Here is a 56,238-nt window from a genome sequence, read left to right on the forward strand (position 1 = left end):
CCATGCAGAAACGGCGCTGGATCTTGAAGATGCGCTACGTGTGCGCTCGGGTATCCTCGCAACCGTGTTTCATGAAGGCATGAGCATTCTTGAACGTGACCGCGCGGCAGCTTACTTCGCCGATGAAGAATTCGGCGCGCAGGTGTTGATCTGTTCCGAGATCGGCAGTGAAGGCCGCAACTTCCAGTTCGCCCACCACCTCGTGTTGTTCGACCTGCCAGCCCACCCGGACTTACTTGAGCAGCGTATTGGCCGTCTTGACCGTATCGGTCAAAAGCACCAAATCCAGGTGCATGTACCGTACCTTGAGAACAGCCCGCAAGAGCGGCTCTTCCAGTGGTATCACAATGCACTCAACGCATTTTTGGCCACCTGCCCGACGGGTAACGCATTGCAGCACCAGTTTGGTAGCCGCATGTTGCCGTTGCTTGAAAGCGGTGATGACAACGAATGGCAAGCACTGGCTGAAGAAGCTAAAACCGAGCGAGTGCGCCTTGAAGGCGAATTGCATGCAGGTCGCGACCGTCTGCTGGAACTCAACTCGGGTGGGGCCGGTGAAGGTCAAACCTTGGCGGCTGATATCGAAGAGCAAGATGATCAGTTCGCGTTGCCGATCTACATGGAGCAGCTGTTCAATGCCTTTGGTATTGACAGTGAAGACCACTCCGAAAACGCACTGATCCTGCGGCCAAGCGAGAAGATGCTCGACGCCAGCTTTCCACTCGGTGACGACGAAGGTGTGACCATCACCTACGACCGCAACCTGGCGCTAAGCCGCGAAGACATGCAGTTCCTGACCTGGGAACACCCAATGGTGCAAGGTGCCATGGACTTGGTGCGCTCCGGCTCAATGGGTAACACCGGCGTTGCCTTGATCAAAAACAAAGCGCTAAAACCAGGCACCGTGCTGCTTGAATTGCTCTATGTCAGCGATGTTGTCGCACCACGAGCCTTGCAACTTGGCCGTTACTTACCACCGGCGGCGCTGCGTTGCTTGCTCGACGCCAACGGTAATGACCTCGCCCACAAAGTTGCCTTCGAAACCCTCAACGACCAGTTGGAAAGCGTGCCGCGTGCAAGCGCCAACAAATTCGTTCAGGCGCAGCGTGACTCACTGAACCCGCAGATCGGTGTCGGTGAAGAGAAAGTCATGCCGCGTCACCTCGAGCGTGTAGCCGAAGCTAAACGACGCCTCGCCAACGATATGGATGAAGAGCTTGCGCGCCTCACCGCACTGCAAGCTGTAAATCCAAGCGTTCGCGACAGCGAGATTGAAACCCTGCGCAGTCAGCGCGAGCAAGGCTTGGCCTCGCTCGATAAAGCCGCGTTACGCCTCGAAGCTATCCGCGTATTGGTCGCCGGTTAACCCGTCGACTCGAACAAAAAGAAGCCCGCAAATGCGGGCTTCTTTTTGTTTGCGCGAATGCTCAGCTTAAGGCTACGCCAGCTTCAAGCGGCACATCGACGGACATTTTGTGCTGCATGCGCTGAGCATCCGCAGCAAAGCAGCGCGAGGCCTGAATCAGCGCCAGCATGGTCAGAAACAAAGCGACTGGAATCAAATACATTGCATCATGCAGGCCAACTGCTTTGAACGCCTCAGTCATCTCGCTGGCGCCAGCCGCAAGCATCGCAGTCTGGGCAAAATGATCAGACAACAAGCCCACCGCCAATGGCCCGAGACCACCGCCCAGCAAATACAGGCCGGCAAAAAACAACGCAATTGCCGTGGCTCGCAAGCGAGGTTCGACAACGTCCTGAATCGCCGTGTACACGCAGGTGTAGAAGTTGTAGGAAAACAACCAACCGAGGCTGAATACGCCGACAAATACCGCGATATCAATACGTCCTGAAAACAGCGCGTAACCGGTTGCCAGTGTTGCAATCAACATGCTCAGCGCCGCGAATAACAGACGTCCAGTCTCTGAGCGCTGGTGAATCTTGTCAGCAATCCAGCCGCCTAGTGTCAAACCGACCAGACCGGTCAAGCCAACAATCACGCCCGTCGCCACGGCAGCTTGCTCCAATGGCAATAGAAAGTAGCGCTGCAGCATCGGCACCATAAATGAGTTGCAAGCATAGGTTGCAAAGTTGAACGCCAAACCTGCTAGCACCAGCCACCAAAACGTGCGGATGGCCAGGACTTTGCGCAACGGCTTTTCAACTTTAGCGGTCGCGACCACAACACGCTCTGCTGCACCACGCTGCGGTTCCTTGATAAAGAACATCATCACCGCCAACAGCAAACCTGGCACCGCAGCGATAAAAAATGGCGCGCGCCAGCTGTCGAATATGCGCACCATGCTGCCGATAGTGAAAAAAGCCAACATCAAGCCAATCGGCAAACCGAGCATGAAAATGCCCATCGCTCTGGCCCGTTTGTGCGCGGGAAATAAGTCGCCAATCAACGAGTTCGCCGCCGGTGCATAACTCGCCTCGCCAATGCCGATGCCCATGCGAATCAGCAAGAAACTCCAGAAATTCCAGGCCAGCCCATTGACTGCCGTTAAGCCGCTCCACGCAGCCAGCCCCCACCCCATGATTTTGCGCCGCGCACCGGTATCTGCCATACGTCCAAGCGGCACACCAGCTATCGCGTAAACAATGGTGAATGCAGTGCCAACCAAGCCGAGCTGGAGATCGCTCAGGCTCCACTCTTTACGCAGCGGCTCGATAATGATCGCTGGAATGGTTCGGTCGAAAAAATTGAACATATTGGCCAGAAACAGCAAAAACAAAATGCGCCATGCATTGGCCGCCTGTTGAGTAGGTTGCATGCGAAACTTCCTATTATTTTTGTTGTTTTGCTGAGGCCCAACAGCGCTCCAGCTTTCAAGTCAGGCGTCAAGCTAGAGCGTCTGGCGGCAGATGTCTGTGACTATTCGCGCGCTGAATCCATAGCTGTAAGCCAACGCATAGCTGGCTGCTGCGCGCAATATTAACCAGTGACTACAATTGCTTGAGCCAAAGTTATTTCGTCAGCACTGAAGTTAACGACGCGCAGTTGTTACTGGAGAAGCAATCATGGATTGGATTGACTTGCGCTTTACTCGATTTATTCCAGCAGATGGCCGCCTGCTAGAAAATGGCCACCAAAGCCTGGGCATGATGTTGCTGGCTTTTTTACTGGTCAGCATTGCTTGCTACACCGTACTCGAAGTGATTGAGCGCATCCGCCAAGCGCAGCAGCCACTTAGTCGCTGGCTATGGCGTATTGTTGGCGCGCTGTGCTTAGGCAGCGGTTCTTGGGTACTGCACTTTATCAATCAGTTACCTGAAGCAGAGCATGCACACATTGTTTCGGGTGCAAGCGCAAACTTCAGTTCGTTATGCGTCGCCACTGTCTCAGCTTTTTTAGCGATGTTGAGCATCTCTGAAACCCACGCAAAACCTGCACGATTATTGACGACAGCACTGTTGATAAGCCTCAGCAGCGGCGTTCTGCACGTATTTGCAATAGCCCAAAATGATCAAGTAATCGCCCTGTTCTATTCGCCACTGCTGGTAATGGCCGCGTTAACACTCTCCTGCGCATTCAGTTGCGCTGCCCTATTCAGCTATGAACGCCAGTATGCGCACACACCATCGATATCGCTGTTAAGCCGGATCACCGCGAGCGTTTCGCTCGCACTGGCGATTGAGTTCGCTCACAGCTCAGGTATTGAAGCAATAGCCACGGACGTAGCGACAGTGGCTCCACCATCCGCGCTCATTGGCGAGTCGCACATGGCGCTGATTGTCTCGTGCCTCGCACTGCTTGGGTTTGCTGCCAGTTTGATTGCAGCGGCTCGAGACAAGCAACTGCTGGTCAATCAACGTGATTTTAGCCGGATGAACAGCCTGCTCAACCAACTGGATCACGCCCGCACATCCTTACAGCAAGCAGCCAACTATGACGGTTTAACTCAGCACCTGAACCGTCGCGGTTTAAATCTCGCATTCACCGAGAAGCTGCTCAAGCACCAGCAAAACAGCACCCCACTTGGTGTGCTGGTTATCGATATCGACCACTTCAAACGAATCAACGACAGCTTGGGCCATGCCATCGGCGACAGCATGCTTAAAGTTATTGCCGGGCGCGTCAGCTCTGCCTTACGTAATGACGACGTACTCTCGCGACTCGGTGGAGATGAGTTATGCGTGCTTGCTAGCCTAAAATCCAAAGATGAGGCCCGCGTATTAGCCGGGCGCATTCTACTGGCGGTGAAAGAACCTATCGTTATCAATGGCCGCTCTATGGTGATGACAACCAGCATTGGCATCAGCATGTTTCCCGAAGATGGCGACACCCCGGATGAATTGCTCAAACATGCAGACCTCGCGCTCTATCAAGCCAAAGGCAGCGGACGCAACCAGATGCATTCGTTTAACTCTCAGCTAAAGGCCAAGGCGAGTGTAGAGCTATTGCTTGAAGAAGAATTGCACAATGCGTTGCGCAGTGACGAAGGCCTGCAACTGTTCTATCAGCCTATACTCGACCTACACAGCGGCAAGCTCAGCAAACTCGAAGCACTGGTGCGCTGGCAGCATCCGCAACGCGGCCTGCTCAGCCCTGACCGGTTTATTGGAATTGCAGAAGCCAACGGGTTTATCGCTGAACTGGATAACTGGGTCCTGCGCCGTGCGTGTTGTGACCTGTCGCTATTAGCTGACGCGGGTCACGAGCAAATCAAAATTGCAGTCAACTGCTCTGCTCTGAGCTTAGGTCGCAAAGAGCTGGTCAAGGAAGTCAGTGATGCGCTGCTGAATTTCTCGGTTGCCGCGCAACGACTTGAGCTGGAAGTCACCGAAAACGCCTTGATGGGTAACATTGAACAAGCCGTCGACTTACTGCAAGAAATCCGCGCGCAGGGCGTCAGTTTATCGGTTGATGATTTTGGTACCGGTTATTCATCGTTGGCTTACCTCAAGCGATTACCCATCGACACCTTGAAAATCGACCGCTCTTTTATTCAGGATATTCCCAGCTCGCATGAGGACATGCAGATCGTCCAGGCCATTATCGCGATGGCCCACTCGCTGCAGCTAAAGGTAGTCGCGGAAGGTGTGGAGTCACCCGAGCAATTGAGCTTCCTGCGTAACTTGGGATGCGACAGCATTCAGGGTTACCTGCTCAGCCGGCCGATCCCGATGCAGCAGTTGTTATCCTTTTTGTCAGATTACTCGACAGAAAACAGCTTTGTGTATAACCCATAGCCAAGCTCATAACGGAACTGCACCTGAAGGCGGAGATCAGGCCTGACCCAGCATGGAGCGCCACTGATTTAACCAGCTCAAACTGGCCTGCGTGCCCTCAGTTCCTGGTTTGTACTCAGCCCCGATCCAGCCGTCATAACCGCTGGATTTGAGCGTTTTCAATGCGTTGATAAAGTCCAGTCCCCCGTTACCCGGAGCACCACGGCCGGGGCAATCAGCAAACTGCACGTGACCAATACGGCCTTCCAGGCGCTGGATACCCGCGCTGATATCTTCCCCCTGCATTGCCATGTGATAGAAATCATACTGCGCACTGCAATTGGCATGATCAACCATGCCCAGCAGCTCACGCAGCTGCTCAGAACTGTTGATCAAAAAGCCGGGCATATCCGTGGTATTGACCGCCTCGCAGACCACTGCAATGCCTAATAAAGTGAAGGCATCGGCAGTCTTGCGTAGGTTAGCGACCAAGGTCTGCAACGCTTGCTCAGGTTCAACGTCATCTGCCAAGCGCCCTGGCAGCACATTAACCAAGGCTGGGCGAACCATTGCCGCATAACTGAGAGCAGCTTCCAGCGCTTGATCAAACTCTGCCTGACGCGCAGGCACCGCTGCCAACCCCCAGCCCCCGGTCATTAAATCCGCAGCGGGTAGATTGATTACACGCAACGGCATGTCCGCAGCTTCAAGTGCTTCCTTCAAGCGAATGGCTGGGAGCTCGTAAGGAAACTGGATTTCAACTCCATCAAAGCCAGCTGCACTGGCCGCAACCACGCGTTCAACCAAGGGCAACTCGGTGAAAAGCAGGGATAAATTTGCGCAGATTTTCATGTTGTTTCCTCGCGGTATTGCTGGACCAACGTAGCGGGATCTTTTTCCAGATTGCCTTGGCTGCCATGTAACCGCATCAGCTGTGCCGCCAAACCTGTTACCGGTGTTGCCGAGCCAGTCTGCTGAGCGACCCGCACCGCAGTATCCAAATCTTTAAGCAGTGTTCGTACATGCCACTTGATTGGCTCAAACTCGCTCGCGGCCATTTGCGGCGCAAGAATTTGCAAGGGTTTTGAATCAGCAAAACCGCCGGCTAGCGCTGGTGCAATCAAGCTTGCATCAACCCCGGACTTTTCAGCCAGGGCTACAACCTCAGCAATCACTAAAGCGTTGCAGGCAACAATCATTTGGTTGCACACCTTGGTCACCTGACCCGCGCCCACATCGCCCATGCGCGTAAGGCGCTGACCGAGATGAGCCAGCACAGGGCGTATTTGCTCGATGTCTGCAACCGTGCCGCCTGCCATGATTGCCAACGAGCCTGCCTCGGCGCCAGCGGTACCGCCTGAGACCGGCGCATCAACCCAACGCATACCTGTTCGACGCTCAAGCTCGGCAGCCATTTCCCGTGTTTGTGCGGGATCAAGGCTGGAAAAATCCACCAACAGCTGCCCCGGTTTTGCTGTCTCGACCACCCCGCCCGGACCAAACACAACTTCACGCACCACATCGGTATTAGCCAGGCACAACATGACGATGTCGGCCTTGGCACACAGCTGCGCCGGATGGCCCACCGCGCTTGCGCCCTGCTCAATCAGCGGCTGGCACTTATCAGGCGAACGATTCCATACCGTCAAAGGGTAATCCGCCGCCAGTAAACGACGCGTCATTGGCAGGCCCATCAGGCCTATTCCGGCAAAAGCTAAAGCGGGTAACGCAGCAGGCATAATCAACTCCAGTCTGGCCAGCGGTAAAGGTCGAGCGGCTATCTTAAACCCAAAGCAGATTCGTCAATCAGCCCTTAGCTGATTAGACTGTAGGCTCTTGGGCTCATACACCGCAGATCAGTACGCTGTGCCCACTTTATATTTAGAAAATCAAGGACTACCATGAATATCACTCGCCATGAAACCTCCGCACGCATGAGCCGCGTTGTCGTTCATAACAATACCGCTTACCTGTGCGGCCAAGTTGCAGAAGACCGCACAGCGGGTATTGAGCACCAAACCCAGACCATGCTGGCGAAGGTAGATGCGCTATTGAAATCGGTTAACAGCAGCCGTGAGCACATCCTCTCGGCAACGATCTATATCAAAGACATGAGCGACTTTGCAGCAATGAACAGCGTGTGGGATAACTGGGTGCCGAGCGGTTTTGCTCCAGCCCGTGCTTGCGTGCAAGCGAGCATGGCCAGCCCCGAGTTGCTGGTTGAAATCTCCGTCGTCGCCGCGGTCAAAGAGTAACTGTCATGACTAATTGCGTGCCCCAGTTCTGGCGAGACCCTGCGTTGCCAGCCATTGAGGCACGCTCAATTATTGATGGGCGTAAAGTGTGTTACGCGCTGCATGCCCATGCACATTTTTCCATCGGGGTGATTACTTCCGGCACCTGTACTTACATCAATGGCGAACAGCGACAAGCGATCCGCCAAGGCGCAAGCGTGTTGATGAATCCCCAAGCGGTACATGCCTGCAACCCAATTGATGAGCAGCCATGGTCGTACCGCATGCTCTATGTCGACTGCCAATGGCTAGCCGGGGTGCAAGCCTCAGTGCGGCACGATTCGCCTGGGGTATTTCAAGCCTACCAACCCGTTCTGAGCATTTCGCCAACGCTATATGACGCCTTCAACCAGTTCTATGACCAACTGCTCGACACCTCGCTAACGCCTGAGATCAAGAAGGCTGCGGCGTTGGCGTTTTTCCAGTTAATGGATCGTACCCTCGCGCCACAGGATGGCACCGTCAGCGAACCCGAGTTGCCCCATGTAAAGCTGGAACTGGCCGCTGCGTTTATCCGCGAAAACTGCGCGCAGCCATTAAGCCTGCAACAGATCAGTGATGCTGCTGGCCTATCGCGCTCTTACATGATTCGCGCGTTCCGGCGGCATTTCGGCATGACCCCTCACGCTTACCTGACCAACCAGCGGATACAACTTGCACAGCGCCTACTTAAGCGCGGCGAGTTGATTGTCGACGCGGCGTTAGCTGCAGGCTTTGCCGACCAGGCTCACCTGCAACGTACATTCAAACAGTTTCTGGCTGCCACGCCGGGCCAGTATCGAGGTTGAGTCAGGCCAGTAATAAATAGCCGCAGCTCGCGACCAGCAACGCCGCCATCAAGCGATTAAACACGCGGATGGAGCCAGGCGAATTTAGGTGATGCTGTAAATAAGTACCTGCCACCGCCCAGCAGGCAATCGACAGATAGCAGACGACAAAATAGATCGTTGAAAACTCAGCAATCTGTTGCAGATTTCCATCAGCCACAAACGCGCCCATACCAGCGACGCAGGCCATCCAGGCCTTAGGGTTAAGCCATTGCAGCGTTGCGCCATAAAGCATCGACGGCGCTCGGCCCTTTTGTGCGGTATTCAACTGACCATTATCGGTCGCCAACCTGAATGCCATAAACAGTAAAAAGGCAACGCCAGCCAACTTGATCAGCTCAGTCAGAAACGGCCACAACTGCAAGACCTTGTGCAAGCCCAACCCGGTCAAAACCAACAGCAGGGTGAAGCCAATTGTTGCTCCGGTGACATGCCGTAAGCTGGCACGCAAACCAAACTGCACACCGCTGCTAAGGGCGATGATATTCACAGGCCCCGGTGAAATTGAACTGGCTAACGCAAACGCCGCCATCGACAACCAAACACTCATACCCCACCCCTCACGTCACGACTATGTAAGAGGCTCAACCCTAAGCAGTGCGTAGCGTGAAGGATTGAACAAAAGTACCCTGGGTGCTTGGTCTACGCTGATACTGCGATTTATAACGTAACCAGAACTCACCACAACACAGAGAGGGTTGAAGATGCCTGCGCATGAAAAGATCAATTACGTCGAGTTTCCTGCCAAGGATCTAGCCGCCACCAAGGCTTTTTTTAATGCAGCCTTTGGCTGGACATTTGTCGATTACGGCCCCGATTACGTGGCCTTCTCAGACCAAGGTCTGGACGGAGGATTCTTCACCTCTGAGCAGCACTCGACCACCGCCAACGGCGGCGCATTGATTGTACTGTTCAGTGAAAACCTTGAGGCCACGCAAGCAAAAGTCAGCGCAGCAGGTGGAACAATAGTCAAAGACATTTACAGCTTCCCGGGCGGGCGCCGCTTCCACTTTGCGGAACCCAGCGGCAATGAATTTGCCGTCTGGGCGCAGCCAGAAAACTAAGCAGCAGGGTCTTGCATCGCGCCAACTTAACGCTGTGACCCGCTAATCAAACATTTATGCATGGCCCAAGTGTTGGCGGGTTATGCTTCGCATCCAGCTTTACCCGTATAATTAATTCGCTTTCCCCGCTATTTAACCGGAGAACCCGTCATGTTCAAACGTACTCTTGCGCTCGCCGCAGGCATTGCCTTGTCTATTTCCACCGTTTGCAGTCACGCTGCTGACGTTCTGCGCGTTTCCGCGATTCCAGATGAAGCCCCGACTGAGTTGCTGCGTAAATTCAAACCGCTAGGCGAATACCTTGAGCAGAAACTGGGCATGAAGGTTGAGTTTGTACCGGTGGCCGATTACGCCGCGGTGGTTGAGTCACTCGCATCTGACCGCCTCGATATGGCTTGGCTGGGTGGCTTCACTTTTGTGCAAACACGCCTGAAAACCGGCAATGCCGTGCCGCTGGTTCAGCGCGAACAGGATGCTCAGTTCACCAGCAAGTTCATCAGCGCCGACCCTGCGGTTAAGTCGATCAAAGACCTTAAAGGCAAAACTTTCGCTTTCGGCTCGGTATCTTCAACATCTGGCAGCCTCATGCCGCGCTACTTCATGCTGCAAGACGGTATCAAGCCTGAAGAGTTCTTCAGTCGCATTGCATACTCGGGTGCCCACGACGCAACAGCCGCCTGGGTCCAGGCTGGTAAAGCAGACGGCGGCGTACTCAATGCCTCGGTCTGGGACAAGCTGGTTGCCAGCGGCAAGGTCGACACCAGCAAAGTAAAAGTTATCGCCACCACGCCTACCTACTTCGATTACAACTGGACCGTACGCGGCACCCTTGATCCGGCGCTACAAGCCAAGATCAAAGCCGCATTTCTGGAACTCGATCCAGCAGTGCCTGAGCAGAAAGCCATTCTCGACCTGCAAGCGGCTAGCCGTTTCATCGAAACCAAGCCTGAAAACTATGAAGGGATCGAGGAAGCAGCGCGCGCCGCTGGCCTGTTGAAGTGACTTTAACGCTGCAAGGCGTGGGACTTACCCACGCCAATGGTCACGTTGCGCTCAGTGATATTGATCTGACGGTCAAAGCGGCTGAGCGCGTCGCCATCATCGGCCCTTCTGGCGCTGGCAAAACCACTCTGCTGCGCCTGCTTGCGACCAGCCTACAGCCGAGCACTGGCGCAATCAGCCTGCTTGAGCAACAGCCGTGGACGCTCGGTGCCAGCGAGCGTCAACGATTGCGTGCGCGTATAGGTTTGATCCATCAAGCGCCGCCATTGCCGCCACGTCAGCGTGTGGTTACCGCAATTCTCGCCGGTAAGCTCGGCCAGTGGTCACTGCTTAAAAGCCTGTTCAATCTGTTTTACCCCGTCGACATCGCTGGTGCTCAAGCCGCTTTGGCACGCCTGGACCTGGCCGACAAACTGTTTGAACGCTGCGACCAGCTTTCAGGTGGCCAGTTACAACGAGTTGGCATCGCCCGTGTGTTGTATCAAGGTGCACAATTAATTCTCGCCGATGAACCAGTGTCGGCCATGGACCCCGTGCTTGCTGACCATACACTCAGTGTTTTGAGCCACGAAGCCGCTGCGCGCAAGGTGACTCTGCTTGCCAGCTTGCATGCGGTCGACTTAGCCATGGCGCACTTTCCACGGGTGATTGGAGTGCGTGCGGGACGCATCGTTTTTGACCTGCCAAGCGATGAGATCAGCCCCGAGCAATTGGACGCGCTATACGCCAACGAGAAATTACAGTCCGCGCCCGAGATTATCGCTCCCACACCGACTGTGGTGCAGATTCCACGATGTTGAACCCGGCTCTACGCGACCCAGCATTTCTGCCACGCCTGGCGCTAAGCCTGCTCGCAGTGATTGTGCTGTGGCCGGGAATCAAGCTAAGTGAAGTTGATTTGGCGGTCTTGTTCGATGCTGAAAACAGCAAGGCCATGGGTAACTTTCTCAGCGGTTTCTGGCCGCCCGCCCATAGCCCTGAGTTTCTACAAATACTCTTGCGCGCTACCCTTGAAACACTGGCAATCGCCACGGCGGGCATGGCGCTGGCATTGCTGATTGCCATTCCTTGTGGACTGCTGGCCACCCGCGCGCTGTCGCTTTCTGCAGCGCACCGCAATGGCCGCCCAGCCTGGTGGTCACTCACCCTGCGCTGGCCGGTACGTGGCGTGCTGATTGTGCTACGCAGCGTCCCCGAAGTGGTTTGGGCGTTATTATTCGTGCGCGCTGTAGGTCTGGGACCCACTGCGGGCGTATTGGCCATCGCCATCACCTACAGCGGTATGCTCGGCAAGGTCTACGCCGAAATTTTCGAATCAGTTGATCCCCGCCCCGGCCGCGCCCTATTGGTGGCTGGCAGCCCCCGCCTGATGGCATTCACTTACGGCGTGCTGCCCAACGCCTCGGCCGAAATGCTTTCCTATACCGTGTATCGCTGGGAGTGCGCTGTGCGGGCATCGGTGGTCATGGGTTTCGTCGGTGCTGGCGGATTGGGCCAGCAAATTGATTTGTCGCTACGCATGTTTGCCGGTGGTGAAGTCGCCAGCATGCTCCTGACCTTTCTGCTGTTGGTGCTACTCGCCGATCAGCTAAGCAGAGTGCTACGGGCGAGATTGCAATGAAGTACCTCGTCAACTACAGCCTGGTGGCGCTGCTGCTGAGCGCAGTGTTCGCCTCGTTCAGTTACCTGAACATTGACCTGACGACTTTGTATTCAGGCGATGGCCTGAGTCAGATGAGCAGTTACGCCACCGGCTTCTTCAGTCCCGATTTCACTGCTCCACATCTGCGAGCGATCAGCCAAGGTGCGCTTGAAACTTTAGCAATGTCGTCAATTGGTACGTTGCTGGCAGCGCTGCTGGGTATTTTTTTGGCACTGCCTGCTGCCGGGCGTTTCGGCTGGCTGGCCATGAACACCAGTCGCTTATTGCTTAATGCCTTACGGGCGATTCCTGAACTGGTGTGGGCTGCATTGGTGGTGTTAGCTGCAGGCTTGGGCCCCAATGCTGGTACGCTGGCCTTGGCGCTACACACGGCGGGGGTGCTCGGCCGGTTATTTGCTGAAGCATTGGAAAACGTCAGTGATGAACCCGCGCGCGCTATTCGCCTTGCAGGGAGCGGACGCGTTGCCGCGTTCTGCTACGGCACGCTGCCGGAAGTCTGGCCGCAACTCATCGCTTACACCCTGTACCGCTGGGAAAACAATATCCGCATGGCCAGCGTGCTGGGCTTTGTCGGTGCAGGTGGCTTGGGTCAGATGCTCTACTTCCACCTCAGTTTGTTTCAGGAGGCGCAAGCGGCGACGGTGATTCTGGCCATGCTGGTGTTGGTGCTAGCAGTCGATGCCTTAAGCGCCTGGGCGCGTCAGCGCTGGGTCAGCCAGTAACCCAGCGCAAACCACAAGCTGTTACAGCCCGTCTTTGTCCAAGTGCGCCAAATCGACCGCGTCACCGCTGCGCAGCTCAAGCTTCTTGCGGATATCGGCGAACATCAAATCGTATTCTTTATGATTACGCATGATCAGGCCATTATTGATCGGTATGCCGTGCTTGGCAGCCGCACGCGTTGCCACACTGCCGAAGTTATAAGCGGTGTCACGGTGCAGCTCGAATTTCTCTTCGAAATCCTTGTTATTGCAATTACCGACAATACGTACCGAGAGCATTGGCCCTTCTACCGGGTCCTGACGAATTTCGTAGTACATATCAACCACATAAACCGGACGGCCTTCGCTGGCGACCTTGTTGGCGCGGTGCAGGTGACCTTCGGCGTATTTGGATACTGGCGGCACCGCCTCCTCGACAATCTCAGGCTCAAGCACCTCGACGGGCACCCCAAGCTTGGCTTTGATGTCGGCATACATCTGGTCGTAATCTTTGTGGTTACGTGCAACCAGGCCATCACTGCCCGGTACCCCGTATTTTTTGCCAATACGGCCAATCACACTGGCGAAGTTAAACGCCTGTTCGCGAGGCAGTTCGAAGGACTCTTCAAACATCGAGCCGTTTACGTTACCGGCCATGCGCATGCACAGCAGCGGTTTGAAGTTCTCATCACGGTGCACTTCATAGTAAATGTCGACACTGAATTCTGGGATATCGCTCGAGGCTCTTTGCTTAGTGCGATGTACGTGTCCTGGCTCAAACATTGTTCTACTCCATGAAAAAAATTAATCACGCTACGAAATGGTTCAACCCTTGAGGTTCAATGACCATTCAGCGCTTATTTGGTGCATCCATGCGCTCTTGCACAAGCACCCAAGGCGCAACGACCACGGCCCACAGTTGTGGATCGCGCGCGACTACGCTTTGCGCTTGCTCGTCCGTCATATTAGTAACATGACCGCCAGACAACCAGCTTGACACTTTGGCGCTGTCATTCTCGACCATAGCCTGCGCGACTTCAATTAAATCCTGATCCGCCTCAACCCACAACAAAGCGCCCTTGGCAAAGTAGGGTTGTAGCTCTTGCCAAGCAATGGGTGCTGTTTGCCCAAGGAGTTTGGCATAGAGGGTGCTAGGTTGCTCTGTCATGGTTGTGCCTATTTTTTAGCCGATTTTTGATTGCCATCATGATAACGTCGGCATGCTGGCAGGCAAGTTTGCCTGACGTCATGAAATGAAGCCAAGGCACGCCGTTTTTCTATACATTTCTTATATTTAAGCGACATCCTCGTGCTTTGCCCCCTGCTTCCGGCTTTTCAAGGCGCAAATCCGCGCTCTACACTGTACCGGTACAGTTGCTAGGGGTACGACCGAGGAATAGAACTCGGTTCTGCAGCTTTGGCCGTAAGAACTACAACAACTAAAAACACAAGAGTGGAGCATTATGAAAAAGGCAACTAAGCAGATTTCCAAACTGTTAGCCGCCATGGCAATGGCTGGCGTTGCAAGCTACTCAATGGCTGCAGACACAATCAAAATCGGTTTGGCAGGTCCAGTTACTGGCGCTGTAGCCCAGTATGGTGAAATGCAGTTCATCGGCGCTAAAATGGCCATTGAGCAGATCAACAAAGCAGGTGGCGTAAACGGCGAGATGCTCGAAGGTGTGGTCTATGACGACGCTTGCGACCCAAAACAAGCCGTAGCTGTAGCCAACAAAATTGTTAACGATGAAGTTAAGTTTGTTGTCGGTCACCTGTGCTCAAGCTCCACTCAGCCTGCTTCGGACATTTACGAAGACGAAGGCATTCTGATGATTACCGCTGCGTCGACCAGCCCTGAAATCACTGCACGTGGTTATCAGCTGATCTTCCGCACTATCGGTCTGGACAGCCTGCAAGGCCCAACCGCTGGTAACTTCATCGCTGACCACATCAAGCCGAAGAACGTCGCGGTAATCCACGACAAGCAGCAGTACGGTGAAGGCATTGCCACTGCTGTTAAGCAGACTCTGGAAGCCAAAGGCGTCAAAGTCGGCATGTTTGAAGGCATCAACGCTGGCGACAAAGACTTCTCGTCGATGATCTCCAAGCTCAAGCAAGCCGGTGTCGACTTCGTTTACTACGGTGGCTACCACCCAGAACTGGGTCTGCTGCTGCGCCAATCTGCTGAAAAAGGCCTGAAAGTCAAGTTCATGGGTCCGGAAGGCGTGGGTAACAAAGAGATCTCTGCAATCGCTGGCCCTGCGTCCGAAGGCCTGCTGGTCACCCTGCCGAAGTCATTCGACCAAGACCCAGCTAACAAAGCATTGGTTGAAGCCTTCAAAGCCAAAAACGAAGACCCAAGCGGCCCATTCGTATTCCCTGCTTACGCAGCGGTACAAGTGATTGCCGGTGGTATCGAGAAAGCCGGTAGCACTGACACCGACAAAGTTGCAGCTGCTCTGCGCGCCAACAGCTTCAAGACGCCGACCGGCGACCTTTCCTTCGACGAGAAGGGCGATCTGAAAGACTTCAGCTTCGTGGTCTACGAATGGCACCAGGACGGTACAAAAACCGAAGCCAAATAAGCCTCACTGTCCGAACCCAAAGCCCACTGCTGCCGCAGTGGGCTTTGTTTATTAGAAGAATCCCGGTCTTGCGCGGCGCCACAAGCGATGCATTACGCAACGACCCAGGAGCTAGGCAATGCCTGATCTTTATCACTACCTGCAACAGCTGGTTAATGGTTTAACCATTGGCAGCACTTATGCCTTGATAGCCATCGGCTACACCATGGTCTACGGCATCATCGGCATGATCAACTTCGCCCATGGCGAGGTTTATATGATTGGCTCCTACGTGGTGTTTATCGCCGTCGCCGGTCTTGCCATGTTTGGCATCCATAGCTTGCCCATTGTGCTGATCGCAGGATTCGCTGCCAGCATCATTGTCGCCAGTGCCTATGGATACAGTATCGAACGTGTCGCCTACCGGCCTTTGCGCGGTGGTAATCGTTTGATCCCCCTGATTTCGGCAATTGGTATGTCGATATTCCTGCAAAACGAAGTACTTCTTGCGCAGGACTCCAAAGACAAAGCCATCCCCAATCTGCTTCCTGGCAATTTCGTGTTCGGCGAAAACAGCATGAACGGCGTGGTTATTTCGTACATGCAAGTGCTGATTTTCATCGTGACCTTCCTGGTCATGGTCGGCCTTACCTGGTTCATCTCCCGCTCCCGCTTGGGTCGCGCTTGTCGTGCCTGCGCTGAAGACTTGAAGATGGCCAACCTGCTAGGCATCAACACCAACAACATCATCGCCCTGACCTTCGTGATTGGCGCGGCACTCGCTGCGGTTGCCTCGATACTGTTGAGTTTGCAATATGGAGTGATCAACCCGCACTTGGGCTTCCTCGCTGGCATCAAGGCCTTCACCGCAGCAGTACTGGGCGGTATTGGCAGTATTCCTGGCGCGGTTCTGGGAGGCTTGGTTCTGGGTGTTGCTGAAGCATTTGGCGCCGATATTTTTGGCGACCAATACAAAGACGTTGTGGCATTCAGCCTGTTAGTGCTGGTGTTGCTGTTCCGCCCGACTGGCATCTTAGGTCGTCCGGAGGTTGAAAAGGTATGAGTTCGGCAATTACAAAAAACCTTAAGACAGCATTTTTCAGCGCCCTGTTGGTATTGGCTGTTGCCTATCCGGTGTTGGGACTGAAGCTGACGACTGTTGGTATCAAGCTCGAAGTTCACAACGCCAGCCCGGCGGTTTTGTGGACCATTGCTGGCTGTACGATTGTGATGTTCTTCTGGCAGCTATTTCGCGGCCCGATCAGCGCAGCATGGTCACATGCCCCGAAACTACCAACGGTTCCGAGCAAAGCGACTAACTTCATTACCCTACCTTCGACCCAGCGCTGGATTATTCTTGGCTTGGTAATGGTGGCGCTGGCATGGCCGTTTTTTGGCAGCCGTGGTGCAGTGGATATCGCCACCCTGATTCTGATCTACGTGATGCTCGGCCTTGGCCTGAACATCGTGGTGGGCTTTGCTGGCTTGCTCGATCTGGGTTATGTGGGCTTTTATGCCGTTGGTGCTTATACCTACGCACTGTTGTCGCATTACTACGGCCTGGGTTTCTGGGTGTGCTTACCGATTGCAGGGCTGATGGCGGCATTTTTCGGCTTTATTCTCGGTTTCCCAGTGCTACGTTTACGCGGCGACTATTTGGCGATTGTGACGCTTGGTTTCGGTGAAATTATCCGCATCCTGCTACGTAACATGACCGAATTGACAGGCGGCCCGAACGGTATCAGCAACATCGATAAACCAACCCTGTTTGGTCTGTCGTTCGAGCGCAGAGCCGCCGAAGGCATGCAAACCTTTCACGAGTACTTCGGCACTGCTTACCAGTCGATCAACAAGGTTATCTTCCTGTACCTGATCGCCCTGCTGCTGGTGCTGCTGACGCTGTTCGTGATCAACCGCCTGTTGCGTATGCCAATTGGCCGCGCGTGGGAAGCCCTGCGCGAAGACGAAATCGCTTGCCGTGCGCTGGGCATGAACCCAACCATCATCAAGCTCTCTGCCTTTACCTTGGGCGCCAGCTTCGCAGGCTTTGCTGGCAGCTTCTTTGCCGCTCGCCAGGGCTTGGTGACACCAGAGTCGTTCACTTTCATTGAGTCAGCAATCATCCTCGCCATCGTGGTTCTCGGCGGCATGGGTTCACAGCTCGGGGTGATCCTCGCTGCGATCGTGATGATCCTGCTACCTGAATTAATGCGTGAATTCAGCGAGTACCGCATGTTGTTCTTCGGTGCCCTGATGGTATTGATGATGATTTGGCGTCCGCAGGGCTTGCTGCCCATGCAGCGTCCACACCTGGAGCTGAAACAATGAGCCGCCCGATTCTAGAAGTAAGCGGCTTATCCATGCGTTTTGGCGGCCTGCTGGCCGTCAACGGTGTGAATCTGACCGTTCATGAAAAACAAGTGGTGTCGATGATCGGCCCTAACGGCGCTGGCAAAACCACCGTGTTCAACTGCCTGACTGGCTTTTATCAGCCAACCAGCGGCAGCGTGCGCCTCAATGGCGAGCAAATTGAGGGCCTGACCGGCCACAAGATTGCCCGTAAAGGCGTGGTGCGGACCTTTCAGAACGTACGCCTGTTCAAGGACATGACCGCGGTTGAAAACCTGCTGGTGGCGCAACATCGCCACCTCAACACCAACTTCTTCGCAGGCCTGTTCAAGACACCGGCGTTTCGCAAAAGCGAGCGTGAGGCCATGGACCGTGCGGCGCACTGGCTGGACCAGGTCAATTTGACCGAGTTCGCCAACCGCCCTGCAGGCACCCTCGCCTATGGTCAGCAACGTCGCCTGGAAATCGCCCGGTGCATGATGACTCAGCCAAGCATTCTGATGCTCGACGAGCCAGCTGCCGGTCTGAACCCGCGAGAAACCGAAGACCTCAAGGCACTGATTGGCATGCTGCGCGACGACCACAACGTCACCGTGCTGTTAATTGAGCATGATATGAAGTTGGTGATGAGCATTTCCGACCACATTTTCGTGATCAACCAAGGCACACCGCTGGCAGACGGAACCCCGGAGCAGATTCGCGATAACCCGGATGTAATCAAAGCCTATCTGGGGGAATCGTAATGCTCTATTTCGAAAACGTTTCGACCTTCTACGGCAAAATTCAAGCGCTACATGACGTCAACGTTGAAGTTCGTCAGGGTGAGATCGTGACCCTGATTGGCGCCAACGGCGCAGGCAAATCAACCCTGTTGATGACCCTGTGCGGCAACCCGCAAGCCACCGGCGGCAGCATCCGTTATCAGGGTGAAGAGCTGGTCGGCATGCAAACGCCGGATATCATGCGCAAAAGTATTGCCGTGGTTCCGGAAGGTCGCCGGGTGTTCGCTCGCCTCACCGTTGAGGAGAACCTGGCCATGGGCGGGTTCTTTACCGATAAGGCCGATTTCCAGGAGCAAATGGACAAGGTATTGCACCTGTTCCCACGCCTGAAAGAACGCTTTGAGCAACGCGCCGGTACCATGTCCGGTGGCGAACAGCAGATGCTTGCCATTGGCCGGGCGCTGATGAGCAAACCGAAGCTGCTGTTGCTCGATGAACCGTCGTTGGGCTTGGCACCGATCATCATTCAGCAGATTTTCGACATCATCGAACAACTGCGCGACGACGGTGTGACTGTGTTCCTGGTTGAACAGAACGCCAACCAGGCACTGAAGCTGGCGGACCGTGGCTACGTACTGGAAAACGGTCGTATCGTCATGCAGGGCAGCGGTGAAGAGTTGCTCAATGATCCAAAAGTACGCGACGCGTATCTCGGCGGTTAACCGCTCACCTGGTAACTAAAAAAGCCGCTGAAATCAGCGGCTTTTTTAGTTCTGGCATTTAGCTTGGTGTTTTTTAAGCCGCCTGGATTCAACCGAAACACCGAGTCATCCGTACATAAGCGTTGCGGCCAGTTACAATAGGTGGATTACTTTATTGATGACTGCCTGATGACCGAACCAATACGCCTTTCCAAACGCCTGATCGAACTGGTCGGCTGCTCCCGACGTGAAGCTGAGCTGTACATTGAGGGCGGCTGGGTGACGGTGGATGGCGAAGTGATTGATGCTCCTCATTTCAAGGTTGCCGAACAGCAGGTTGTGCTGCACCCAAACGCTGTCGCAGCCCCGCTCGACCCCGTCACACTGCTGGTGCATATCCCGCCTGGGCACAACAACGCTGAGCGAATAACTGAAGAGCTCAGCACGGCCAGCCACTGGCCAGAGGACGCCTCCGGCATCCGCCCCTTGAAAGGCCATCTGGCTAACCTGACGCCATGCATTCCCTTGCAAGCCGGTGCAGAGGGCCTGCATGTTCTGACTCAAGACTGGCGTATCGAGCGCAAATTGCGCGATGACATCGTCAAGATGGAGCAGGAGTACGTGGTAGAGGTCAGCGGCGAACTTAGCGAGCGTGACCTTAAGCGGCTTAATCACGGTTTGATCTTCAACAATTACGCATTGCCACCCTGCAAAGTCAGCTGGCAGAACGAAACCCGCTTACGCTTTGCCCTGAAAAACCCGATACCGGGTCAGATCGTATTTATGTGCAACGAAGTCGGGCTGAAAGTATTGAGCTTCAAACGCATACGCGTCGGCGGCGTGCCTATGTCTAAAGTCGCACCCGGCCAGTGGCGCTATCTAGCAGCGAAAGAACGCTTCTAAACCCTGCCCACCCCACATTTTTTAGCGCAGACGATCTCGAATCCGGTCTGCGCATTTATCAGGAATTGATGATGCTTAATAATGATGTTCTGCGCAGCGTGCGCTACCTACTTGATGTCAACGATGCAAAGCTGGCTGAAATCATTGCCCTGAGCGGCAAGACCGTCACCATCGCCGAGCTTGAACCGCTGCTGAAGAAAGAAGACGAAGAAGGTTTTATCGTCTGTGATGATGAGCTGATGGCGCACTTCCTGGATGGCCTGGTTTACTTCAAGCGCGGTAAAGACGACAGCCGTCCAGCGCAGCCATTTGAGCTGCCAATGACCAATAACATGGTCCTAAAAAAGCTGCGCGTTGCCTTCGAGCTGAAAGAAGATGACATGCACGCGATCATGCAGAGCGTTGACTTTCCTGTGTCGAAACCAGAAATGAGCGCGTTATTCCGCAAGTTCGGTCACAGCAACTACCGCACCTGTGGCGACCAGTTTCTGCGTAACTTCCTCAAAGGCCTGACCCTGCGCGAACGCCCTCAAGCAGCCACTGAATAACCCACTGCAAAATGCTGCGGCAGCCGGTGCTGCGGCAGCCGATGCTGGGGCAGCCGGTGCTAGGAGCCAGCAAGGGTTGCGGCAACCATGCTCGCTTCCGTCCCCAGAAGCGTCTTAATGACTGGCTACCTCGCGCCGCACATGGCGCTGTATTTGCGCCAACAATAGTGCATCCACTGTTGGCGCTAGCCGATTAGGGTGATGGCATCCGTCATTAAAGGACTCGCCATGCTCCCCTACTTCTCTCTAAAAGATCGCACTGCACTGGTTACCGGTGGCACTCGTGGTATCGGCAAGATGATCGCCAAGGCCTTTGTCCAAGCAGGCGCCACAGTCTACGTGTGCGCCCGCGACGCTCAGGCTTGCAGCGACACCGCAGAAGAGCTCAGCGCCTTCGGCACCTGCCACGGTATTGCCGCTAACCTGGCGACCGAAGAAGGCGTACAGGCCCTCGCTCAAGAACTCAGTGGCAAACTTACCCAGCTCGATATTCTGGTCAACAACGCAGGCACCACTTGGGGTGCGCCACTTGAGTCCTACCCGGCTAAGGGCTGGGAAAAAGTAATGCAGCTCAATGTCACCTCAGTTTTCAGCTGCATCCAACAATTGCTCCCACTGCTGCGCAAAGCTGGGAACAGCAGCAATCCGGCGCGGGTGATCAATATTGGCTCGGTGGCCGGAATCAGCTCGTTCGGTGAAAACGCCTACGCCTATGGCCCAAGCAAAGCTGCGCTGCATCAACTGTCGCGCATGCTCGCTCGTGAGCTGGTTGAGCAACATATCAACGTCAATGTAATTGCGCCTGGGCGCTTCCCAAGCAAGATGACCCAACACATCGCCAATGATGAAGAAGCAATGGCCGAAGATACTGCGGTCATCCCGATGAAACGCTGGGGCCGCGAGGAGGAAATGGCAGCTTTGGCGATCAGCCTGGCCAGCACCGCAGGCGCCTACATGACCGGCAATATCATCCCGATTGACGGTGGTTTCAGCCTTTGAAATAAGGCACGGCATGGCACGGCATGGCATGGCCAGCGGACAAAAGGCGATTTGATCAGCAACGCTAAAGGCCAGCGGTGCTTTGCGGTTAAGATAGGCGACCCTCAATGGCGGTCGCTTGCAATGTCTTATTCCGTTTCGCCCATCGGCTTTGTACGCTCTTGCTTCAAAGAGAAATTCGCCATTCCGCGCCAGCCGCATTTGGCTCCGGCAGCGCGTGGCGTATTGGAGTTAGTGGCGCCATTTGACCAGCCTGAAGCCATTCAGGGGCTTGAGCACGTCAGCCATGTCTGGCTGCTGTTTCTGTTTCATCAGGCGCTTGAAGATAAACCCCGCCTAAAAGTGCGCCCACCGCGCTTGGGCGGTAACCAGTCGATGGGCGTATTTGCCACGCGCGCAACGCATAGGCCGAATGGCATCGGCCAATCGGTCGTCGCGCTGGATAAAATCGAGCCGGGCAAACTCTGGTTATCGGGTATCGACCTGCTCGACGGCACCCCGGTAATCGATATAAAACCCTATGTGCCCTACGCCGACTGCATCAGCACTGCGACCAATAGCATGGCTGATAAAGCGCCACGGTTGATTGACGTCGACTGGCAGCCGCAGGCCCTGCTGCAGGCCTGCGAGCATACCCAACGGCTTAATCAGCCATTGGTTGAGCTGATTGAGCAATGTCTGGCTCAAGACCCCCGCCCGGCTTATCAAACCCCTCAACCTGAGCGGCGCTACGGCACTCGCTTATGGGATGTTGAGGTGCGCTGGCACTATCCGCAGCCGGATAAGATCTGCGTTCTGGAAGTCGTTCCTGGCGCTTGAACTGAGCCGCTAGATACCTTGCACACACCCTATCTGCCGCCCGCTAAACCCTGCGTCAAACTGAGCGATGCCCCCTTTTACCAGGCTCCTTGTAATTTACGGTCAGCCAACCAGTCCCATCAGTACCCGTCCTACTGTCGCTCAAGGAAAATCTGATAATGAAACAATGGAGCCTGTTACTGCTGCGCATTTCACTCGGTTGGCTACTGATCATCTGGGGCATTAATAAATTACTCAATGTTGAGCACGGCCTTGCGGTCGCCAACAAGTTTTACTTCGGTGTGTTCGCCTTCGACAACCTGCTGCAAGCAGCTGGCGTACTGCAAATGCTTGTCGGTTTGCTGATTGTTTTCGGGTTTATGCGCAGACTGGTCTACCCAATACAATTGCTATTCAGCGCAGCCACGCTGATTGCAGTATGGCAATCGGTGATTGACCCATGGGGCTGGTTCTATACTGGCAGCAATGCGTTGTTTTATCCGTCGCTTATCATCTTTGCCGGCTGTCTGGTGGTAATGGCTTGGCGTGACGAAGATCGCTTTGCCCTCGATACCTTAAGCAAAAAGCCAGCGCCACCCAGCGCTTAATCAGGCTACTGACACTGCCAATCACACTTGAAGAGTAAGCGGCTTAACCATCACTCGCAGCTATACGTCTCTTTTGCTGAAGGGCGTAAATAGCAGGATCAAGAAGGTGCTTCCCGGACAACCGTGAAGCACTTTTTTATGTCCGCAGATCGCCCAAGAACAAACCTGCTACCAGAAAAAGCCGCAAAAACCCTTGATGTACATCAGCATCACACCCGGTACAGCACCCCAAAAAGTGCGGCTAGGAGTCGCACCTGTCGCAGCCAATTCAGGCAATTGCCGCTCTACCACAGGCCAGCAAAAACAGCGGTTGCAGCGCTTTTTTCTTACCAAACTCTGATGTCGGCTCCAGCCTCTGATAAAGCAGAAACGACATATGTAACTTGAAGTTACCTTTGTAATAACTTGTAATGGTTTCGCCATTCTTCAGCCGTGCTTGTGAATTTACTCACGCATCGGTCGAAATTATCACCACGCGCAGGCATTGCGCTTCATGGCTGAAAACCCGCTCGGCTCAAGCCGATTACAAGCGGTACTCACTTCAAAGGACTGTCTGCTGCAAGCCCATTTTGGGTCATGGCATACGCTGACTAACAATATTCCAAACAGCGCACAGCTCAGTTTCGCCACGCGAGAACTAGACGGGAGAGGCTTGCCCGAATTCTGGTGGCGGCTGGCTATTGCGTAAAAACCCTCTGACAGCGCGCGCCGTCAGAACTGTATCGGCTGCATCACCTCGGTAAGAGAAGACCGAGGCGTCGGAGTCAATTTATCCATTAAGGCCGCAAGATGAAAACTGAGCAGTACCTTGGATACCTGAAACGATTGTCGTGGCTGCCCTTGCTGATGCTGAGCGGCTGCAACATGACCGTGCTCGACCCCAAGGGTCAGGTGGGCATGGATGAGAAATCGCTGATTATCACCTCCACCTTATTGATGCTGATCGTAGTAATTCCGGTCATCGTGATGACTCTGGGATTCGCCTGGAAATACCGTGCCTCCAACACCGAGGCAACGTATAAGCCGAACTGGTCGCACTCCACCGCCATCGAGCTAGTGATATGGCTGGTGCCCTGCGCGATCATCGCTGTACTTGGCACCCTGACCTGGACCACCACCCACGAGCTCGACCCTTATCGCCCGCTGGACTCCGACGTTAAGCCGGTGGTGATTCAGGCGGTGTCGCTGGACTGGAAGTGGCTGTTCATCTACCCCGAGCAAGGCATTGCCACGATCAACGAGATCGCCTTCCCCACCGATACACCGGTGAACTTCCAGATTACTTCGCAGAGTGCGATGAACTCGTTCTTCATCCCGCAACTCGGCAGCCAGATTTACTCCATGGCGGGTATGCAAACCAAGCTGCACCTGATCGCCAACTTTGCAGGCACCTTCGATGGCCTGTCTTCGAACTTCAGCGGCGACGGCTTCTCCGGCATGAAATTCAAAGCGATCGCAACATCGGCCAAGGGCTTCGACGACTGGGTAGCCAAGGTCAAGGCCGCACCGAAAACGCTGGATCAGAGCAACTACCCGGAGCTGGTCAAGCCAAGCGAAAACGATCCGGCGCAGTACTTCTCTTTTGTCAGCCCGACGCTCTACAACTCAATCCTCATGCAATACATGCACGGCCCATCCAAGCCGCAGCCTACCGCAGAGGCCATAGGTGACATGCCTGATATGAAAGACATGCACATGCCCATGAACGCGAGTATCGAGGAGTAATCACTGATGTTTGGCTTGTTAACGCTTGACGCAGTGCCCCTGCACACACCCATCATTATGGGCACCTTGGGCATAGTCGCCCTTCTTGGCCTGGCCATCGTGGCTGCGCTGACCTATTACGGTAAGTGGTCCTATTTGTGGACCGAGTGGCTGACCTCGGTCGACCACAAGAAAATCGGCGTGATGTACATCTTAGTCGCCATGATCATGCTGCTGCGGGGTTTTGCTGACGCGATCATGATGCGCGGCCAATTGGCCATGGCCGAAGGCGCCAACCATGGTTTCCTGCCGCCCGAACACTACGACCAGATCTTCACCGCCCATGGCGTGATCATGATCATTTTCATGGCCATGCCGTTTATGATCGGTTTGATGAACATCGCCGTGCCGCTGCAGATCGGCGCCCGCGACGTGGCGTTCCCATTCCTCAACTCGTTGAGCTTCTGGCTGTTCATGGCCGGTGTGATTTTGGTCAACCTTTCCCTGGCTGTGGGTGAATTCGCCCGCACCGGCTGGGTGGCTTATCCACCGCTGTCGGAGCTGGGCTACAGCCCGGGAGTGGGTGTCGACTACTACATCTGGGCTTTGCAGCTATCCGGCTTAGGAACACTGCTAACCGGGGTTAACTTCCTGGTCACCATACTGAAGATGCGTGCACCGGGCATGAAGCTGATGCAGATGCCGATCTTCACCTGGACCTGCACATTCACCAACATCCTGATTATCGCTTCGTTCCCGATTCTTACCGCTACGCTGGCGTTGTTGAGCCTTGACCGCTACCTGGACATGCACTTCTTCACCAACGAACTGGGCGGCAACGCCATGATGTACATCAACCTGTTCTGGGCCTGGGGCCATCCAGAGGTGTATATCCTGATTCTGCCGGCATTCGGGGTGTTCTCGGAAGTGATCTCCACCTTCACCGGTAAGCGCCTGTTTGGCTACACCTCGATGGTCTGGGCGACTGCAGCAATCACCGTGCTCGGCTTCGTGGTCTGGTTGCACCACTTCTTCACCATGGGCTCGGGTGCCAACGTCAACGCTTTCTTCGGCGTTGCCACCATGATTATCTCGATCCCAACCGGGGTGAAGCTTTTCAACTGGCTGTTCACCATATTCCGTGGCCGCTTGCGTTTCACCACGCCGGTGCTCTGGACTTTAGGCTTTATGGTGACCTTCACTATCGGCGGCATGACCGGCGTGCTGCTGGCAGTACCGGGTGCCGACTTCGTGTTGCACAACAGCCTGTTTCTGATCGCACACTTCCACAACACCATCATTGGTGGCGCGGTATTCGGTTACCTGGCCGGTTTCACTTTCTGGTTCCCTAAAGCGTTCGGTTTCAAGCTCGACGAGCGTCTGGGCAAGTACGCGTTCTGGTGCTGGATCGTTGGTTTCTTCGTGGCGTTCATGCCGCTGTACGTACTGGGTTTCATGGGCATGACCCGGCGCCTGAATCACTACGACAATCCACTGTGGCACCCCTACCTGATTGTCGCCTTTTGTGGGGCCGTGCTGATCTTCTGCGGCATCGCGTTCCAGATCGCCCAGATCATCGTCAGCATCAAGAACCGCGATGCCCTGCGCGACCACACTGGCGACCCTTGGGGCGGCCGTACTCTCGAATGGTCAACCTCTTCACCGCCACCGTTCTACAACTTTGCGGAGCTACCTACTGTGCATGCTGTCGACGCGTTCCACGAAATGAAAGAAAACGACACCGCCTATCTGCGACCTGTTAGCTACAGCCCGATCCACATGCCGAAGAACACCGCTGCAGGCCTGGTGATCGGCCTGATCGGCGCGGTGTTTGGCTTCGCCATGATCTGGCACATCTGGTGGCTGGCGGGTGCGAGCTTGATCGGCATGATCGCGACTTTCATTGTCCGCAGTTACAACCAGGACGTTGACTACTACGTGCAACCGGATGAGATCGAACGCATCGAAAGCCAACGCTTTCCGCTCCAGACTATCCGTACTAACGATTCGCACAAGCCTGCACAACACACCCCACAACTCGCGGAAGAGGTGTAACTCGCATGTCTACCGCAATTCTCAACTCTCAACCCGGCGTTGACCACGCTCACGATCATGGCCACGAGCATGATAGTGGCGATATGACGGTATTTGGCTTCTGGCTATACCTGATGACCGACTGCATCCTGTTCGCCTGCGTGTTTGCCACCTACGCGGTGCTGGTCAACCACACCGCTGGCGGGCCTACCGGCAAGGAGATCTTCGAGCTGCCTTATGTGCTGGTCGAAACTGCCCTGCTGCTGGTCAGTAGCTGCACTTACGGCATGGCCATGCTGGCGGCCCACAAAGGCATCAAGCGCAACACCATCGCCTGGCTGCTGGTCACCTTCCTCTTTGGTCTCGGCTTTATTGGCATGGAGATCAACGAGTTCCATCAACTGATCGTGGAAGGCTTCGGACCCGATCGCAGCGCGTTCCTCTCATCGTTCTTCACCCTGGTTGGCATGCACGGCCTACACGTGACGGCCGGTCTGGTGTGGATGGTTGTGATGATGGCGCAGGTCTATAAACGTGGCCTAACCCCGCAGAACACCACCCGACTGTCGTGCCTGAGCCTGTTCTGGCACTTCCTCGATATCGTCTGGATCTGCGTGTTCACTGTTGTCTATCTGATGGGAGTCGCCCAATGAGCCACGCACAGACACACAGTCATGCAGGTGAAAGCCATGGCAGCGTGCGTACCTACGCCATCGGCTTGATCCTTTCGGTGATCCTCACGGCGATACCCTTCGCCATAGTCATGAGCGGCCAGTTCTCGCGCAACACCGCACTGGTTGCCATGGTCGTATTTGCGGTAGCCCAGGTGCTGGTGCATCTGGTTTGCTTCCTGCACATGAACACATCGTCGAAAGGCCGCTGGAACTTGCTGGCCTTCCTCTTCACGGTGCTGCTCATCGTGATGCTGGTGGGCCTGGCGATCTGGATCATGGTCAATGCCGACAACCTTATGATGCCCTGGATGTGACCATGAAGTTCAAACGCTACCTTCTGATCACCAAGCCTGGAATCATCTTCGGCAATTTGATTGCCGTAGCAGGTGGCTACTTCCTCGCAGCACAGGGCCACATCGACCTTAGGTTGTTGCTGTCTACCGTGATCGGTTTATCACTGGTGGTGGCCAGCGGGTGCGTGTTGAACAACTGCATTGATCGCGATATCGACCAGCACATGGAACGCACGCGTAACCGGGTGCTGGTCACCGGCAAGATTTCACTCAAGGCGGCGCTGGCTCACGGCCTGGTGCTCGGTCTCGCCGGATTCAGCCTGCTGTGGCTCGAAACCACTGCGCTGGCCACAGCCTTGGCCGCGATTGGGTTTGTGGTCTATGTAGGCCTGTACAGCCTGTGGCTCAAGCGCACTTCGGAGTACGGCACCTTGGTCGGCAGCTTGTCCGGTGCCATGCCGCCGGTAGTGGGCTACTGCGCAGTGTCCGGCCAGTTCGACACCGGAGCTGCCCTGTTATTGCTGATCTTCTGCCTCTGGCAGATGCCGCACTCCTACGCCATTGCGATATACCGCCTGAATGACTACAAGGCGGCGGGTATCCCGGTTCTGCCGGTAAAACGCGGGATCGACGCCACCAAACTACAGATCATCCTGTACATCCTGGCGTTTACTGGCGCTTCACTGCTACTCACCCTGACCGGCTTCGCAGGCTATGGCTACCTGCTGGTCGCCCTGTTGGTCAGCGCCTGGTGGCTGGTGATCGCCCTGTCCGGTTACCGTGCCGTGGATGATCGGTTGTGGGCTCGCAAGTTGTTCGCTTTCTCCATTGTCACAATCAGCGCTTTGAGCCTGATGATGTCGATCGACTTCCAGGCCATGCCGCACGCGGGTTTGCTGGCCATGCTGTAACAACTGCAAATGCTGGGTTGTATTGGGTCTGAGTACCCAACATTCTCCCTTTGCCCCGCCTCAGGCGGGGCTTTTTTTCAGCAAAAAAAATCCCACCGCTTGGTGGGATTGTTTATTGCTAACGGCTTACTTCTCGACAAAAGCCCGCTCGATCAAATAATCACCTGGCTCGCCCATGCGTGCAGAAACTTTCAAGCCAAAGCTATCCAGCACAGCACTGGTTTCATCGAGCATGCTCGGGCTGCCGCAAATCATTGCACGGTCGTCTTGTGAGTTGATTGGCGGTAAACCAATATCGCGGAACAGCTTGCCGCTGCGCATCAAATCCGTCAGGCGGCCCTGATTCTCGAACTCTTCACGGGTCACAGTTGGGTAGTAGATGAGCTTCTCTTTCAGCGCATCACCGAAGTATTCATTCTTCGGCAAATGTTCGGTGATGAACTCACGGTACGCCACTTCGTTAACGTAACGAACACCATGAACCAGCACCACTTTCTCGTAGCGCTCATAGGTTTCAGGGTCTTGAATTACGCTCATGAACGGCGCCAGGCCGGTGCCCGTACTCAACAGATAAAGGTGCTTACCTGGCAATAGGTCATCGAGAATCAAGGTGCCGGTTGGCTTGCGGCTCACCATCAACTCATCACCAGGCTTGAGGTGCTGAAGTTGCGAGGTTAACGGGCCGTCCGGCACTTTGATACTGAAGAACTCGAGGTGTTCTTCATAGTTCGGACTGGCGATAGAGTAAGCACGCATCAGTGGGCGGCCAGTGTCCTGCTGCAAACCGATCATTACAAACTGACCATTTTCAAAACGCAGCCCGGCATTACGGGTGGTCTTAAAGCTGAACAGCGTGTCATTCCAGTGGTGGACGCTGAGCACACGCTCGACGTTCAAATTGCTCATGCAGGTATCCTCACTAAATTAAGCTACCCACTGCGGGTATTTGCGCTGCATTCTAGAGGCGCGCAGAATATCTGTTAAGTGAATTATTAAGATATAGGTTATCGGTTATATAGATATGCGATTTACTCTCAGACAACTTCAAGTATTTGTTGCCGTCGCTCAACAGGAAAGCGTGTCGCGTGCGGCCGAGTCTTTGTCGTTATCGCAGTCGGCCACCAGCACCTCGGTAACCGAACTTGAGCGCCAGACTGATTGCCAGCTTTTTGACCGCGCGGGCAAACGCTTGACCCTCAACGCATTGGGCCATCAGTTGCTGCCACAAGCGGTTGCGCTGATCGATCGTTCTAAAGAGATCGAGCGTTTATTGGCTGGGAAAAGCGGTTTTGGCACGCTGAATGTCGGGGCAACCCTTACCGTCGGTAATTATCTGGCGACGCTATTGATTGGTAACTTCATGCAGCTGCATCCCGAATGCCGGGTAAAACTGCAGGTTCACAACACCGCACATGTGGTGCAGCAAGTGGCTCACTATGAATTGGACCTGGGCTTGATTGAAGGCGACTGCCAACATCCAGACATTGACGTGCAACCCTGGGTGGAAGATGAGCTGGTGGTCTTTTGTGCGCCGCAACATCCTCTGGCTCAATCCAAAACTGCCAGCGTTGAGGAGCTCAGCCGTGAAGCCTGGATACTTCGTGAAAAAGGCTCAGGCACTCGCCTAACCTTTGATCAAGCTATGCGTCATCACCCCAACCCACTGAATATTCGCCTGGAACTCGAACACACCGAGGCGATAAAACGCGCGGTTGAGTCAGGTTTGGGAATCGGCTGCATCTCACGTCTTGCGTTACGAGACGCCTTTCGCCGCGGTAGCTTAGTGCCCGTAGAAAGCCCGGACCTGGATCTGCGTCGGCAGTTCTACTTCATCTGGCACCAACAAAAGTATCAAACAGCGGCGATGCGTGCATTTCTCGAACTGTGCCAGACCCTGACTGCCGGAGTAACCCGTAGCGATGAGATCGTCTTACCAACAATTGCCTAATGATGATTCAAGGGCGGTCGCAAGTGCTAGCCCAGAAGAATAATCAACCAGACACTGCCAATCAAAGAAAGCGAAACAAACTGAGCAGCGCTGCCCATGTCCTTGGCGTTCTTTGACAGTGGGTGCAGGTCCAATGAGATACGGTCAATCGCCGCTTCAACCGCAGAGTTGAGTAACTCAACAATCAATGCCAGCAAGCACACCGCAACCATTAATGCGCGCTCGCCTTTGTTCACATCAAAAACGAACGCAAGCGGAATCATCACCACATTGAGCAGTACCAACTGACGAAATGCAGCCTCACCGGTAAATGCTGCACGCAACCCATCGAGTGAATAGCCGGTTGCATTGAGGATGCGTTTAAGGCCTGTCTGGCCTTTAAATGGAGACATAGTTTAATAACCACAAACTGAAAAAAGACGGCAGGCTACGCCAATGCGGCGCTAAAAGTCTGATTTTTTTTCAGCGGATAGGAGTGGCTATAAGCCGATAGCCGAAGCAAGTTCGTCAATTCAAACCGTCGCAGCGTTAGGAATGCTTTCAAGCTGTTGCAGCAATAATGCCGCCTGCGTACGCGTACGCACACCTAATTTGCGAAATATCGCAGTGACATGCGCCTTGACCGTCGCCTCCGAAACACTCAGTTCATAGGCGATTTGCTTGTTCAGCAGCCCTTCGCAAACCATGGTCAAAACCCGAAACTGCTGCGGCGTCAAGCTGGCCAGTCCGGCACTTGCAGCCTTGGCCTCAGCGGATACGCTTTGCGCCTCAGCACTGATTTCCGGCCACCAAGCTTCACCATCTAGAACCAGACGAACGGCTTGCTGAATGGTTTCCAGCGAGCTGGATTTAGGAATGAATCCACTGGCCCCAAACTCTTTGGAACGCAGTACAACCGCAGACTCTTCCTGCGCAGAAATCATCACCACAGGTATTTGTGGATATTGACCACGTAACAATACCAAGCCGGAAAAACCATAGGCACCCGGCATGTTCAGGTCGAGCAGCACCAGATCCCAATCCGGTTTTTCAGTCAACCGACTTTCTAATTCAGCAATGCTTGCTGCTTCAACCAGCCGTACATCCGGCCCTAAACCCAGTGTCAGTGCTTGTTGCAATGCACTGCGAAACAAAGGGTGGTCATCAGCAATCAGGATTTCGTAAACAGCCATGGCAGATCCCGTTATTGTTTTTAGGGCTACATGAGAGGTACTTCAACAGGTGTTCAACTTTAATACTCTAGCAACCTCCACACTACGTGTGAGCCACAAATGCGCCTGAGGCGGCGCCCAGCATGCCGAGCGATGACGGGGTGGTCAAGCGCAATACTTTCCGGCAAAGTCAGCGCCTTTCTCATTCATGAGCCTTTTTATGCGAAGCCAAGCTCTGCGCGCCGACCTTTTGATGCTAATAACCGCCATCATCTGGGGCTCCGCATTTGTTGCACAACGCATAGGCATGGACTCAATTGGGCCATTTTTATACAGCGGCTTGCGCTTCTCTTTAGCCGCAGTTGTGCTACTCGCAATCCTACCCCTGCTCACCCGCAACAAAACTGCGAGCAAACCAGCGCTGGATAAAAGCCTGTTGTTCGGCGGTGCAATCATGGGCCTGGCGCTGGCAATTGGTATTAACTTACAGCAAGTTGGACTGCTGTTCACCAGCGTCACCAACTCCGGATTCATCACCGGTCTTTACGTGATTATCGTCCCCATACTCGGGCTGTTTATTGGCCAGCGTAGCGGTATGGGTATCTGGCTCGGCGCGAGTTTAGCCGTTATCGGGATGTTTCTGCTGAGCGTGGGTGAAGGCTTTACAGTGGCTTCGGGTGATTGGCTGCAACTGGCTGGAGCGTTTGTTTGGGGTATCCATGTGTTGCTGGTCGGTTTTTTTGCGAGCCGTCACGACCCGCTACGCTTGGCGGTTATCCAATTCATCACCTGCGCTGCAATCAGCATGATCCTGGCGCTGATATTAGAGCCATTTGCACTGGACGCGATCATTGCAGCCGCCCCAGCGATCATTTACGGCGGGATTTTCGGTGTTGCGATTGGTTTCACCCTGCAGGTGGTCGCGCAAAAACACGCGATAGCGTCTCACGCTGCAATTATCCTTTCCCTGGAAGCCGTGTTTGCTGCGATTGCCGGTGCGATCCTGCTCCACGAGACACTAGATCTGCGTGGCTACATCGGCTGCGCACTGATGCTTGGCGGCATGCTCCTGGCCCAACTCTGGCCGAAAAAGCCAGTAGTTAGCGCAGTTGCACCCGCATAATCGCAAAGAACTCCCTACGAGAAGACTGCGTAAAGGGTTTATATGAGCTACAGAAACGGCTGTAATCGGCGATGCGCAGGATCACCTAAATCAACCGCACGCGGCGCCTTAGCCGCTAAATAGTGCTGACTGAAAACATCAAAATAAGCATTCAGTCCGTCTGCGGCACGTTGATCTCCGGCCAACTCAAGGCATAACGCCGCGACTTCTGCAGTACACAGCTGTTCATTGCGGGTTGAGCGGCGCAAGTGATAACGCGACAGACGTTCAGGCTCAAGACTCAACACTGGCAAATTATCGAGGTATGGGCTTTTGCGGAACATCTTGCGCGCCTCGGTCCAGGTTGCATCCAGCAACACAAACAACGGCCGCTTGCCTGGCACGACGTTGACCTCGCTGACCACCCGTTCAGGCGCCACATATTCACCGGGGAAGACCAGATAAGGCTGCCATTGTGGATCACTCAGCAGCGCAACTAAGGCCGGATCAACTTCTGTGCGCAGCCAACCAAAGGCACTGGTATCAGTGACTACATCAGCAATGAGCCAGCCGGTATTACTCGGTTTAAGTACCTCAACGTCATGCATTATCAGGCACATGGCTGACTGCGCCTCGACGCGCGGGCGCCACGCGCACAAACAATGGGTCTGGGCGATTCGACATTGATTACAGCGCACCGCCTTGGAGCCACGCGCCAGAAATGGTTTTTCACTGCGTGCTAAACGCACATCACGCAATCGCGCTACGGCGTGGCTCATGAGCGTTGGCCATGATAAAAAAAGCGTTGCATAGTCAATCCTGCATAAATCGGCGAGCAGTTTAACAAAGCCCAGCAACTCTGGCTCAACTGACCGATGTAAGCGCCTGGCAAGATTTTGTTGTCAGCAAAGGTACAAACGGGTACTTGGGGGTTATCATAGTCCCCAGCTGAACCTCTACGGGTGCTTACCTGTCGAAGGATTGAAATGACTGTGGAGACTTGGATGTTACGCCTAACTGCCCTAACTCTGGCCCTGAGCCTACCCTTTACTGCCCATGCGTCTTCGCTTAAAGAATACGAGCTAACCAAGATGCTGCAAAGCGTCGCGCAGGAAAGCAGCGTCGGCACGCCTCGCGCAATCAACGCGGATATTCTCGACCAAGGCTATACCGTAGAAGGCCATACGCTAATCAATCACCTTAGCGTTCGCCCTCGCCATGCGGCACAAATGCGCAACAACCTCGACGCAGTGCGCTCACAGCTTGGAAAGAGTATATGCAGCAACGGTGGGTTTCATAAGCTACTCAACGAAGGCGCAGAATTGCGCTATGAATTCACTGAGTACAAAACCAACAAGCCAATTGTTCGTGAGACGTTCGACAAAGCCGACTGCGGTCAATAAGCAATTCAGAGGCATGTGCAGCGCAAGGTTGCACATGCGCCTCTTCTCCAAGCAGCCAGTGATGGCCTGCAGACTCGTCACAGCAAAGCCATACTCTTAACGTCATATCTTTGATGGGTCGGGTCTAATTCTGCCAAGGAGACACCCCATGCCTGATGAACCGGATGACTTCCTCGCTCGGCATTTTCAAACCAGCGGCATCGATCTGCGCAGTAAAGTTGATGAATTGACCTCGCTGATGGCTCCCGCGAACAGTCTCAATAGAGAGCTGTACCGGGAAATGCTGATCACTATTATTCGAATGGGCCAAGCAGATCGCAATCGCTGGGACGCGAAGATCATGCTGCAGACATTGCGTGAAATGGAGCATGCCTTTTCTGTCCTAGAACAATTCAAGCGACGGCGCAAAGTCACCGTTTTTGGTTCTGCACGTACGCCGGTTGACCATCCAATTTACCAACTGGCTCGAGAACTGGGAGCCCAACTTGCCCGTCACGACTTGATGGTCGTAACGGGCGCAGGTGGCGGGATCATGGCGGCCGCTCACGAAGGTGCTGGCGTAGACAGCAGCCTGGGCTTCAATATCACCCTGCCCTTTGAGCAAAGCGCCAATGCAACGGTCAACGGAACCAGCAATCTGCTCTCGTTCCACTTCTTCTTTTTGCGCAAACTGTTTTTCGTCAAGGAAGCAGACGCACTAGTGCTGTGCCCGGGCGGTTTCGGCACACTGGATGAAGCTATTGAAGTATTGACCCTGATTCAAACCGGGAAAAGCCCAATAGTGCCTGTGGTTCTACTTGATCAGCCCGGTGGAAATTTCTGGCAGGAGGCGTTGCAGTTTATTGAGCGCCAACTCAAAGACAGTGGTTATATTCTAGCCAGCGACCTCAACTTAATGACTCTGGTTTATAGCGCTGATGCTGCCGTTGAGCAGATCAGCCAGTTTTACAGTAACTACAACTCCAGCCGCTGGTTAAACAAACGCTACATCATTCGCCTCAATCACCCACTCAATAATGCGGCGCTGACGACCATAATCAGCCAGTTCAGTGACATCTCTAAAACTGGCGACTTCGAGTTGCTTGAGCGAGCAGATGACAGTCAGGACGCTGACGAATTGGCAGGTCTGCCACGCTTGGTCTTCGACTTTAACGGGCGCAACCACGGGCGCCTGCGCGAGCTAATTGACTTCATTAACCTGCGCGAAAACTGGTCTAGCGAGTGAAGCCAATAGTTAGGCGATCTGTAAAAGTACTGCAGCACGGGCCAACCCAGCACCGGCTGCCGCAGCAAGGGCTGCCCCAACACCGGTTGCCGCAACATAAGCTTGTGCAGTTTTTACAGTGCTTTCTTAATCGTTAAGCCGACCGCGCAGTAGCTTGCTAATCAGCTCAAGTGGATAACCCCGATAGCTTAGAAAGCGACCTTGTTTGGCGCGCTCCCGCATATCTTGCGGTAACTGCCCGGCATATTTGCGCTGCCAAACATCAGCAAGCTGCTCTGCCCAGTCGATACCACTGTCGGCCAACGCCTGCTCAATCTCGGCGCGAACCAAGCCACGTTGTGTCAGCTCTTCACGTATGCGTACAGGTCCGTAGCCCGAGCGGGCGCGGTAGCGGATAAAACTTTCCAGATAGCGCGCTTCAGACAACAAACCCTCTTCCGTTAATCGGTCGAGGGCTGGGTCGATCAAATCATCCGTTGCGCCGCGCTGGCGCAACTTGCGCACCAACTCAACACGCCCATGTTCCCGACGGGCCAGCAAATCCATCGCTGCTCGCCTGACGGCCACTGGGTTGTCGAGTATGGCGCTGCTCACCTATGTTTCACCGATCAGGCGTCGACTTCAGCGTCAACCAACGCTTCGGCTCCCGCTCCCGCCTTGGCAGGGCTTAATGGAACCAGCAGCTTTTCACGGATCAAGCCTTCAACGGTGCGGGCAACCTCTGGATTGTCTTCCAAGTACTTGGCCGAGTTCGCCTTGCCTTGGCCAATCTTGCTGCCTTGATAGCTGTACCAAGCGCCTGATTTTTCCAGGAAGCCGTGTAGCACACCGAGGTCGATGATTTCGCCATTACGGTAGATGCCCTTGCCGTACAGAATCTGAAACTCAGCCTGACGGAATGGCGGTGCGACTTTGTTTTTCACCACTTTCACGCGGGTTTCACTGCCGACAACTTCGTCGCCTTCTTTAACCGCGCCAGTACGGCGAATATCCAAACGTACCGAGGCATAGAACTTCAGCGCGTTACCACCGGTGGTGGTTTCAGGGCTGCCGAACATCACACCGATTTTCATACGGATCTGGTTAATGAAGATCACCAAGCAATTGGCATTCTTGATGTTACCGGTGATTTTACGCAGTGCCTGCGACATCAAACGGGCTTGCAGGCCGACGTGCATGTCGCCCATCTCGCCTTCGATTTCAGCTTTTGGCACCAGCGCTGCCACGGAGTCGACCACGATTACGTCGACTGCGTTTGAGCGCACCAACATATCGGTGATTTCCAGTGCTTGCTCACCGGTGTCAGGCTGCGAAACCAGCAGGTCATCAACGTTTACCCCGAGCTTGCCTGCGTATTCAGGATCAAGCGCGTGCTCGGCGTCAACGAATGCACAGGTAGCGCCAAGCTTTTGTGCTTCAGCAATTACCGACAGAGTCAGTGTGGTTTTACCCGAGGATTCCGGACCGTAAATTTCGACGATACGACCTTTTGGCAAGCCGCCAATACCCAGCGCAATATCCAAGCCCAAAGAGCCGGTCGAAATTGCCGGGATTGCCTGACGATCATGATCGCCCATGCGCATAACAGCGCCTTTACCAAACTGCTTTTCAATCTGGCCCAGGGCAGCAGCCAGAGCGCGCTTCTTATTCTCGTCCATTGAAGTCCTCACGTGATCAAGAGGGCCTGACGGCCGCCAACAACTGTATAAGTAGCCAGTATTATTCCATAGGCTTGCCCGCCCGCCTACCCCAGAGTTGGATTTTCTTTTTCTACGAGGCGTATCAACCCCTCTAGCGCGGCTATAACCGTTTGTCGGCGGACACTTTGTCGATCACCGGCAAACTGTTTGCGCACGCTATACACCTGCTCGGAATCGCCCCACGCCAGCCAAACGGTGCCAACAGGCTTCTCTTCAGAGCCGCCGTCCGGCCCGGCTACGCCGCTAACCGCTACGGCATAGCGCGCGCCACTTTGCGCTTGCGCTCCACGCACCATGGCCTCGACCACTTCTCGGCTCACTGCACCCAACAGCACAAACAATTCAGGCGCAACGCCGAGCTGCTTGGTTTTTTGTGCATTTGAATAGGTCACATACCCCGCCTCAAACCAAGCAGAGCTACCTGGAACGCGGGTAATCGCCTCAGCAATACCGCCACCCGTGCAGGATTCAGCCGTGCTGACTTGAGCATGCAGCTCAGTCAGCTTGCGACCTAAATGTACCGCCAAGCGGGTCAAATCAGATTGATTTACGTGCATCTTCACTCCGGGGTTAAAGCGAGCTAGGTAGATACCGTACACTAGCCTGCTATGGTCAACTCATCGAATGAAAGCGCCGAAGTGATTGATGTAACCTCTGCGCCATAACAATCTATAAACAAGGTCCGTAGCGCTTCATGAAATTCATTTCGTATGCTCAAAACTTCGAAGACGTCATGCTGTGGCGTGCTTTGAAATTTTTTGACAATGGGTTTTATATCGACGTTGGTGCAAATGACCCAACTTCTGACTCAGTAACCCGCGCTTTCTATGAACGGGGCTGGAGTGGCATCAATATCGAACCGGCTCAAGGGTTCTTCGAAGCTCTGCAGCGTGAAAGACCCAAAGACATAAACCTTCAAGTTGCTGCTGGTGAGTCAGAAGAAAGTAATACCTTCTCTGAGCTCAAAGGCACAGGGCTTTCCACCATGTCCCCCTCCTTAGCTGAAGAGCATAAAGACCTAGGCCGGGACGTTTCTGAATCTCAAGTCAAGACCCGTACGCTCACTTCCATTTGTGATGAGTTTGTCGATGGCGATATTCACTTTCTCAAAATTGATGTGGAAGGTTACGAGGAGTCTGTTCTCAAAGGGATCGATTTCTCAAAATACCGACCATGGATAATTTTGATCGAAACACCCTTTAAGCGTGATCAATCTTGGGAGCCAATATTGCTTGAGGCATCGTACAAACCAGTATTGTTCGATGGGTTGAACACTTTTTATCTCTCCCAAGAGCAAATCAGTTTAGCTGGAGCTTTCGAGATACCTCCGTGCTTCCTGGATGAATTCCAGCTTTGCTATGGACACAATTTCAGCTTCCCGGTTACCTCTGATTCTGACGAGCTTCTGGTTCAAACTGAAAGGGCCAGCAGAGCTGAAGCCGAGTTGGTCGCAATAAAAAATGGACGTGTGTGGCGCTCAGCCCAATTCTTAAAGCGACTATTTGGATAGTTGGTTATCTTTTTGCCGGAGTCCACCTACGGGCTCTGATATGGGTCACAACACTTGACCGCCCTGCTTCAGTCTTACCAAGCGTTCTATTGTCTCTTGGCCACTCACAGCACACTGCTTTACCGACAATATTCATCGCGCAGGGTTGAAGGGCCAATTGCTCAACATAAGCGAATCAGCCAGCTGATTGGCCGAACCTTCCTTCAAGTACTCCTGAGAAACCACAGGACTGCGATACAACGTCGCGCAAACATCAAACTTAGCCCCCCCCCTATCAAACAAGACATTCCTATGCATGTTGGTGCCTAACCGCACGTGGTAACCTTGCGCCTATCGCAAAACAGATGGGCCACAAGGACTTCACCATGCGCGGTCGAAGCCTATGCAAAGTGGATGGATGATGAGTCTCCCGACAGAGTAACAAAACACCTGACAGGGATATCCAAAGCTAAAGCAAAAAGCCCCGAACTTGCCCAACGCCTTCTAACGAATCCTCATAAGCTACTGATGAATAACAAAGTTTCCGATTTATCCGCTCACACCCCAATGATGCAGCAGTATTGGAAGTTGAAGAACCAGCACCCTGACCAGCTGATGTTCTATCGCATGGGCGACTTCTATGAAATTTTCTATGAAGACGCAAAAAAGGCCGCCAAACTGCTCGACATCACCTTGACTGCACGCGGTCAATCCGCCGGGCAGGCGATTCCTATGTGCGGTATTCCTTACCACGCCGCTGAAGGTTACTTGGCCAAGTTGGTCAAACTTGGTGAGTCGGTGGTTATTTGCGAGCAAGTCGGCGATCCGGCAACCAGCAAGGGCCCGGTTGATCGCCAAGTTGTGCGGATCATCACACCGGGCACGGTGAGTGACGAAGCACTGCTCGATGAGCGCCGCGACAACCTGATTGCCGCGGTACTCGGCGATGAACGCCTGTTTGGTCTAGCGGTGCTCGACATCACCAGCGGTCGCTTCAGCGTGCTGGAAATTAAAGGCTGGGAAAATCTGCTGGCAGAGCTTGAACGGCTCAACCCGGTTGAACTGCTGATCCCCGATGACTGGCCACAAGGCCTGCCCGCTGAAAAGCGTAAAGGTGTGCGTCGTCGCGCGCCGTGGGACTTTGAGCGTGACTCTGCGCATAAGAGCCTGTGCCAACAGTTTGCCACTCAAGACCTCAAAGGCTTTGGTTGCGAGTCACTGACGCTGGCGATCGGCGCTGCCGGTTGCTTGCTTGCCTATGCCAAGGAAACCCAGCGCACCGCGCTGCCACACCTGCGTAGCCTGCGTCATGAGCGCCTGGATGACACGGTGATTCTTGACGGCGCCAGCCGACGTAACCTTGAGCTGGATATAAACCTCGCCGGTGGCCGCGAAAACACCCTGCAATCGGTGGTTGATCGCTGCCAGACCGCAATGGGCAGTCGCCTGCTCAGCCGCTGGTTGAATCGTCCGCTGCGTGATCGCAGCATTCTGGTGGCACGCCAAGAGTCGATCACCTGCCTGCTTGAGCGTTACCGCTTTGAAACCTTGCAGCCACAGCTCAAGGAAATCGGTGACCTGGAACGGATTCTCGCCCGCATCGGCCTACGCAACGCCCGCCCACGCGACCTTGCACGGCTGCGCGACGCATTAGCCGCGCTACCAGAGCTGCAAAGCGCCATGGCGCTGCTGGAGTCGCCGCACCTAACTTCATTGGCGACTGTCGTCAGCACGTATCCAGAACTGGCTGAATTGCTCAGCAAAGCGATTATAGACAACCCGCCCGCAGTGATTCGCGATGGCGGCGTGCTCAAGACCGGTTACGACGCGGAGCTCGACGAACTGCAATCGCTGAGTGAAAACGCTGGCCAGTACCTGATGGACTTGGAAACGCGGGAAAAGGCTCGAACCGGCTTGGCCAATCTCAAGGTTGGCTACAACCGCGTACATGGCTACTTCATCGAGTTACCCAGCAAACAGGCAGAATCGGCCCCAGCTGATTATATTCGCCGGCAAACCCTGAAAGGTGCAGAGCGCTTCATCACTCCGGAACTGAAAGAGTTTGAAGACAAAGCACTGTCGGCCAAGAGCCGTGCACTCGCACGCGAGAAAGTGCTGTACGAAGAATTGCTCGAACACCTGATCACGCAACTCTCACCCCTGCAGGACAGCGCCTCAGCGCTTGCTGAGCTGGACGTGTTGAGCAACCTAGCCGAGCGCGCACTGAACCTGGATCTAAATTGCCCGCACTTCGTTGACGAGCCATGCATGCGCATCAACCAAGGTCGCCATCCAGTGGTTGAACAGGTTCTGACCAAGCCCTTCGTGGCCAACGACCTGAACCTTGATGATGAAACGCGCATGCTGGTAATTACCGGCCCGAATATGGGTGGTAAATCGACCTACATGCGCCAGACGGCACTGATTGTCTTGCTCGCCCACATCGGTAGTTTTGTACCGGCAGCGAGCTGCGAGCTGTCATTGGTTGACCGTATATTCACCCGTATTGGCTCCAGCGATGATCTCGCCGGTGGCCGCTCGACCTTCATGGTTGAAATGAGTGAAACCGCCAACATTCTGCACAACGCCACAGAGCAAAGCTTAGTCCTGATGGACGAAGTCGGTCGTGGCACCAGCACCTTTGACGGCCTGTCACTGGCTTGGGCAGCGGCTGAACAGCTGGCTAAACTACGCGCATACACGCTGTTTGCGACCCATTATTTTGAACTGACTGTGCTGCCGGAGAGCGAGCCACTGGTGGCCAACGTCCATCTCAACGCGACGGAGCATAATGAGCGCATCGTTTTTTTACACCACGTGCTGCCTGGCCCTGCGAGCCAGAGCTATGGTTTAGCGGTGGCACAACTGGCGGGCGTACCCAATGCAGTGATTCTGCGCGCACGTGAGCACCTGGCGCGGCTCGAAACCACAAGTTTGCCGCACGACCTGCCTCGTACGGAGCCAGGAAAAGCGGCTACGCCACAACAAAGCGATATGTTTGCGAACCTTGCGCATCCGTTGCTAGAAGAATTGTCTAAGATCAATCCTGATGATTTGACTCCACGCCACGCGCTAGAACTGTTATATGCATGGAAAACTCGAGTCTAACGCCCACGCCAACAAGCTGTTAGAATCCTGCGCGCTCGGAACAGCTATGTGCTAATGCCTGGCACTGAAGTGCGCTTTTTCGAGCCGAGAGACTGTTTATGAGGGCAGTCTCGCGCCGTAGCCTGAGGAGAGAATTAGAATGACCTTCGTCGTCACCGACAATTGCATCAAGTGCAAGTACACCGACTGTGTGGAAGTCTGTCCGGTGGACTGCTTCTACGAAGGCCCGAACTTCCTGGTCATTCACCCGGACGAGTGCATTGACTGCGCTCTGTGTGAACCAGAGTGCCCCGCGCAAGCCATCTTCTCTGAAGATGAGGTGCCTGAGGACATGCAGGAATATATCGAGCTGAATGCTGATCTGGCTGAGGTATGGCCAAATATCACCGAGAAGAAAGAAGCTCTCGCTGATGCTGAAGAGTGGGACGGTGTAAAAGACAAGCTTGAGCACCTGGAGCGCTAACACTGCCTCTGCACCCAATAAAACCCGCCTAGTGCGGGTTTTTTATTGGCTTGGGAATGCCCCAGAAAACTCAAGTGCAAGTGTTCAAGCAAAAAATCCAGGCAAAAAAAAGGGGCGGTTTAACCCGCCCACTTTTGTCCCTATTCCCTATATTTCCTACTCATCATCCTGATGAAATCGCATCCCGCGATTGTCCTAGCCGCTGTCCCTAACAACCTGTGTTTGTCCCTAAACACGCTTTAATCATAAGGGATTATCCGAGCATCGCAAGTGACTGATACCTTATAAAAAAACCTAAAGACTCTGATAAAAATAAAATACCTTTTAAATTCAACTAATTAAAAAACGACCTACTCACAGAAGTCTACAACTCCTAGGCACACTGACTACAACAACCTACACGCTCGTCAGCTTTCTCCTACAAGGAGCCAGCAAAAAAAACCGGCGTTAGCCGGTTTTTTTTAAACCTATCAGGTTTTACTGAAACAACGAATCACTCGACAAGCCATTTTTTTCGAGAATTTCCCGTAAGCGCTTGAGCGCCTCAACCTGTATCTGTCTAACACGCTCACGGGTGAGGCCGATCTCCTGGCCTACTTCCTCAAGCGTGCAATTCTCATGACCACGCAGACCAAAACGCCGAACCACAACCTCACGTTGTTTATCGGTCAGCTCGCATAGCCACTGGTCAATACTCTGTGACAAATCGTCATCCTGCAGCAGCTCACAGGGATCTGTCGGACGCTCATCAGTCAGGGTATCTAGCAGGGTTTTGTCGGAGTCGGCACCCAATGATACGTCAACCGAGGACACCCGCTCATTAAGACCGAGCATGCGTTTGACCTCGCCGACGGGTTTATCAAGCAGGTTAGCAATTTCTTCAGCAGAGGGTTCGTGATCGAGCTTTTGAGTCAGCTCGCGAGCAGCACGTAGATAAACGTTAAGCTCTTTAACCACATGAATAGGAAGTCGAATAGTGCGCGTCTGATTCATGATTGCACGTTCGATGGTCTGACGAATCCACCAAGTGGCGTACGTCGAGAAGCGGAAACCACGCTCGGGGTCGAATTTTTCGACGGCGCGGATCAAGCCAAGGTTGCCTTCTTCAATTAGGTCGAGCAATGAGAGACCGCGATTTACATAGCGTCTAGCGATTTTAACAACCAGTCGCAGGTTGCTTTCAATCATACGCTTGCGGCCAGCCGGATCACCTTTTTGCGCCAGTCGGGCAAAAAAGACTTCTTCCTCCGGGCTGAGTAGCGGAGAGAAACCAATTTCATTCAGATATAGCTGCGTAGCATCTAATGCCCGCGTGTAATCGATGTACTTATGTTGCTTGGGTGCAGCTGTTTTCGCTTTGGCCTTGGGTCGCTTGGCCGGCGTTTCTACATCTCCCATGTCCCCCAAGACGACAGCTGGCTCTATTAAGAGCACATCGTCGTCTACGTCAAACTCGGGCACTAGTTTTTTTTTGAGAGCCATTTCTATTATCCCTTGCTGAGTTCGACAGCAAGCTCTGGCGTTACCCTCTCCATGGCGACACCTGAGCCCGTCCCTCCTACACTGGGGAAACAGGCAGACAACAAATCATTGGCGTGGCAAAAATTGCAAAGGATCTACAGGCTTGCCCTGACGGCGAATTTCAAAATGTAGCTTCACCCGGTCAGTGCCCGTTGAACCCATTTCAGCAATTGCTTGCCCTGCTTTGACCTTTTGCCCCTCTTTCACCAAGAGCCTGCGGTTGTGTCCGTAGGCACTTACGTAGGTACTGCTATGTTTGATGATCACTAGTTCGCCGTAGCCCCGCAAACCACTTCCAGCGTATACAACTGTGCCATCAGATGCAGCTAAAACAGGCTGGCCCAAATCTCCGGCGATATCAATGCCTTTATTCAAACTACCGTTTGAGGAAAATCGTCCAATAACCATACCTTTGGTAGGCCACATCCAACCTGAAGATGTGCCAGCAACCGACTGCACCGACTTGGCGGCAACAGGGGCTTTATTGGCCGCTGGCTTAGCCTTGCTAACCGGTTTGCTCTGGCTAACAGTACGGGTAGACGAGCTACTCGTGCTTGGCTTGTAAACCACCACGGACGAGGGCTTCTTGCCATCGAAACGAATGGGCTGGCCGACTCTCAACAAATAAGGCGCAGGGATGCCGTTACGTGCAGCCAGCTCTTTCCAGTCCCAGCCAAAGCGAAACGCAATCGAATAAAGGGTGTCACCACGCCGAACCAGGTACTGACCACTGCTGACATGCGGCTGCTTTGAGGTAATAGGTACAGGCCGACCGTTGCGATCTAAAACCTGAACGCCACCGGCAGGCGAACTTGAGCAGCCAGACAAAACCAACGACAGAACTAAACCACTCAACAAGCATCGAGTGTTGCTATTGCGAATGCACGCTTGAATGGCGTCGAAACTCACCGGTCTCTCCCTTACTGGCTATTAGCGCCTGACACTATTGTGCAGGATTTATTGATTATGGTCAGAGCTTAACTGCTGGCGTCCTGCAAACCACTCCAAACCTAAAACTAAAACAACCCCCAACAAAGCTAACAGCATTGCCCACAACACTTGAGGATCTTGCCCACTGATTTCAGCAAAGCGTGCAGGCAGAAGATTAGCCTGTAGTAAAGGAACCTGTTGCCCGTGACGATCAGTAAACCAGGTCAGCGTCTCCTTCCAGGGCCAGATCTTATTAAGTGAGCCGAGCATTAAGCCGGTCAAGAATGCTAACGAGAGGTCACGGTAGCAGCGTAGCAGCCAGCGAAGAACGCCTGCAAAACTAACGATACCCACCAAGCAGCCTGAGGCAAACAAAGCCAGAACGGTGATATCCAGAGCCTTTACCGAGCCCAGGATGAAATTGTACATGCCCAGCAACAACAGAATGAAGCTGCCTGAAATGCCGGGCAGAATCATTGCGCAAATGGCAATTGCACCGGCAAAGAAGATGCTCAACGAATCGGTATTAAGATGCACCGGTGAAGCGACAGTGATCCAGTAAGCAAATGCAGCGCCCATCGCAAAACTGATAATACGCGTCCAGTTCCAACGACTGATCTCGCGCGACACCATATACGCCGAAACCAAAACCAAGCCAAAAAAGAACGACCACACTGGTATTGGGTGCTGTTCAAGTAGATAAGTAATCAATCGAGCAAGACTGGCAATACTGGTAAGAATGCCCGCAAACAGCACCAGCAGAAACGTCGCATTGGCAGTCACCCAAGCTTCGGCAAAACGCCCACGTACGGCCAGCAAGGCAGCACGAGGCAGGCTTGAGATAGACTTTAGTAATTCGTCGTAGATACCGCTGATAAATGCAATTGTGCCACCTGACACGCCCGGCACAACGTCCGCTGCGCCCATGGCTATACCTTTGGCGTAGAGCAAAAAATACTTTTTCATATACCCGTCAGAGCTAGTGTTAAGCCAGTGGCCCATTGAGCAATGGTACGAAACGCACCGCGTCGAGAATATGCCGCGAGTAACCCTGCTCATCGCGAATGATCAACATCAACTGTTGAACATCGCCCGCGCCAACCGGTATCACCAGTCGCCCACCTGGCGCTAGCTGATCCAGCAATGCCTGTGGCACCTCAGAAGCTGCAGCGGTGACAATGATGCCGTTGTATGGCGCCAGCGCTGGCCAGCCTTCCCAGCCATCCCCCCAACGAAAGACAACATTGCGCAGGTTCAGTTCGACTAAACGTTCTTTAGCACGGTCTTGCAGACCCTGTATGCGCTCTACGCTGAACACCCGTTCAACCAGCTGCGAGAGTATGGCGGTCTGATAGCCTGAACCAGTGCCGATCTCCAGCACTTTATCCAGCGGCCCAGCTTCAAGCAGCAACTCGCTCATGCGCGCAACCATATAGGGTTGCGAGATGGTCTGGTTGTGGCCAATGGGCAAAGAAGTGTCTTCATATGCACGATGAGAAAATGCCTCATCGACAAACAAATGCCGTGGCGTACGGCGGATAACTTCCAAGACCTTAGCGTTGGACAGGCCTTCTTCATAGAGGCGTTGGATAAGTCGCTCACGGGTGCGCTGTGAGGTCATGCCTATGCCCCGGCGATTCATTTCGTCTTGTTCGCGATTCATTAAACTAAGCTCTCCAGCCATGGTTGCAAGCTGTTAAAGCCATCCTGAAAAGTACGATCTAATTGTAATGGGGTGATCGATACATAGCCCTGCATCACCGCATGGAAATCGGTGCCCTGGCCGCCATCTTCAGCATCGCCAGCCACTGCAATCCAGTAACCGACTTTACCCCGCGGATTAGTCACCTTGATCGGCGCCGCAGCGCGGGCGCGATGCCCCAAGCGCGTCACCTGAATACCGCGGATATGCTCCAAGGGTAAATTAGGGATGTTCACATTAAGCACGGTACGCGGTGGTAAATCGAGTTGCTCATGCGCCTCGACCAGCTTGCGGGCAAAGTAGGCAGCCGTCGGTAGATTATCGGTCTGGTGTGACAGCAAGGAGAAAGCAAACGCCGGACGCGATAAAAAACGGCCTTCAAGCGCCGCAGCGACAGTACCGGAATACAGCACATCATCACCCAGGTTAGCGCCCAGATTAATCCCGGAAACGACCAAGTCAGCCACCTCGGGAAGTAGCCCATTAAGGCCCAAGTGCACGCAATCAGTCGGCGTGCCATTAACGCTGATATAACCGTTGTCCAGCGTGCACGGATGCAACGGACGGTCGAGCGTCAGCGAACTGCTGGCGCCGCTTTTGTCCTGATCCGGTGCAATCACTGTGCAGTCGGCATAATCAGCTAACGCAGCGTGTAGCGCGGCAATGCCCGGCGCCATCACTCCGTCATCGTTTGAAATTAGAATACGCATGGGTTGTCCGTATGCCCCGTCGGCAACAGATCGACAAGCTCGCGAACCAATACGGTTGCGAAGCATCCAGCCGGCAGGACGAATTCCAGTTGCAGAATGTCAGACTCGGGATAATGCCACGTAAGGCCCGCAATGGGGAGGCGTAGAATACGACGTTCGTGCGCCATGTCCGCTTCTGCCAACCACTCGGCCAAATCTTTCTCGGTTTCACCAACGCGCTGTTCGAGAGTCTGCACCGCGCCTGAACTTGGCGGCTCACCCAAGCCCCAAAGCGGGCCCGTTGGATGCACATCAAGAATCGCCAGTCGCGGATCGGAGCATTCAGCCTCACCTGCCATGAAAAAACTACGGCTATCGGTAAACGCTAACAAATCGCCAACCTGGGCTTTGTTCCAGGTGCCATCGGCCACGCGCGCAGCTAGAGCTTGATTAAACAGGTAACTGCGGGCCGCAGATAGCAACCGTGAGCGAAGATTACGCTGCACAGGACGATCTTTTCGCTCGGCAAACTGGCGCGCATCAAATACATTACCGCCATCAAAACCGAAGCGCTGCAGGCCAAAATAATTGGGAATGCCCTGCTCGCGGATAACCTGCAACCGCGCATCAAGTGCGTCCCGGTCGGCGCTCAATTGGGTGAGGCGCAAAGTGAAGCCATTCGCTGCATGGGCGCCGCGTTGCAATTTACGCTGGTGACGCACTTGCTTGAGGATGCACAGATCGGTGCCCTCTGCGGCACTTAGGTCTGGGTTGGCCTTGCCGGGCAGGTGAAGACTGAACCATTGACGCGTCAAAGCCTGACGATCTTTAAGCCCGGCGTAACTGATCAACTTGAGCTGCACACCGGCGGCCTTGGCAATGCGTCTTGCGGCCTCTTCGGTATTTAAGCCACGTTTCTCCACCCACAACCATAAATGCTCGCCATCCCCTGCCAAGGGAATATCGAGCACTTCATCAACCTGGAAGTCTTCAGCGCTGGCTTTAAGCAGCGCAGTGCCGCACGCATCGCCATAGGCCTTGGGACCTAATAGTTCGAACTCATTCATGGGCGAACCAGCAGGGCCACAGCATGTACGGCAATACCTTCTTCTCGACCCGTGAAACCCAGCTTCTCGGTCGTTGTGGCTTTAACATTGACCTGGTCAAGCTCGATCTGCAAATCCGCAGCAATCAGCGTACGCATCGCTTCGATATGCGGCGCCATCTTCGGTGCCTGGGCGACAATAGTGGTGTCGACATTGCCGACCTGCCAACCTTTGGCGGCGATCAAATCGTACACATGTCGTAACAAAACCCGACTGTCGGCACCTTTAAACTTCGGGTCAGTGTCCGGGAAATGCTTGCCAATATCACCCAACGCCAAGGCTCCGAGCAACGCATCGGCCAAAGCATGCAACAGTACATCGCCATCAGAATGGGCAACGAGCCCGTAATGGTGAGGAATTTGAATACCGCCGAGGGTAATAAAATCGCCCTCGCCAAAGCGGTGCACATCGTAGCCGTGGCCAATACGCATGGTGCTACTCATATAAAAAATCAGGCCCAGTAAATATCAGGGCCTGATTCTACAACGCTATGCGTTCAAGCTGGGCATCGTTGTGCTTTGCAGAACGCTGAAAACCATACAAAGATCTGCTCAGACCGGCTCGGACAACGCCGCCGCGTGATGACGCAGATGGTCATCAATGAAACTGGCGATAAAGTAGTAGCTGTGGTCATAGCCCGGCTGCAGACGCAACGTCAGCGGATGCCCAGCCGCTTGCGCCGCGGCCTGCAATGCTTGCGGCTTTAACTGATTAAGCAGGAAGTCATCGCGGTCGCCTTGATCTATCAGCATCGGCAAACGCTCAGTTGCAGCCGCCAACAGCGCGCAAGCATCCCACTCACGCCAGCGCGAGCGCTCTTCCCCCAAATAACGGCTGAAGGCTTTCTCGCCCCACGGGCAGTTCATCGGATTACTGATCGGCGCGAATGCTGACAAAGACTGATACCGCCCGGGGTTACGCAGCGCACAGACCAATGCGCCATGACCGCCCATGGAGTGACCACTGATACCGCGCTTATCGGTCACCGGGAAATTGGCCTCAATCAACTCGGGCAGTTCTTGCACCACATAATCATGCATGCGGTAGTGACGCGCCCAAGGCTCCTGGGTTGCATTCAGGTAAAAGCCTGCTCCCAGACCAAAATCCCAAGCACCCTCCTGATCATCCGGCACACCCTCGCCACGCGGGCTGGTATCCGGGGCAACGATGATCAAGCCCAATTCAGCAGCGAGCTTGTGCGCCCCCGCCTTCTGCATGAAGTTTTCATCGGTACAGGTCAGTCCCGACAACCAATATAACACCGGCAGTTTTGCCCCCTGCTCAGCCTGTGGTGGCAAGTAAACAGCAAAGGTCATATCGCAATTGAGCGTACTCGCGCGGTGACGGTAGCGCTTATGCCAACCGCCACTGCTTTTCTGGCACGAAATATTTTCAAGGCTCATCAATCCACTCCTAAACAATCGACCAAACAGCAGCCAGCGCAGGCCTTATTGGTGGCATGCGCCTGAGTTCAGCGACTGCTCAAAAATTAATGACTGTGCGGATGCTCTTACCTTCGTGCATGAGCTTGAAGGCTTCGTTGATGTCTTCAAGCGGCATGTTGTGAGTGATGAATGTATCCAGTGGGATTTCGCCCTTTTGCGCTTTTTCAACATAGCCCGGCAACTCGGTACGACCTTTAACCCCGCCGAATGCTGAACCACGCCAGACTCGCCCGGTGACCAGTTGGAATGGACGCGTGGATATTTCTTGCCCGGCGCCCGCCACACCAATGATTATCGATTCGCCCCAACCTTTATGAGCGCACTCAAGCGCGGCACGCATAAGCTGGACATTACCCACACACTCAAACGAGTAATCAACGCCGCCATCAGTCATTTCGACGATGACTTCTTGAATTGGCTTGGCAAAGTCTTTCGGGTTAACGAAGTCAGTAGCGCCCAATTCGCGGGCGATATCGAATTTGCTTGGGTTGATGTCGATGGCAATGATGCGCGAGGCCTTAGCCATCTTCGCCCCAATAATCGCTGCCAACCCAATACCGCCAAGCCCGAAGATGGCAACCGTTGCCCCCTCCTCGACTTTCGCAGTGTTAAGCACGGCGCCAATGCCGGTGGTAACCCCGCAACCAAGCAGGCAAACCTTCTCCAGCGGCGCTTCTTTAGGGATTTTGGCCAGCGAAACTTCAGGCAAAACGGTGTACTCAGAGAACGTCGAGCAGCCCATATAGTGATAAACCGGCTCGCCATTGTAGGAGAAGCGCGAGGTGCCATCCGGCATTAAGCCCTTGCCTTGCGTTGCACGTACCGAACTGCACAGATTGGTCTTACCCGAAGTGCAAAACTTACAGGTGCGGCACTCGGCGGTGTACAGCGGGATGACGTGATCGCCAACTTCCAGCGAGGTCACACCCTCGCCAACCGCCTCAACCACACCACCACCTTCATGACCCAAAATGCACGGAAACACACCTTCCGAGTCCTCACCGGAAAGGGTGTAAGCATCGGTGTGGCAAACGCCAGAGGCGACAATGCGCACCAACACTTCACCGGCCTTTGGCGGCGCAACATCAACCTCAACAATTTGCAGCGGTTGGTTGGGAGCAAAAGCAACGGCGGCACGAGACTTGATCATGGAAGGCTCTCCAGCAGATTGATGTAGAAAAATTCAGTGCATGCAGTGTAGATCAATGCTTATTCTGGAATAATCCATCTCTTGGAAAAACATTATTGCCATATAGGGATAATCAAATTTTTCGGTAGAATCATCCACACCCAAACTTCCACCCATCTCCACACAATGAGCGCAGCCATGAACAGCTGGGAAGGCATCGATGAGTTTGTCGCAGTTGCCGAGTGCGGACAATTTACCGCAGCGGCTAATCGGCTTGGCCTCTCGTCCTCACAGATCAGCCGTCAAGTTGCGCGGCTGGAGGAGCGCCTGCAAACCCGGTTGTTCTATCGCAGCACGCGCAAGGTTGCACTGACCGAAGCTGGGCAAACCTTTCTGCAACATTGCCAGCGCTTGCAAGATGCCCGAGAAGAAGCACTGCGCGTGGTTGGCGACCTTAATAGCGAGCCAAAAGGCTTGCTGCGCATGACCTGCGCAGTGGCTTATGGCGAACGCTTTATTGTGCCACTGGTAACCGAGTTCATGGTTCGTCACCCGCAACTGCGGGTTGATATTGAGCTAAGCAATCGCCCACTGGACCTGGTCAATGAAGGCCTGGACATGGCGATTCGTTTGGGCAGTCTGCAAGATTCAAGCTTGGTTGCCGCCAAACTGGCGCCGCGCAAAATGTACCTGTGTGCGGCACCCGACTACCTAAAGCATTACGGTCGCCCGCACAGCCTGTCGGAGCTCGAACGACATAACTGTCTGATTGGCAGTTCCGATACCTGGAGCTTCAAAATCAACCAACAAGAAACGTCGCAACGGGTGCAAGGCAATTGGCGCTGCAACAGCGGCCAAGCCGTTCTCGATGCAGCGCTACGCGGCTTAGGTCTGTGCCAACTGCCGGATTACTACGTGTTGGCACACTTGCGCAGTGGTGCACTGATATCGCTGCTCGACAATCATCAGCCACCCAACACTGCTGTTTGGGCGCTCTATCCGCAACAACGACACCTTTCGCCGAAGGTCCGGCAATTGGTCGATTTCCTCAAAGCCGGACTGGCCAAACGCCATGAATATTCGCAGTGACAGAATGTCACAGATTGTCTGGGAACCGCTTTAAGTCCAGCATCGTCGTATCTTTAAGGCGCTTATCCTAGCCTTGAACAACGAGAGGAAACGGTCATGCAAGTTCTGGTCAACAGTGACAAACATATTGAAGCCTCACTCGACTTAGTTACCAACGTGCGCAGCCGCGTCGAACACAAGATCAGACGGTTTGAGGATCATCTGACTCGCATCGAAGCGCATCTCAGTGATGAGAATGCGCATAAAAGCGGCACCCAGGATAAGCGCTGCCAGATAGAGGCAAGGATGAAAGGCCGCGACCCCATTTCGGTCACGCATAACGCCGAATCGCTGCATCAGGCGATAGACGGGGCTATCGACAAACTCAGTACGGTTCTTGACCGCAACGTGCGTAAAAGCCGCGTCGCCTAACCAGCTGTGCGCAGCAGGGTGGACGGTGCTTTGCCGCCCACCTTTGCAGACTCAGACCCTGTGCATTAATGGCTCGACCTTGGCGGACAAGGTTGGTGTTATCCGCCCTACTGGCGGTCACGCCATAGGCGTGCGAGATTATTCAGATCTTCTTGGCGGGTGACTTTGATGTTGTCAGCGCGGCCTTCAATCAGCCGCGGCGACTGCCCGGCCCACTCAATGGCCGAGGCCTCATCGGTAATCACCACTTCCGACACCAGCGCTTCAGCCATCGCCCGGTGCAAAAAACCCAAGCGAAACATTTGCGGGGTGTAGGCCTGCCAAATCACCGAACGATCAACGGTCTCTTTGACTCGCCCGTCAGCACTGGCGCGCTTCAAGGTGTCTCGCGCGGGCACAGCAAGCAGACCACCTACAGCATCATGAGCAAGCTCTGCCAGCAACAGATCAAGATCTTCGCGAGCCAGATTGGGCCGTGCGGCATCATGCACCAACACCCAGTCATGCTCGTCCGCGTCTAGCTCCACCAAACGCAACAAGGCATTGAGCACCGACTCGGCACGCTCATCACCACCCGCAGCCACTTCGATCCGCGGGTCACTGGCACAAGGCAATTGCGGCCAAAACGGGTCATCTTCAGCAAGGCTTATGACCAAGCCTTTAAGCCGCGGATGCTCAAGAAAACACGCGAGGCTGTGCTCAAGAATGGTTTTACCGGCCAGCGGCAAATATTGCTTGGGACGGTCGGCACGCATACGACTGCCAATACCGGCAGCCGGAATGATTGCCCAGAAAGCAGGAAGTTTTTGCAAGGTCATGGCAGGGTCTTCACAGGGTTATTCAGCAAGCTGATAAAGAGTCTCGCCGTCTTTGACCATGCCCAGCTCGTGACGTGCCCGCTCCTCGACAGTTTCCATGCCTTTTTTCAGTTCGCGCACTTCCGCCTCAAGCACTCGATTGCGCTCATTAAGACGTTCGTTTTCACCCTGCTGATTGGCGATCTGATTCTTCAGATCAGTCACCTGCGCCAAACTTCCATCGCCCACCCACAAGCGATACTGCAGGCCAGCCAGCAATAAAATCAGAATAGGGAACAGCCAATAAGGACTACGCATAACAACCAGTGAATCCGTCCGAAAAAAAGGGCGACTTACGCCGCCCTCTTTTAACATGCTTAGGCTTAGCCGCGGAACTCCGCGATGCCAAGATACGCGGCTTTCCCGCCCAACTGCTCTTCGATACGCAGCAATTGGTTGTACTTGGCCACGCGATCAGAACGGCTCAGCGAGCCAGTTTTGATCTGACCGGCCGAAGTTCCCACAGCCAAGTCGGCAATGGTTGAGTCTTCGGTCTCGCCGCTACGGTGCGAAATGACTGCGGTGTAACCAGCGGCTTTAGCCATCTGGATGGCTTCGAGGGTTTCAGTCAGCGAGCCGATCTGGTTGAACTTGATCAGAATCGAGTTGCCGATGCCCTTGTCGATGCCTTCTTTGAGAATCTTGGTATTGGTTACGAACAAGTCGTCGCCAACCAGCTGAACTTTGCTGCCGATCTTGTCGGTCAGAAGTTTCCAGCCAGCCCAGTCAGACTCATCCATGCCGTCTTCGATCGAGATGATCGGATAACGCTCGGACAAACCAGCCAGGTAATCGGCAAAGCCTGCAGCGTCGAAGACTTTACCTTCGCCAGCCAGGTCATATTTGCCGTCTTTGTAGAATTCGCTCGACGCGCAGTCCAGTGCCAGGGTGACGTCATCACCCAAGGTGTAACCGGCATTGGCAACGGCTTCGGCAATAGCTGTCAACGCATCTTCGTTGGACGCCAGATCAGGTGCAAAACCACCTTCATCACCGACCGAAGTGCTCAGGCCACGGGCCTTGAGAACAGCTTTGAGGTGGTGAAAGATTTCAGCGCCCATGCGCAGCGCGTCGGCGAAGCTCTTCGCGCCAACAGGCTGAACCATGAACTCTTGAATATCAACGTTGTTGTCCGCGTGCTCACCACCGTTGATGATGTTCATCATCGGCACCGGCATCGAATACACACCTGGCGTACCGTTGAGGTCGGCAATGTGCGCGTAAAGAGGAACACCTTTAGCCTGAGCAGCGGCTTTAGCAGCAGCCAGCGATACTGCCAAAATAGCATTGGCGCCCAGCGAGGCTTTGTTCTCGGTTGCATCCAGAGCAATCATGGCGCGGTCGAGGGCTTGCTGATCGAGCGCATCTTTACCCAGCAACAGATCGCGGATTGGGCCGTTGATGTTGGCGACTGCCTTCAATACACCCTTGCCCAAGTAACGGCTCTTGTCGCCATCACGCAGTTCCAGCGCTTCGCGAGAACCGGTTGAAGCACCCGATGGCGCACAAGCGCTACCGACGATACCGCCTTCAAGGATCACATCGGCCTCTACAGTGGGATTACCACGTGAATCCAGAACCTCACGGCCTTTGATGTCGACAATCTTTGCCATTGCGTTAAGCACTCCAAAAATTAACTAACGTGAATCTCTAAAAACTATTGCGTAACCGCTATGCAGGTAACAACGCAGTTAGAAACTCTCTAGAAAGCACAGCGGGTTTGGTTTTGCTCAGCAAATCGATACGAATTAAGCTGATGCAATTTAGCTGACCGATCGGTCAGCTTATGCCCAAATTGCACTTTACCGGATAAGCGCCTTTTTAGGCAGTCTCAATCGGCGGAAAACTTTTTACCAAGTCATCAAGTTGCTTGAGCTGAGTCAGGAACGGCTCCAACTTGTCCAGACGCAAAGCACAAGGGCCATCGCACTTGGCATTGTCGGGATCGGGATGCGCCTCAAGAAACAGCCCAGCCAGGCCTTGGCTCATGCCTGCTTTAGCGAGGTCCGTCACTTGCGCACGACGACCACCGGCAGAATCCGCACGACCGCCCGGCATCTGCAAGGCGTGGGTCACGTCGAAGAATACCGGGTATTCGAACTGCTTCATGATGCCGAAGCCGAGCATATCCACCACCAGGTTGTTGTAACCGAAGGAGGAACCACGCTCGCACAGGATCAGTTTGTCATTACCGGCTTCAACACACTTGGCCAGAATATGCTGCATTTCTTGCGGGGCAAGAAATTGAGCCTTCTTGATGTTGATGATTGCACCGGTCTTGGCCATGGCCACAACCAGATCAGTCTGGCGCGACAAAAATGCTGGCAGCTGAATGATGTCGCAGACATCGGCAACGGGTTGTGCCTGATGCGGCTCGTGCACGTCAGTAATAACCGGTACGCCGAAAGTCTTTTTGATCTCCTCAAAGACCTTCATGCCCTCTTCCAGGCCGGGGCCACGGAAAGACGTCACAGAAGAGCGGTTGGCCTTATCAAAGCTGGCTTTGAACACGTAGGGAATACCGAGCTTTTCGGTAACCCGCACGTACTCTTCACATGCCTTCATAGCCAGATCGCGAGATTCAATAACATTGATCCCGCCGAACAATACAAATGGCTTGTCGTTAGCGACTTCGATATTGCCTACCTGAACAATTTTCTGTGTCATGCATTAAGCCTTTTTGCTTTTATGAGCCAGCGCAGCATTAACAAAACCACTGAACAATGGGTGGCCATCGCGCGGGGTCGAAGTAAATTCAGGGTGGAACTGGCAAGCCACAAACCATGGGTGATCAGGCGCTTCAACCACTTCAACCAAGGCGCCATCGCCGGAACGACCGGTGACTTTCAAGCCAGCTTCCGTCAACTGCGGCAACAGGTTGTTGTTGACTTCATAACGATGACGGTGACGTTCAACAATCACGTCCTTGCCGTAGCAGTCATACACGCCAGAACCGCTTAACAGCTGGCAGTCCTGAGCGCCAAGACGCATGGTGCCGCCCAGATCAGAGGTTTCGGTGCGCTGCTCGGTTGCACCGGTAGCGTCTTGCCACTCAGTGATCAAACCAACCACCGGGTGGGTGCTTGCAGAGTCAAACTCGGTGGAGTTAGCGTCTTTCCAGCCCAGCACATTACGTGCGAACTCGATAACCGCAACCTGCATGCCCAGGCAGATACCCAGATAAGGAATTTTGTTCTCACGGGCATAACGCACCGCTTCGATCTTGCCTTCAACGC

60 protein-coding genes (2 of these 60 only partly in view) are annotated in these 56,238 nt (G+C 54.2%); 33 read left to right on the forward strand and 27 right to left on the reverse strand.

Annotated features, from left to right (window positions below; translation table 11 throughout):
- Positions 1 to 1,366, forward strand: the 3' portion of a protein-coding gene (gene rapA, locus B9K09_RS15635) for an RNA polymerase-associated protein RapA (RefSeq protein WP_087517686.1). It extends 1,481 nt beyond the left edge of the window; only the last 1,366 of its 2,847 coding nucleotides appear in the window; its start codon lies beyond the left edge, outside the window; the stop codon is at positions 1,364 to 1,366.
- 61 nt (positions 1,367 to 1,427) lie between these two features.
- Here the strand turns inward: rapA and B9K09_RS15640 are convergent, their stop codons facing one another.
- Complete coding sequence (locus B9K09_RS15640) at positions 1,428 to 2,777, reverse strand: MFS transporter (protein ID WP_087517687.1); 1,350 nt, start codon at positions 2,775 to 2,777, stop codon at positions 1,428 to 1,430.
- A gap of 247 nt (positions 2,778 to 3,024) precedes the next feature.
- Here B9K09_RS15640 and B9K09_RS15645 point away from each other — a divergent pair, with 247 nt between their 5' ends.
- Positions 3,025 to 5,196: a bifunctional diguanylate cyclase/phosphodiesterase gene (locus B9K09_RS15645; protein WP_087517688.1), complete on the forward strand. Its 2,172-nt coding sequence runs from the start codon at positions 3,025 to 3,027 to the stop codon at positions 5,194 to 5,196.
- 36 nt (positions 5,197 to 5,232) lie between these two features.
- Here the strand turns inward: B9K09_RS15645 and B9K09_RS15650 are convergent, their stop codons facing one another.
- Together B9K09_RS15650 and B9K09_RS15655 are read right to left on the reverse strand one after the other, a co-directional pair.
- Entirely contained in the window at positions 5,233 to 6,027 is a 795-nt protein-coding gene (locus B9K09_RS15650) for a hydroxypyruvate isomerase family protein (RefSeq protein ID WP_087517689.1), read from the reverse strand.
- Positions 6,024 to 6,914 carry an NAD(P)-dependent oxidoreductase gene (locus B9K09_RS15655; RefSeq protein WP_087517690.1) on the reverse strand — a complete coding sequence of 297 codons (891 nt, stop codon included), beginning with the start codon at positions 6,912 to 6,914 and terminating at the stop codon, positions 6,024 to 6,026. Before B9K09_RS15655 ends, B9K09_RS15650 begins: the two co-directional genes overlap by 4 nt.
- A 162-nt stretch (positions 6,915 to 7,076) precedes the next feature.
- Between B9K09_RS15655 and B9K09_RS15660 the strand changes: the two genes are divergently transcribed.
- Both B9K09_RS15660 and B9K09_RS15665 read left to right on the forward strand, forming a co-directional pair.
- Positions 7,077 to 7,430, forward strand: a complete 354-nt coding sequence (locus B9K09_RS15660; RefSeq protein WP_087517691.1) for a RidA family protein — start codon at positions 7,077 to 7,079, stop codon at positions 7,428 to 7,430.
- Positions 7,431 to 7,435: 5 nt separating this feature from the next.
- Complete coding sequence (locus B9K09_RS15665) at positions 7,436 to 8,257, forward strand: AraC family transcriptional regulator (protein ID WP_087517692.1); 822 nt, start codon at positions 7,436 to 7,438, stop codon at positions 8,255 to 8,257.
- Position 8,258: 1 nt separating this feature from the next.
- Here B9K09_RS15665 and B9K09_RS15670 read toward each other — a convergent pair whose 3' ends face one another.
- On the reverse strand, positions 8,259 to 8,846 hold the full coding sequence (locus B9K09_RS15670; RefSeq protein ID WP_087517693.1) for a LysE family translocator: 588 nt from the start codon (positions 8,844 to 8,846) through the stop codon (positions 8,259 to 8,261).
- A gap of 154 nt (positions 8,847 to 9,000) precedes the next feature.
- Between B9K09_RS15670 and B9K09_RS15675 the strand changes: the two genes are divergently transcribed.
- From B9K09_RS15675 to phnE, 5 genes are all read left to right on the forward strand, one after another.
- A complete protein-coding gene (locus B9K09_RS15675; RefSeq protein ID WP_087517694.1) occupies positions 9,001 to 9,360 on the forward strand; it encodes a VOC family protein in 360 nt (119 codons plus the stop codon).
- A gap of 150 nt (positions 9,361 to 9,510) precedes the next feature.
- Positions 9,511 to 10,362, forward strand: coding sequence for a putative selenate ABC transporter substrate-binding protein (locus B9K09_RS15680; protein WP_087517695.1), 852 nt, complete (start codon positions 9,511 to 9,513; stop codon positions 10,360 to 10,362).
- Positions 10,359 to 11,162 (forward strand): phosphonate ABC transporter ATP-binding protein, encoded by an 804-nt coding sequence (locus B9K09_RS15685; RefSeq protein WP_087517696.1) that lies wholly within the window; start codon positions 10,359 to 10,361, stop codon positions 11,160 to 11,162. The genes B9K09_RS15680 and B9K09_RS15685 overlap by 4 nt, the downstream gene beginning before the upstream one ends.
- Positions 11,156 to 11,983, forward strand: coding sequence for an ABC transporter permease (locus B9K09_RS15690; protein ID WP_087517697.1), 828 nt, complete (start codon positions 11,156 to 11,158; stop codon positions 11,981 to 11,983). Before B9K09_RS15685 ends, B9K09_RS15690 begins: the two co-directional genes overlap by 7 nt.
- Positions 11,980 to 12,747, forward strand: a complete 768-nt coding sequence (gene phnE, locus B9K09_RS15695) for a phosphonate ABC transporter, permease protein PhnE (RefSeq protein ID WP_087517698.1) — start codon at positions 11,980 to 11,982, stop codon at positions 12,745 to 12,747. The genes B9K09_RS15690 and phnE overlap by 4 nt, the downstream gene beginning before the upstream one ends.
- 21 nt (positions 12,748 to 12,768) lie before the next feature.
- On the opposite strand, the gene B9K09_RS22840 is transcribed toward phnE, so the two are convergent.
- Both B9K09_RS22840 and B9K09_RS15705 read right to left on the reverse strand, forming a co-directional pair.
- Positions 12,769 to 13,509 (reverse strand): DUF5064 family protein, encoded by a 741-nt coding sequence (locus B9K09_RS22840; protein ID WP_256574052.1) that lies wholly within the window; start codon positions 13,507 to 13,509, stop codon positions 12,769 to 12,771.
- A gap of 67 nt (positions 13,510 to 13,576) precedes the next feature.
- Positions 13,577 to 13,894: a DUF2288 domain-containing protein gene (locus tag B9K09_RS15705; protein ID WP_087517699.1), complete on the reverse strand. Its 318-nt coding sequence runs from the start codon at positions 13,892 to 13,894 to the stop codon at positions 13,577 to 13,579.
- 295 nt (positions 13,895 to 14,189) lie between these two features.
- On the opposite strand from B9K09_RS15705, the gene B9K09_RS15710 reads away from it, so the two are divergent.
- The 15 genes from B9K09_RS15710 (at position 14,190) to cyoE (ending at position 28,534) form a co-directional block, all read left to right on the forward strand.
- Positions 14,190 to 15,311: a branched-chain amino acid ABC transporter substrate-binding protein gene (locus tag B9K09_RS15710; protein WP_087517700.1), complete on the forward strand. Its 1,122-nt coding sequence runs from the start codon at positions 14,190 to 14,192 to the stop codon at positions 15,309 to 15,311.
- A gap of 118 nt (positions 15,312 to 15,429) precedes the next feature.
- Positions 15,430 to 16,353 carry a high-affinity branched-chain amino acid ABC transporter permease LivH gene (gene livH / locus B9K09_RS15715; protein WP_087517701.1) on the forward strand — a complete coding sequence of 308 codons (924 nt, stop codon included), beginning with the start codon at positions 15,430 to 15,432 and terminating at the stop codon, positions 16,351 to 16,353.
- Complete coding sequence (locus tag B9K09_RS15720) at positions 16,350 to 17,618, forward strand: high-affinity branched-chain amino acid ABC transporter permease LivM (RefSeq protein WP_371917411.1); 1,269 nt, start codon at positions 16,350 to 16,352, stop codon at positions 17,616 to 17,618. Before livH ends, B9K09_RS15720 begins: the two co-directional genes overlap by 4 nt.
- Positions 17,615 to 18,382, forward strand: coding sequence for a high-affinity branched-chain amino acid ABC transporter ATP-binding protein LivG (gene livG, locus B9K09_RS15725; RefSeq protein ID WP_087517702.1), 768 nt, complete (start codon positions 17,615 to 17,617; stop codon positions 18,380 to 18,382). The genes B9K09_RS15720 and livG overlap by 4 nt, the downstream gene beginning before the upstream one ends.
- Positions 18,382 to 19,083, forward strand: a complete 702-nt coding sequence (locus B9K09_RS15730) for an ABC transporter ATP-binding protein (RefSeq protein WP_087517703.1) — start codon at positions 18,382 to 18,384, stop codon at positions 19,081 to 19,083. Before livG ends, B9K09_RS15730 begins: the two co-directional genes overlap by 1 nt.
- A gap of 168 nt (positions 19,084 to 19,251) precedes the next feature.
- Entirely contained in the window at positions 19,252 to 19,965 is a 714-nt protein-coding gene (locus B9K09_RS15735; protein WP_087517704.1) for an rRNA pseudouridine synthase, read from the forward strand.
- Positions 19,966 to 20,036: 71 nt separating this feature from the next.
- Entirely contained in the window at positions 20,037 to 20,513 is a 477-nt protein-coding gene (locus B9K09_RS15740) for a DUF1456 family protein (RefSeq protein ID WP_087517705.1), read from the forward strand.
- A 228-nt stretch (positions 20,514 to 20,741) separates the two neighbouring features.
- Positions 20,742 to 21,512 (forward strand): SDR family oxidoreductase, encoded by a 771-nt coding sequence (locus B9K09_RS15750; RefSeq protein ID WP_087517707.1) that lies wholly within the window; start codon positions 20,742 to 20,744, stop codon positions 21,510 to 21,512.
- 123 nt (positions 21,513 to 21,635) lie between these two features.
- Positions 21,636 to 22,331 (forward strand): tRNA (N6-threonylcarbamoyladenosine(37)-N6)-methyltransferase TrmO, encoded by a 696-nt coding sequence (tsaA, locus tag B9K09_RS15755; protein WP_087517708.1) that lies wholly within the window; start codon positions 21,636 to 21,638, stop codon positions 22,329 to 22,331.
- 158 nt (positions 22,332 to 22,489) lie between these two features.
- Positions 22,490 to 22,918, forward strand: coding sequence for a DoxX family protein (locus tag B9K09_RS15760; RefSeq protein WP_087517709.1), 429 nt, complete (start codon positions 22,490 to 22,492; stop codon positions 22,916 to 22,918).
- 789 nt (positions 22,919 to 23,707) lie between these two features.
- Positions 23,708 to 24,643 (forward strand): ubiquinol oxidase subunit II, encoded by a 936-nt coding sequence (cyoA, locus tag B9K09_RS15765; protein ID WP_087517710.1) that lies wholly within the window; start codon positions 23,708 to 23,710, stop codon positions 24,641 to 24,643.
- Positions 24,644 to 24,649: 6 nt separating this feature from the next.
- Complete coding sequence (gene cyoB / locus B9K09_RS15770; protein WP_087517711.1) at positions 24,650 to 26,677, forward strand: cytochrome o ubiquinol oxidase subunit I; 2,028 nt, start codon at positions 24,650 to 24,652, stop codon at positions 26,675 to 26,677.
- Between the two features lie 5 nt (positions 26,678 to 26,682).
- Positions 26,683 to 27,309, forward strand: a complete 627-nt coding sequence (locus B9K09_RS15775; RefSeq protein WP_087517712.1) for a cytochrome o ubiquinol oxidase subunit III — start codon at positions 26,683 to 26,685, stop codon at positions 27,307 to 27,309.
- Entirely contained in the window at positions 27,306 to 27,644 is a 339-nt protein-coding gene (cyoD, locus tag B9K09_RS15780; protein ID WP_087517713.1) for a cytochrome o ubiquinol oxidase subunit IV, read from the forward strand. The genes B9K09_RS15775 and cyoD overlap by 4 nt, the downstream gene beginning before the upstream one ends.
- 2 nt (positions 27,645 to 27,646) lie before the next feature.
- On the forward strand, positions 27,647 to 28,534 hold the full coding sequence (gene cyoE / locus B9K09_RS15785; protein WP_087517714.1) for a heme o synthase: 888 nt from the start codon (positions 27,647 to 27,649) through the stop codon (positions 28,532 to 28,534).
- A gap of 126 nt (positions 28,535 to 28,660) precedes the next feature.
- On the opposite strand, the gene fpr is transcribed toward cyoE, so the two are convergent.
- Positions 28,661 to 29,440: a ferredoxin-NADP reductase gene (gene fpr, locus B9K09_RS15790; RefSeq protein ID WP_087517715.1), complete on the reverse strand. Its 780-nt coding sequence runs from the start codon at positions 29,438 to 29,440 to the stop codon at positions 28,661 to 28,663.
- 115 nt (positions 29,441 to 29,555) lie between these two features.
- On the opposite strand from fpr, the gene B9K09_RS15795 reads away from it, so the two are divergent.
- On the forward strand, positions 29,556 to 30,482 hold the full coding sequence (locus B9K09_RS15795) for a LysR family transcriptional regulator (RefSeq protein ID WP_087517716.1): 927 nt from the start codon (positions 29,556 to 29,558) through the stop codon (positions 30,480 to 30,482).
- Between the two features lie 26 nt (positions 30,483 to 30,508).
- On the opposite strand, the gene B9K09_RS15800 is transcribed toward B9K09_RS15795, so the two are convergent.
- Both B9K09_RS15800 and erdR read right to left on the reverse strand, forming a co-directional pair.
- Complete coding sequence (locus B9K09_RS15800) at positions 30,509 to 30,874, reverse strand: diacylglycerol kinase (RefSeq protein WP_087517717.1); 366 nt, start codon at positions 30,872 to 30,874, stop codon at positions 30,509 to 30,511.
- A gap of 120 nt (positions 30,875 to 30,994) precedes the next feature.
- Entirely contained in the window at positions 30,995 to 31,654 is a 660-nt protein-coding gene (gene erdR, locus B9K09_RS15805; protein ID WP_087517718.1) for a response regulator transcription factor ErdR, read from the reverse strand.
- 199 nt (positions 31,655 to 31,853) lie between these two features.
- On the opposite strand from erdR, the gene B9K09_RS15810 reads away from it, so the two are divergent.
- Entirely contained in the window at positions 31,854 to 32,756 is a 903-nt protein-coding gene (locus B9K09_RS15810) for a DMT family transporter (RefSeq protein ID WP_087517719.1), read from the forward strand.
- A 47-nt stretch (positions 32,757 to 32,803) separates the two neighbouring features.
- Here the strand turns inward: B9K09_RS15810 and B9K09_RS15815 are convergent, their stop codons facing one another.
- Positions 32,804 to 33,514, reverse strand: coding sequence for a tRNA-uridine aminocarboxypropyltransferase (locus B9K09_RS15815; RefSeq protein ID WP_087519127.1), 711 nt, complete (start codon positions 33,512 to 33,514; stop codon positions 32,804 to 32,806).
- Positions 33,515 to 33,739: 225 nt separating this feature from the next.
- Here B9K09_RS15815 and B9K09_RS15820 point away from each other — a divergent pair, with 225 nt between their 5' ends.
- Both B9K09_RS15820 and B9K09_RS15825 read left to right on the forward strand, forming a co-directional pair.
- The gene (locus B9K09_RS15820; protein ID WP_087517720.1) at positions 33,740 to 34,138 is read left to right on the forward strand and encodes a quorum-sensing-regulated virulence factor family protein; all 399 of its coding nucleotides are present in this window, start codon (positions 33,740 to 33,742) and stop codon (positions 34,136 to 34,138) included.
- Positions 34,139 to 34,286: 148 nt separating this feature from the next.
- Positions 34,287 to 35,363 (forward strand): LOG family protein, encoded by a 1,077-nt coding sequence (locus tag B9K09_RS15825; protein WP_087517721.1) that lies wholly within the window; start codon positions 34,287 to 34,289, stop codon positions 35,361 to 35,363.
- A 126-nt stretch (positions 35,364 to 35,489) separates the two neighbouring features.
- Here B9K09_RS15825 and recX read toward each other — a convergent pair whose 3' ends face one another.
- From recX to B9K09_RS15840, 3 genes are all read right to left on the reverse strand, one after another.
- A complete protein-coding gene (gene recX, locus B9K09_RS15830) occupies positions 35,490 to 35,957 on the reverse strand; it encodes a recombination regulator RecX (RefSeq protein ID WP_256574054.1) in 468 nt (155 codons plus the stop codon).
- A 14-nt stretch (positions 35,958 to 35,971) separates the two neighbouring features.
- Complete coding sequence (gene recA / locus B9K09_RS15835; protein ID WP_087517723.1) at positions 35,972 to 37,021, reverse strand: recombinase RecA; 1,050 nt, start codon at positions 37,019 to 37,021, stop codon at positions 35,972 to 35,974.
- Between the two features lie 86 nt (positions 37,022 to 37,107).
- Positions 37,108 to 37,620, reverse strand: a complete 513-nt coding sequence (locus B9K09_RS15840; RefSeq protein WP_177408673.1) for a CinA family protein — start codon at positions 37,618 to 37,620, stop codon at positions 37,108 to 37,110.
- A 137-nt stretch (positions 37,621 to 37,757) separates the two neighbouring features.
- On the opposite strand from B9K09_RS15840, the gene B9K09_RS15845 reads away from it, so the two are divergent.
- From B9K09_RS15845 to fdxA, 3 genes are all read left to right on the forward strand, one after another.
- Positions 37,758 to 38,573, forward strand: a complete 816-nt coding sequence (locus B9K09_RS15845; protein WP_087517724.1) for an FkbM family methyltransferase — start codon at positions 37,758 to 37,760, stop codon at positions 38,571 to 38,573.
- A 507-nt stretch (positions 38,574 to 39,080) separates the two neighbouring features.
- Entirely contained in the window at positions 39,081 to 41,660 is a 2,580-nt protein-coding gene (mutS, locus tag B9K09_RS15850; protein WP_087519129.1) for a DNA mismatch repair protein MutS, read from the forward strand.
- A gap of 139 nt (positions 41,661 to 41,799) precedes the next feature.
- Positions 41,800 to 42,123, forward strand: a complete 324-nt coding sequence (fdxA, locus tag B9K09_RS15855) for a ferredoxin FdxA (RefSeq protein ID WP_010486824.1) — start codon at positions 41,800 to 41,802, stop codon at positions 42,121 to 42,123.
- A gap of 477 nt (positions 42,124 to 42,600) precedes the next feature.
- Here fdxA and rpoS read toward each other — a convergent pair whose 3' ends face one another.
- The 9 genes from rpoS to B9K09_RS15900 form a co-directional block, all read right to left on the reverse strand.
- Positions 42,601 to 43,605 (reverse strand): RNA polymerase sigma factor RpoS, encoded by a 1,005-nt coding sequence (gene rpoS, locus B9K09_RS15860; protein WP_087517725.1) that lies wholly within the window; start codon positions 43,603 to 43,605, stop codon positions 42,601 to 42,603.
- A gap of 105 nt (positions 43,606 to 43,710) precedes the next feature.
- On the reverse strand, positions 43,711 to 44,553 hold the full coding sequence (locus tag B9K09_RS15865) for a peptidoglycan DD-metalloendopeptidase family protein (RefSeq protein ID WP_087517726.1): 843 nt from the start codon (positions 44,551 to 44,553) through the stop codon (positions 43,711 to 43,713).
- Between the two features lie 48 nt (positions 44,554 to 44,601).
- Positions 44,602 to 45,540 (reverse strand): DUF368 domain-containing protein, encoded by a 939-nt coding sequence (locus tag B9K09_RS15870; protein ID WP_087517727.1) that lies wholly within the window; start codon positions 45,538 to 45,540, stop codon positions 44,602 to 44,604.
- 19 nt (positions 45,541 to 45,559) lie between these two features.
- On the reverse strand, positions 45,560 to 46,195 hold the full coding sequence (locus tag B9K09_RS15875; protein WP_177408731.1) for a protein-L-isoaspartate(D-aspartate) O-methyltransferase: 636 nt from the start codon (positions 46,193 to 46,195) through the stop codon (positions 45,560 to 45,562).
- A gap of 41 nt (positions 46,196 to 46,236) precedes the next feature.
- Positions 46,237 to 46,986, reverse strand: coding sequence for a 5'/3'-nucleotidase SurE (gene surE / locus B9K09_RS15880; protein ID WP_087517729.1), 750 nt, complete (start codon positions 46,984 to 46,986; stop codon positions 46,237 to 46,239).
- Complete coding sequence (gene truD, locus B9K09_RS15885; RefSeq protein WP_087517730.1) at positions 46,974 to 48,032, reverse strand: tRNA pseudouridine(13) synthase TruD; 1,059 nt, start codon at positions 48,030 to 48,032, stop codon at positions 46,974 to 46,976. The genes surE and truD overlap by 13 nt, the downstream gene beginning before the upstream one ends.
- Positions 48,029 to 48,502, reverse strand: coding sequence for a 2-C-methyl-D-erythritol 2,4-cyclodiphosphate synthase (gene ispF, locus B9K09_RS15890; RefSeq protein ID WP_087517731.1), 474 nt, complete (start codon positions 48,500 to 48,502; stop codon positions 48,029 to 48,031). The genes truD and ispF overlap by 4 nt, the downstream gene beginning before the upstream one ends.
- A gap of 120 nt (positions 48,503 to 48,622) precedes the next feature.
- A complete protein-coding gene (fghA, locus tag B9K09_RS15895; RefSeq protein ID WP_087517732.1) occupies positions 48,623 to 49,474 on the reverse strand; it encodes an S-formylglutathione hydrolase in 852 nt (283 codons plus the stop codon).
- Between the two features lie 79 nt (positions 49,475 to 49,553).
- Positions 49,554 to 50,666, reverse strand: coding sequence for an S-(hydroxymethyl)glutathione dehydrogenase/class III alcohol dehydrogenase (locus B9K09_RS15900; RefSeq protein ID WP_087517733.1), 1,113 nt, complete (start codon positions 50,664 to 50,666; stop codon positions 49,554 to 49,556).
- 177 nt (positions 50,667 to 50,843) lie between these two features.
- Between B9K09_RS15900 and B9K09_RS15905 the strand changes: the two genes are divergently transcribed.
- Positions 50,844 to 51,734 carry a LysR substrate-binding domain-containing protein gene (locus tag B9K09_RS15905; RefSeq protein WP_087517734.1) on the forward strand — a complete coding sequence of 297 codons (891 nt, stop codon included), beginning with the start codon at positions 50,844 to 50,846 and terminating at the stop codon, positions 51,732 to 51,734.
- A gap of 96 nt (positions 51,735 to 51,830) precedes the next feature.
- On the forward strand, positions 51,831 to 52,145 hold the full coding sequence (locus B9K09_RS15910; RefSeq protein WP_087517735.1) for an HPF/RaiA family ribosome-associated protein: 315 nt from the start codon (positions 51,831 to 51,833) through the stop codon (positions 52,143 to 52,145).
- A gap of 107 nt (positions 52,146 to 52,252) precedes the next feature.
- Here B9K09_RS15910 and ispD read toward each other — a convergent pair whose 3' ends face one another.
- The 5 genes from ispD to B9K09_RS15935 form a co-directional block, all read right to left on the reverse strand.
- Positions 52,253 to 52,963, reverse strand: coding sequence for a 2-C-methyl-D-erythritol 4-phosphate cytidylyltransferase (ispD, locus tag B9K09_RS15915; RefSeq protein ID WP_087517736.1), 711 nt, complete (start codon positions 52,961 to 52,963; stop codon positions 52,253 to 52,255).
- Between the two features lie 18 nt (positions 52,964 to 52,981).
- A complete protein-coding gene (ftsB, locus tag B9K09_RS15920) occupies positions 52,982 to 53,260 on the reverse strand; it encodes a cell division protein FtsB (protein ID WP_087517737.1) in 279 nt (92 codons plus the stop codon).
- 65 nt (positions 53,261 to 53,325) lie between these two features.
- Entirely contained in the window at positions 53,326 to 54,615 is a 1,290-nt protein-coding gene (gene eno / locus B9K09_RS15925; protein WP_087517738.1) for a phosphopyruvate hydratase, read from the reverse strand.
- 208 nt (positions 54,616 to 54,823) lie between these two features.
- A complete protein-coding gene (gene kdsA, locus B9K09_RS15930; protein ID WP_087517739.1) occupies positions 54,824 to 55,669 on the reverse strand; it encodes a 3-deoxy-8-phosphooctulonate synthase in 846 nt (281 codons plus the stop codon).
- A gap of 3 nt (positions 55,670 to 55,672) precedes the next feature.
- Positions 55,673 to 56,238, reverse strand: partial view of a CTP synthase gene (locus B9K09_RS15935; RefSeq protein ID WP_087517740.1) — the 3' end only. It continues 1,066 nt past the right edge of the window; the window shows 566 of its 1,632 coding nt (coding positions 1,067–1,632); its start codon lies off the right edge, out of view; it ends in the stop codon at positions 55,673 to 55,675.

This window comes from Pseudomonas sp. M30-35 (assembly GCF_002163625.1).
GTDB lineage: Bacteria > Pseudomonadota > Gammaproteobacteria > Pseudomonadales > Pseudomonadaceae > Aquipseudomonas.

Coding starts and splice junctions, on each gene's coding strand:
- B9K09_RS15710 (WP_087517700.1), top strand. CDS start 14,190: ATGAAAAAGGCAACTAAGCAGATTTCCAAACTGTTAGCCGCCATGGCA.
- B9K09_RS15730 (WP_087517703.1), top strand. CDS start 18,382: ATGCTCTATTTCGAAAACGTTTCGACCTTCTACGGCAAAATTCAAGCG.
- surE (WP_087517729.1), bottom strand. CDS start 46,986: ATGCGTATTCTAATTTCAAACGATGACGGAGTGATGGCGCCGGGCATT.
- truD (WP_087517730.1), bottom strand. CDS start 48,032: ATGAATGAGTTCGAACTATTAGGTCCCAAGGCCTATGGCGATGCGTGC.
- B9K09_RS15680 (WP_087517695.1), top strand. CDS start 9,511: ATGTTCAAACGTACTCTTGCGCTCGCCGCAGGCATTGCCTTGTCTATT.
- cyoB (WP_087517711.1), top strand. CDS start 24,650: ATGTTTGGCTTGTTAACGCTTGACGCAGTGCCCCTGCACACACCCATC.
- B9K09_RS15815 (WP_087519127.1), bottom strand. CDS start 33,514: ATGAGCCACGCCGTAGCGCGATTGCGTGATGTGCGTTTAGCACGCAGT.
- tsaA (WP_087517708.1), top strand. CDS start 21,636: ATGTCTTATTCCGTTTCGCCCATCGGCTTTGTACGCTCTTGCTTCAAA.
- B9K09_RS15795 (WP_087517716.1), top strand. CDS start 29,556: ATGCGATTTACTCTCAGACAACTTCAAGTATTTGTTGCCGTCGCTCAA.
- B9K09_RS15900 (WP_087517733.1), bottom strand. CDS start 50,666: ATGATCAAGTCTCGTGCCGCCGTTGCTTTTGCTCCCAACCAACCGCTG.
- B9K09_RS15845 (WP_087517724.1), top strand. CDS start 37,758: ATGAAATTCATTTCGTATGCTCAAAACTTCGAAGACGTCATGCTGTGG.
- B9K09_RS15810 (WP_087517719.1), top strand. CDS start 31,854: ATGCGAAGCCAAGCTCTGCGCGCCGACCTTTTGATGCTAATAACCGCC.
- livG (WP_087517702.1), top strand. CDS start 17,615: ATGAGCCGCCCGATTCTAGAAGTAAGCGGCTTATCCATGCGTTTTGGC.
- ispF (WP_087517731.1), bottom strand. CDS start 48,502: ATGCGTATTGGCCACGGCTACGATGTGCACCGCTTTGGCGAGGGCGAT.
- eno (WP_087517738.1), bottom strand. CDS start 54,615: ATGGCAAAGATTGTCGACATCAAAGGCCGTGAGGTTCTGGATTCACGT.
- B9K09_RS15655 (WP_087517690.1), bottom strand. CDS start 6,914: ATGCCTGCTGCGTTACCCGCTTTAGCTTTTGCCGGAATAGGCCTGATG.
- B9K09_RS15670 (WP_087517693.1), bottom strand. CDS start 8,846: ATGAGTGTTTGGTTGTCGATGGCGGCGTTTGCGTTAGCCAGTTCAATT.
- fpr (WP_087517715.1), bottom strand. CDS start 29,440: ATGAGCAATTTGAACGTCGAGCGTGTGCTCAGCGTCCACCACTGGAAT.
- B9K09_RS15705 (WP_087517699.1), bottom strand. CDS start 13,894: ATGACAGAGCAACCTAGCACCCTCTATGCCAAACTCCTTGGGCAAACA.
- B9K09_RS15720 (WP_371917411.1), top strand. CDS start 16,350: ATGAGTTCGGCAATTACAAAAAACCTTAAGACAGCATTTTTCAGCGCC.
- B9K09_RS15800 (WP_087517717.1), bottom strand. CDS start 30,874: ATGTCTCCATTTAAAGGCCAGACAGGCCTTAAACGCATCCTCAATGCA.
- B9K09_RS15825 (WP_087517721.1), top strand. CDS start 34,287: ATGCCTGATGAACCGGATGACTTCCTCGCTCGGCATTTTCAAACCAGC.
- B9K09_RS15665 (WP_087517692.1), top strand. CDS start 7,436: ATGACTAATTGCGTGCCCCAGTTCTGGCGAGACCCTGCGTTGCCAGCC.
- B9K09_RS22840 (WP_256574052.1), bottom strand. CDS start 13,509: ATGTTTGAGCCAGGACACGTACATCGCACTAAGCAAAGAGCCTCGAGC.
- B9K09_RS15910 (WP_087517735.1), top strand. CDS start 51,831: ATGCAAGTTCTGGTCAACAGTGACAAACATATTGAAGCCTCACTCGAC.
- B9K09_RS15870 (WP_087517727.1), bottom strand. CDS start 45,540: ATGAAAAAGTATTTTTTGCTCTACGCCAAAGGTATAGCCATGGGCGCA.
- rpoS (WP_087517725.1), bottom strand. CDS start 43,605: ATGGCTCTCAAAAAAAAACTAGTGCCCGAGTTTGACGTAGACGACGAT.
- B9K09_RS15775 (WP_087517712.1), top strand. CDS start 26,683: ATGTCTACCGCAATTCTCAACTCTCAACCCGGCGTTGACCACGCTCAC.
- B9K09_RS15640 (WP_087517687.1), bottom strand. CDS start 2,777: ATGCAACCTACTCAACAGGCGGCCAATGCATGGCGCATTTTGTTTTTG.
- B9K09_RS15675 (WP_087517694.1), top strand. CDS start 9,001: ATGCCTGCGCATGAAAAGATCAATTACGTCGAGTTTCCTGCCAAGGAT.
- B9K09_RS15750 (WP_087517707.1), top strand. CDS start 20,742: ATGCTCCCCTACTTCTCTCTAAAAGATCGCACTGCACTGGTTACCGGT.
- fdxA (WP_010486824.1), top strand. CDS start 41,800: ATGACCTTCGTCGTCACCGACAATTGCATCAAGTGCAAGTACACCGAC.
- recA (WP_087517723.1), bottom strand. CDS start 37,021: ATGGACGAGAATAAGAAGCGCGCTCTGGCTGCTGCCCTGGGCCAGATT.
- cyoA (WP_087517710.1), top strand. CDS start 23,708: ATGAAAACTGAGCAGTACCTTGGATACCTGAAACGATTGTCGTGGCTG.
- cyoD (WP_087517713.1), top strand. CDS start 27,306: ATGAGCCACGCACAGACACACAGTCATGCAGGTGAAAGCCATGGCAGC.
- B9K09_RS15660 (WP_087517691.1), top strand. CDS start 7,077: ATGAATATCACTCGCCATGAAACCTCCGCACGCATGAGCCGCGTTGTC.
- livH (WP_087517701.1), top strand. CDS start 15,430: ATGCCTGATCTTTATCACTACCTGCAACAGCTGGTTAATGGTTTAACC.
- B9K09_RS15735 (WP_087517704.1), top strand. CDS start 19,252: ATGACCGAACCAATACGCCTTTCCAAACGCCTGATCGAACTGGTCGGC.
- B9K09_RS15820 (WP_087517720.1), top strand. CDS start 33,740: ATGTTACGCCTAACTGCCCTAACTCTGGCCCTGAGCCTACCCTTTACT.
- B9K09_RS15645 (WP_087517688.1), top strand. CDS start 3,025: ATGGATTGGATTGACTTGCGCTTTACTCGATTTATTCCAGCAGATGGC.
- phnE (WP_087517698.1), top strand. CDS start 11,980: ATGAAGTACCTCGTCAACTACAGCCTGGTGGCGCTGCTGCTGAGCGCA.
- mutS (WP_087519129.1), top strand. CDS start 39,081: ATGAATAACAAAGTTTCCGATTTATCCGCTCACACCCCAATGATGCAG.
- B9K09_RS15650 (WP_087517689.1), bottom strand. CDS start 6,027: ATGAAAATCTGCGCAAATTTATCCCTGCTTTTCACCGAGTTGCCCTTG.
- kdsA (WP_087517739.1), bottom strand. CDS start 55,669: ATGACACAGAAAATTGTTCAGGTAGGCAATATCGAAGTCGCTAACGAC.
- B9K09_RS15875 (WP_177408731.1), bottom strand. CDS start 46,195: ATGACCTCACAGCGCACCCGTGAGCGACTTATCCAACGCCTCTATGAA.
- B9K09_RS15840 (WP_177408673.1), bottom strand. CDS start 37,620: ATGCACGTAAATCAATCTGATTTGACCCGCTTGGCGGTACATTTAGGT.
- erdR (WP_087517718.1), bottom strand. CDS start 31,654: ATGGCTGTTTACGAAATCCTGATTGCTGATGACCACCCTTTGTTTCGC.
- B9K09_RS15760 (WP_087517709.1), top strand. CDS start 22,490: ATGAAACAATGGAGCCTGTTACTGCTGCGCATTTCACTCGGTTGGCTA.
- fghA (WP_087517732.1), bottom strand. CDS start 49,474: ATGAGCCTTGAAAATATTTCGTGCCAGAAAAGCAGTGGCGGTTGGCAT.
- ispD (WP_087517736.1), bottom strand. CDS start 52,963: ATGACCTTGCAAAAACTTCCTGCTTTCTGGGCAATCATTCCGGCTGCC.
- B9K09_RS15905 (WP_087517734.1), top strand. CDS start 50,844: ATGAACAGCTGGGAAGGCATCGATGAGTTTGTCGCAGTTGCCGAGTGC.
- B9K09_RS15690 (WP_087517697.1), top strand. CDS start 11,156: ATGTTGAACCCGGCTCTACGCGACCCAGCATTTCTGCCACGCCTGGCG.
- ftsB (WP_087517737.1), bottom strand. CDS start 53,260: ATGCGTAGTCCTTATTGGCTGTTCCCTATTCTGATTTTATTGCTGGCT.
- cyoE (WP_087517714.1), top strand. CDS start 27,647: ATGAAGTTCAAACGCTACCTTCTGATCACCAAGCCTGGAATCATCTTC.
- B9K09_RS15740 (WP_087517705.1), top strand. CDS start 20,037: ATGCTTAATAATGATGTTCTGCGCAGCGTGCGCTACCTACTTGATGTC.